Below are 57,671 nucleotides of genomic sequence, written 5' to 3'. Positions count from 1 at the left end.
CGTCCTGGCCCACTGACCGGATCGCACCACCACCATGGTTTTTGCCTCGCTCGAGTTTCTGACGTTGTTCCTGCCGCTGTTCCTGGCGGCCTATGCCGTGTGCCCAGCCGCCTGGCGCAACGTCACGTTACTGATCGGCAGCTGGCTGTTCTATGGCTGGTTGAGCCCACGGTTCCTCGCGGTGCATGTGGTGCTGACGATCACGGCGTGGATCGGCGGCTTGCTGATTGACGCCTTGCGGGAAGAAGGCAAGGGTCGCGTGCGGCTACTCGCGACGCTGATCGTGCTCAACACGGCGGTGCTGTGCTGGTACAAGTACGCCAACATTGTTGCCGGCACCTTGATCGATACCATCACCGGGTACGGCGCCATGCCCCCGGACTGGCAGCGGGTCATCATGCCGGCGGGGCTGTCGTTTATCGTCTTGCAGGCGATTTCCTATCTGGTGGATGTGCATCGCCGTACCGTGCCGGTCGAACGCAGCTTCATTAACTACGCCACCTATATTTCGATGTTCGGCCATTCGGTCGCCGGCCCCATCATTCGCTATGACTGGGTTCGGCGTGAGCTGAATCAACGTTACTTCAACCTGCAGAATTTCTCGCTGGGCACACGCAGGTTCATGGTCGGGATGTGCATGAAGGTCCTTGTGGCCGACACCCTGTCGCCGGTAGTCGATGTGGCGTTCAATGTGCCGAACCCCAGCTTCTCCGACGCCTGGGTTGGCTGCCTTGCCTATTCACTGCAACTGTTCTTCGACTTTGCCGGCTACAGTGCCATGGCCATCGGGTTGGGGCTGATGCTGGGTTTTCACTTTCCCGAGAACTTCGACCGTCCGTATCTGGCCAACAGCATCCAGGACTTTTGGCGTCGCTGGCACCTGTCGCTGTCCAGCTGGTTACGTGACTATCTGTATATTCCGCTGGGTGGCAATCGCAACGGCACCTGGAAAACCTACCGCAACCTGTTCCTGATCATGGCCATCGCCGGCCTCTGGCACGGTGGCGATAGCTGGAATTATCTGCTGTGGGGCAGCGCCCATGGCATTGCGTTGTGTGTGAATCGTGCCTGGAACAGCTCTTCCCTGCCCCCGGTGCCGCCGGTGCTTTCCCATGGCCTGACACTGCTGTTCGTGTGCCTGGCCTGGACACTGTTCCGCGCCCCCGACTTTCATAGCGCGCTGAGCCTGTATGCCGGACAGTTCGGCCTGCAGGGCATCGCCCTCGGTGACGAACTGTCCACGACCCTGCGCCCGGTGCACGGCCTTGCGGGTTTGCTGGGAGTGTTCGGTGCCGTCGCACCACTGCTGCGACCTTACTGTGAGAAACAACTGGGCGGCCTTTGGCTCTACACCGCCGCCCTTTGGCCCATCGCCGGTTTCATGCTGTCGTTCGCACTGATCGCCAGTCGCGAAACCGTACCCTTCCTGTACTTCCAATTCTGATGACGATCCCCAAGCACACCCCGCCCTCCACTCAGCCTGATCTGGCGACACGCAACAGTCGGTTGGCAGGCGTGGCGCTACTGATATTCCTGGTCGTCGGGCTGCTGTCCACTGGCCGTCTGATCGTTTCAGGGCAGATCTCGCTGCTACCCGATAAGGTACTGGCCCCGCAGATTTTTGACGGCGATATCACTCACCGGATTGCCAAGGAACTGTCGAACGCTTACCTCCCCACGACCTTCGCCGAGCTGGAGCGCGGTGCCAGTTGGCTGCTCCTCAATGACACCGGGCCGAGGGTTCGCTCGGGTTGTCCTGACTGGTTGTTTTTGGCCGATGAGCTCAAGGTCAATCATCAAGCACAGCGCAATGCCGATGCCAAAGTCCAGGCAGTGATTGATCTGAAGCAGCAGCTCTCCCAACGTGACATCAGCCTGCTGGTGGTCATCGTTCCAGACAAGAGCCGCATCGCTGCCGGGCAGCGTTGCGCACTGCACCGCCCGGCCGCTCTCGAAGGGCGCATCCAGGCCTGGACCTCGAAGCTGGATGTGGGTGGTGTGTCGAATCTGGACCTCACCGGTGCGCTGACGCCACTGGGGGCCAGTGCCTGGTTGCGCACCGATACGCACTGGAGCGAATCTGGCGCGAAGGCAGCGGCCGAGGCCATCGCGCAGCGCCTGAAGACCCTGGGCATCAGCGCAACGCCACGCAGGTCGTTCAACGAAAGTCATGCCTCGCTCGCGGTGCGGCCTGGCGACCTGGTCCATCTGGCGGGCATCGACTGGCTGCCGCTCAAATGGCAACCCGCACCCGAAATGGTCGCCCAGACCAGCACCCACGAACTTCCCGTTGCGTCAGCCGCCAGCCCTGACACCGAGGCAGACCTCTTTGGCGATGCCGACCTCCCCAATACCGTGCTCATCGGCACTTCATTCTCACGCAACTCCAACTTCGCAGGGTTTGTGCAGCAGGCACTGGGCGCCCCCGTAGGTAACTTCGCCAAAGACGGCGGAGCGTTCTCTGGTGCTGCCAACAGCTACCTCAACAACCCGGCCTCCAAAGAAACGCCGCCAAAGCACATCATCTGGGAGATCCCGGAGCGGGACCTGCAGTCGGCTTACATCGACCCCATTGCCTATCGCTCGCTGCGGTAAGCCTATTGCCGGCACGCCTTATCGCATTGACAGCCACAACCGCGATGAGCTCGCAGCCCCTACCAAAAGCGGTCGGTGAAACAGGGCCGCTACCATCGCCATAAATGGGGCATTACACCCACCCAACCGGGCGGTTACCACCTAATTTGAGGAATATTCCCCCCTCACCCTTTCTCTCGCTTGGAACACTCAAAAACAGCCCGTTAATTAATTTGAGCTTTTTCTTCGCCCTATTGAAATGGCTCATTAGTTGCAGCCCCCCCTGGTACCCGCAACAGCTGTCGTCCCGGACATCATGGAGACGGCGGGGCTAGCCAGATTCGGCATGAGGCGAGGGGTGAAAAATGAAACGCGCGACATCGCCATGCAGCTCCATCACCTTGCTGCTCAGGTCAAGCCCGCCCTGTGCGATGCTCCTTACCCTGACCACCGCCAACGCCGTGCCGCTGGATGATTTCGGCCCGCCACCACCGATAGCCCCCTCGGCGTTTACCAACCCGCTGGCCGCCCTCAAGGCCGCGCGGGCCGTTTATGCTCGCCCTGATCGGCGCGCTGTTCATCCTGCAGGTGATCCTGATGTACACCTTCTGGAGCTATTAATGTTCCGCGGAAAAGTGAGAACTGGTGATGGCATCCTCTAATAAATCAATTGCTCGTATCACGAAAAGGCCGATAACCCTTTATAAGCAGGTCGCTCAGTTGTGCCTAATGTTTATCGCGCTGCTGATTATGCTGGCGTTGTCCGCTGCAATGGCGATGGAGTTGACACTTGGAGCGCTCTGACGAGCCCGGTAAAAAAAGCGAATCATCCTCTTGGTATCGGCGAATGCTGTGGTTGATCGGTATTTGCATCAAAACTCTGGCGTTTGTATGAAGATCGCAACGCCTGTAGAAGAGCAGCTTTGGCGATTGGCTGTTGTTAATTTCATTGAGCATGCGCTGGATCAAGTCGGGCGCGTGTTCCGCCATGAACCACGCCGCGGTGCTGATCAGTGAATCCGAATCCTTCGAGGGCAAAGCAATGCCAACGACTGAAGAGGCTGTGTACGCAGCAGCCAGGCTTCGCGCCAGCTACCGGGGAGAAAACGAAGCCATGGCCGCAGTCAAGGCTCTCGAAGCCGTGGCGATATTGAAAGAAACACTATCCGGAGATAAGTACCAGGAAGCGCTTGAGAAACTCTATCTTGAGTACTCAAAACCTTGATTTATCTGTGCCGCATTCATGTTCGCCATGCTGACTCCAATGTCGCGACACAATTTGCTGATACGCGAAACGTGTCGCGACACTTGCCATTCGACGAAGAACACCAGGAGCGCGCCTACACTGAAATGCACAACGATTGAGCGGACATGGAGCTCCACGCATGCGCACTAGCGCCCTTGTGATTCTCCTTATCAGTTATGCGGTGCTGATGGTGCTTTTTTTCAAGCTTAATGCTCAAAACAATCGACGCCGCCGAGAAGGTCTTTACCAAGCCTTTGAAACCACAATGCGACAGCATGGGATCAAGTCTTTCGAGATCCTCAAGGAAAGTATTTTTATCGGCAACAACTTTCGGCCATCAGAACTGTACCGGATATTGTTAGACGATTCCGGGCACTACTTTCTTTACCAGCACGCCAGCAATACACAGCCGATTTTCATGCCGCTGACCGAGGAGCGAGCGTTACAAGCTGCACAGGGTGAGACAGGAATTCAGGCATAGATCCTTTTCGGAGAGTTGCCGGCTAACTTGCAAACGATGGCGCTGTTCAAGGTGAACACCGGCACGCGGGAGCAGGAAGTCTGCAAGCCGAGATGGGACTGGAAGATCTCGCTACCGGAGCTTGGGATCTCGCGTTTCTACGCAAACTTTCAATCGCTGATTAACCAAACACTGGCAGATTTTACGTAACAATGCAGACCTCAATACGGCGCATGCGTTTTCACACAGCCTGGACCAAAAGCGGCCGCCTGGATCGTTCGCTAATCACACAGCCCCCGCGGCTGGCATTGTCTATGTTCGCTAGCGAACAGACTTCGCCCCGATGAATAACCCACACTCATCGGCGGAATGCTGCGCCCGGCGGCGCAACGCCCGCACACCTAGCCTGGCGTAGAACCGCCTTCATTCCACATGCGACCTGCCCTGCGCGGGTCGTACGAAGGATTTCATGCAAAATATCCTGACTCGCACGCTGTCCAGCCTTTGGCGCTCACCGGCCATCTGGCTCAGGTGGAGTGCAGCGCGGCACAAGTTCGAGTACGAGCCCATCCTGCGTTCCGACCTGTTCAATGCGCAGCAGATGGCAGACCACGGTATCGTACTGGCACGCCAACATGTGCTCGGGCGTCTTTCAAGAAAGGACGCCTTGCTGGGCCGCCTGACTGACAACCAACTGCTTCTGGAGCGTAGTTGCGCAGCGCTCAAGACCGTACAACTGTCCAGCCGGCGCGCCACCCCAGCGGCGGAATGGCTGCTGGACAACTTCTACCTCATCGAAGAAAACATCCGTACCGCCAGGACCCACCTGCCCGACGGCTACAGTCGCGAGTTGCCACGCCTGGCCGAAGGTCCTTCGGCAGGCCTGCCGCGGGTCTACGACATCGCCCTGGAAACCATCGCTCATGGCGATGGCCGGGTCGACGCGCCAAGCCTGGATTGTTTCATCGCCTCTTATCAGACCATCACGCCGCTGGCCTTGGGCGAGCTATGGGCAATCCCGATCATGCTGCGCCTGGCGCTGATCGAGAACCTACGGCGCGTGGCGTCCCGGGTAATGGCCAACCGGGATGACCGTAACCTTGCCGATGACTGGGCCGATCGATTGATCGAAATGGCCGAGCGCGACGCCAAGAGCGTGGTATTGACCGTTGCCGACATGGCGCGGTCGGCACCGCCGATGACGCCTTCATTCGTTGCAGAGCTGGCGCGCCGCCTGCACGGGCAAAGCGCCGCGCTGATATTGCCCATGGCGTGGATAGAACAAACGCTCGGTGAGTCCGGCCTTACCGTCGAACGCCTGGTGCAGATGGATGCCCAGCAGCAATCCGGTGACCAGGTGTCCATCAGCAACAGCATCGCCAGCCTGCGGTTGCTGGCGGCGACCGACTGGCGCGAGTTCGTCGAGCTGCTCAGTCATGTCGAACAGGTATTGTGCACGGACCCGGCGGATGTCTACGCGAACATGGATTTTGCTACCCGCGATCGTTACCGCCATGTGGTCGAACGCCTCGCCCGGCATTGTGTGCAGTCTGAAACCAAGGTGGCACAAGCCGCCATCGAACTGGCCAGCACCACACAGCCCACGGCCCGTGTAACCTCGCACGTGGGCTATTACCTGGTGGCTGACGGGTTGCTCAGCCTGGAGCAGGCGCTGCACGCCAGCGTGCCGCTGCTCGAACGATGGAAGCGCCTGCTCCAGAGCGCCCCGTTGAAGTTCTACCTGTACCCTGCACTGCTGCTGACACTGCTGTTGGCCTGGCCATTTCTCAGCAGTGCTTATCGCAGCGGCACGCCAACCTGGTGCCTGGTCCTGCTCGCCGTGCCCGCGCTATTGATGACCAGCCGTCTGGCGATCGGGCTGGTCAACTGGCTGGTGACCCTCACGGTAGCCCCGTCGCTACTGCCCCGCCTGGACTACAGCAAGGGCATACCGGCCGAGGCGCGTACGCTGGTGGCGGTGCCTACGATGTTTGCCAACGCTGGCGACATCGAGGCCCTGGCGGAAGGCCTGGAAGTGCGATTCCTGGCCAATCGCGATGCCAACCTGCATTTTGCGCTGCTCAGTGACTTCATGGACGCCCCTGCCGAGGTGATGCCCGAGGATGCCGAATTGCTCGCACTGGCGCGCCAACTGATCGAGGCGCTCAACCACAAATATGCCGATGGCCAGGTCGACCGGTTCTTCCTGCTGCACAGGCCCAGGCACTGGAGCTCTACCGAGCGGGTATGGATGGGGCATGAGCGCAAGCGTGGCAAACTCGCCGAGCTCAACGCATTGCTGCGTGACAAAGGACTGCCTGGTAAAGGAAAACAGCGCTTTGCATTGATCGTCGGTGATGTCGCGCCACTGAGTGCCGTACGCTTCGTCATCACCCTGGACACCGATACCTTGCTGCCACGGGATGTCGCGCGTCAGTGCATCGGTACCATGATGCACCCGCTGAACCATCCGGTATTCGATGAACAGAGCGGCAAGATCGTCAGCGGTTACGCCATCCTCCAGCCACGCGTGGGGATCAGCCTGCCCAGCACGGCACGCTCGACCTACGCCCGCCTGTTTGGCAGCGATGCAGGTATCGACCCCTATACCCGCGCCGTCTCCGATGTTTATCAAGACCTGTTCTACAACGGTTCCTTCATCGGCAAGGGCATCTATGCCGTCGACGCCTTCGAACAGGCACTCGAAGGCTGCCTGCCCGACAACCGCATCCTCAGCCATGACTTGATCGAAGGGTGCTACGCCCGCTGCGGGCTGCTCAGCGATGTACAACTGTATGAGGAATACCCGTCTCGCTACAGCGCCGATGCCAAACGCCGACACCGCTGGATTCGCGGAGACTGGCAAGTGCTGTACTGGGCCTTGCCTTGGGCACCGAAACCCCAGGGAGGATTCGCGCCCAACCTTCTGAGCAACCTTGCCCGCTGGAAGATTTTTGACAATCTGCGCCGCAGCCTGGAGCCAGGCGCCTTCCTGGCCATGCTGGCATGGGGCTGGTTGGGTTCGAGCGAGGCCGTCTCCTGGACATTGGGAGTGCTCGGCCTGGTATTTCTCCAACCGGTACTGCAGTCGGTACTCGCGCTGGTACAGAAAGCTGCCGATATTCCATTGGGGCAACACCTGAGCGCGGCATTGCGGACCTCGGGCCAGCATTTCATGCGAGCGCTGTTGTCGATTGTCTGGTTGCCCTCCGATGCGTTGTTGAGCTTCGATGCGATTGGCCGCTCACTGTGGCGCATGCTGGTCAGCAAACGCCGCCTGCTGCAATGGCAACCTTCCCGTGAGGTGGAGCGCTCCAGTGGCAACGATCTGTCCGGCATGTATAAAAGCATGTGGATTGCCCCTGCGCTGGCGCTGCTGCTATTCGCGGCCCTGCTCCCCTCTCTCTATGTACTCGCACTGGCGGCGCCCTTGCTGCTGGTGTGGCTGGCGAGCCCGGCGATTGCCTGGTGGATCAGCCTGCCGACAACACCGACGGGGTTCAGTCCGTCAGCGCAAGACCTGCGATTCCTGCGCATGCTGTCACGCCAGACCTGGGCGTTCTTCGATCGCTATATGGGCCCTGAGGACAACTGGTTACCGCCGGACAACGTCCAGGAAATACCCAAGCCGACCATTGCCCATCGCACCTCACCGACCAACATGGGCATGGCCTTGCTCTCTCACCTGGCGGCCCACGATTTCGGTTATCTGAGTACCGGGCGCTTGCTTGAACGCATAACAGCAACCCTTGAGTGCATGGCCGGCCTTGAGCGACACCATGGGCACTTCTACAACTGGTACGACACCCAGACACTGCAGCCGCTGGCGCCTCGGTATGTGTCCACCGTGGACAGCGGCAACCTGGCGGGCCTGTTGCTCACCCTGCGGCCGGGGCTGCTGGGGTTGGTCGACACGCCCCTGTTCGACCGACGCAGCCTTGGCGGTTTGGGCGACACCCTCAATGTACTGCAGCAGGCGTTACAGGACGCGGACCTCGATGACGTTGCCGTGCTTGAACTGCGCGCGAAGGTGGAGTCGGCGATTGTCCACGACACCCCGGACAACCTCCTGCAATTACTCGATCTGGCGCAGACCTTGGCAATCGACAGTCCGACCAGCTCTGCTGAAGAAGCACACTACTGGTTGCAGGCATTGCAGGCGCAGTGTGCGGATCTGCGGGCAGAACGACTGCGCTTCGAGCTGCCGCAGGCACCCGCCCGGGCCAAGTCGCCAGCACTCACCCTGCGACACATGGCCGAGCTCGATTGCGCGCTGTGGCTGCCCACCGATCAGGCGCAAGTGCAGGCGGTACAACATCTGGCCCGCGCACGAATCAGCCAGCTGGAGCGCCTGGCCGAATTGTCCGCGTCACTGGCGAGCATGGACTTCACCTTCCTTTACGATGCCCAGCGTGACCTGTTCTCGATAGGCTACAACGCCGACGAACGCCGGCTGGACAACGGCTATTACGACCTGCTCGCTTCAGAGGTGCGCCTGACCAATTTCGTGGTCATCGCCCAGGGCCAGTTGCCGCAACAGGCCTGGTTCACCCTCGGACGCTTGCTCAGCAACAATCGCGGGGTGCCGGTACTGCTTTCCTGGTCCGGATCGATGTTCGAGTACCTGATGCCCAACCTGGTCATGCCCAGCTATGAAGGCACGCTGCTGGAGCAGACATGCCGCGCGGCCGTCGCCTTGCAGATCGAGCATGGCCACCAGTTGGGCATCCCCTGGGGCGTGTCCGAGTCGGGCTACAACACCCTGGATGCCCACTTCAATTATCAGTATCGGGCGTTCGGTGTGCCAGGCCTTGGCCTCAAGCGCGGGCTGGCCGAGGATACCGTGATTGCGCCGTACGCCAGCGCCCTGGCGCTGATGGTCGAACCGCAAGCAGCCTGTCGCAACCTGCAACGCCTGGCTGCCCAGGGGTCGGCCGGTCGCTATGGCCTGTACGAAGCGGTCGACTACACCGAGGCACGCCTGCCACGCGGCCAGCGCTATGCGGTCGTGCGCTCGTTCATGGCGCACCATCAGGGCATGAGCCTGCTGGCCTTGACCAGCCTGCTGCTGGACCGACCCATGCAGCGACGTTTCGAGTCGATCCCGGCCTTCCAGGCCACCCTCTTGTTGCTGCAGGAACGCGTACCGAAAACCGCCGCGCCCTACCTGCATGCGACCCAGGCGCCTGCCACGGGAGACAACGCAGGGATGCAGGAAACCAGGCTTCGCGTGTTCGCCGATCCCGGGCGCAAGCGCCCCGCCGTCCAGCTACTCTCCAACGGCCGTTATCACGTCATGCTCAGCAGTGCCGGCGGCGGTTACAGCCGTTGCAACGACATCGCCGTAACCCGCTGGCATGAAGACGCGACCCGCGACAACTGGGGCATGTTCTGCTACCTGCGCGATGTCAGCAGCGGCGTGTTCTGGTCCTCGGCGCACCAGCCGACCCTGCACCGGCCAGAAAGCCATGAAGCGATTTTCAGCGATGCCCGGGCCGAGTTTCGTGTTCGCGAGCTCGATTTCGATACGCACACCGAGATCGTCGTGTCTCCCGAAGACGATATCGAGTTGCGCAGGCTGCACATCACCAACCGCGGCCGCGTACGGCGTAGCGTGGAGATCACCACCTACGCCGAGGTGGTCCTGGCGCCGGCCATCAGTGATGCCATGCACCCGGCCTTCAGCAACCTGTTCGTGCAGACCGAACTGTTGCCGGCGCTGCAGGCCATCGTCTGCACCCGCAGGCGGCGCTCCAGTGAGGAAGCCGTGCCCTGGATGTGCCATCTGCTGGCTGCCCATGGCGTGGACATCGACGCCATTTCCTACGAGACCGATCGAGCGCGATTCATCGGCCGAGGGCGCGACGTTGCAGCACCGGCGGCGCTCGATGGCCATGTCCAGCAGCTTTCCGGCACCGCCGGCTCGGTGCTGGACCCGATCGTGGCGATCCGCTGCCGCATTGCCCTGGAACCCGGGCAAACGGCGACCATCGACCTGGTGACCGGCGTCGCGGACAGCCGTGAGGGTTGCCTGTACCTGATCAATAAATACCGCGACCGGCACCTCGCCGATCGCGTCTTCGACCTGGCCTGGACCCACAGCCAGGTGTTGCTGCGCCAACTCAATGTAGCGCCGGAAGATGCCCGCCTGTTTGAACAGATGGCCGCTTCGATCCTCTACGCCAATGCCTCGATGCGCGCGGAAAACAGCGTATTGATGGCCAATCGACGTAATCAATCGAGCCTCTGGGGCCAGGCGATCTCCGGCGACCTGCCCATCGTTCTGCTGCAGATCGCCACCGTCGAGAACATCGAGCTGGTGCAGCAGATGGTCAAGGCCCATGCCTACTGGCGGCAAAAGGGGCTGGTGGTGGACCTGGTCATCTGGAACGAAGACCAGGCCGGCTATCGCCAGCAACTCCAGGACCTGATCATGGGTGTGGTGACGTCCGGCAGCGAAGCCTCGTTGATCGACCATCCCGGGGGCATTTTCGTGCGTCCGGCACAGCAGTTGTCGAACGAGGACCGGACGCTGATCCTGTCGGTGGCGCGCCTGGTACTGAGCGAAGGCAACGGCGGCATTGCCGAGCAAGTTCATCGGCGTCACGCCAGCCCGGTGTACCCGGCGCTGGTCCCCACACTCAAGCGCCAGGCAAAAGCAACGGCGGCCGCTCCCCTGTCCGCTATCGAAGGTTTGCTCCTGGGCAACGCCTATGGCGGCTTCAGTGCCGATGGCAGCGAGTACGTCATGACCTTGCAGCCTGGCAGGCCGACGCCGGCGCCATGGGCCAACGTGTTGGCCAACCCGCATTTCGGCACGGTGATGTCCGAAAGTGGTGGCGCTTACACCTGGATGGAAAATGCTCACGAATTTCGCCTGAGCCCCTGGCATAACGACCCGATCACCGACGCCAGCGGCGAGGCGATCTATGTGCGCGATGAAGAAACCGGGCATTTCTGGTCGGTGACGCCACAGCCTTGTCCCGGTACCGGTGAGTACCGTACTCGGCACGGCTTCGGCTACAGCGTCTTCGAGCACGATGAAGACGGTATCCACACCGAGTTGTGGGTGTATGTGGCGCTGGATGCTTCGATCAAATTCTCGCATTTGCAGATTCGCAATCGCTCAGGCCGCGCCCGACGTCTGTCGACAACCTGCTATGTCGAGTGGGTGCTGGGCGACTTGCGCAGCAAATCAGCGATGCATGTGGTGACGGAAGCCGACCCCAGCAGCGGCGCATTTTTCGCCAGGAACGCCTATTCGATCGAGTTTTGCGAACGGGTGGCGTTCCTCGATACCGATTCGACCGACACCAGCATCAGCGGCGATCGCAGTGAATTCATCGGTCGCAACGGCAGCCTCAAGGCTCCTGCCGGATTACAGCAGGCACGGCTGTCGGGCCGTACCGGTGGTGGCTTGGATCCCTGTGCGGCGATACAGGTTGCCCTCGACCTCGACAACGGTGATGACCAGGACGTGGTTTTCCGGCTCGGTGCAGCCAGGGATACCGCGTCAGCCCTGCGCCTGGTTCAGCAGTACCGGGGCCTGGGGGCGGCAACCGCGCAACTCGAGGCGGTACGCGAGCATTGGCGTTCGCAGCTGGGCGTGATTCAGGTCCAGACCCCCGACCCGAGCATCGATGTCATGGTCAATGGCTGGCTGATGTACCAGGTGATCGCCTGTCGCTTCCAGGCCCGCAGTGGCTACTATCAGTCCGGCGGGGCCATCGGCTTTCGCGATCAACTGCAAGACAGCATGGCGATGATCCATGCCGATCCCGCCAGCGTGCGTAGCCATTTGTTGCTGTGTGCAGCCCATCAATATGCCGAAGGCGACGTTCAACACTGGTGGCACCCGCCGCTCGATCGGGGTGTGCGCAGTGGCTGTTCGGACGATTATCTGTGGCTGGCGCTGGCGACCAGCCACTATGTCAGCGTCACCGCAGACCTCAGCGTGCTGGCCGAACCCGTGGGTTACCTTGAAGGCCGCCCGCTCAATGCCGGGGAGGAGTCCTATTACGACCTGCCGGGCAAGTCGCACCTTGAAGAAAGCCTCTATCAGCATTGTGTACGCGCCATCGAACACGGCCTGCAGCGTGGCAGCCACGGCTTGCCCTTGATCGGCACGGGCGACTGGAACGACGGGATGAACCGGGTCGGCCATCTGGGCCAAGGGGAAAGCGTGTGGCTGGGCTTCTTCGGCTTTGATGTTCTCCAGCAGTTCACCATCACCGCCCAATTGCATGGCGACCCTGTTTTCGCACAGCGTTGTACCCAGCAGGCCGCCATGCTGCAGGCCAGTCTGGAGGAGCATGCCTGGGACGGTTCATGGTACCGGCGCGCCTGGTTTGACGACGGTCAGGTCCTGGGTTCGGCCAACAATGACGAGTGCCGCATCGACTCGATCTCGCAAAGCTGGTCGGTACTGTCGGGGGCCGCCTCGCAAACGCGGTGCCGCACTGCCATGGCTTCATTCGAGCAGCACTTGGTACGGCCCGACACAGGCGCGGTACTGCTGCTCGATCCGCCCTTCGACACAGGGTCGCTCGAGCCCGGCTATATCAAGGGCTATGTGCCGGGCGTACGGGAAAATGGCGGCCAGTACACCCATGCCGCAGTCTGGGCCGGCATGGCGTTCGCCGAGCTTGGCGACAACGTCAGGGCCTGGCGGTTGCTCAACATGATCAACCCCGCGGGCCATGAAATCGCCAGCCGGATCGAAACCTACAAGGTCGAGCCCTATGTCATGGCTGCCGACGTCTACGGCACGCCGCCCCATGCGGGCCGTGGGGGTTGGACCTGGTACACCGGGTCGGCCGGCTGGACGTACCGGTTCATCGTGGAGTCATTGCTCGGCGTGCAGCGAGTCGGGACTGCATTGCATATCGTACCGCTGCTTGCGCAGGGCTGGCCTGGCTACACGCTGCGCTACCGCTATGGAGCGACGCATTACCAAATCAATGTACGCCCCGGCACAAGCACTACAGCTTCGATCACGCTGGACGGCGAGCTGCTGGGCAATGACACGCTGGAATTGCTCGACGACGGCAGAGAACACCAGGTCCTGGTGACATGCCCGGTAAAAGCGCACCAACCCGAAACCCCAGGGTGGGATAGAACCGTCGAAGCCGATCTTGAGCGCTGAGATACAGCGCTCTTGGCAGGCCTGGATTCAGACAGGAAAACTCGGGCCCTGGTGGTGCGGCTGCACGGCCTCACCCAGCTTGGTGTGTACCGGCTGGTTGGCAGACTGGCCAGGCTTGTAATGAAGGGGGATCGGCATGTTCTGTGGCTGTTTCGCAGTGGGCTTGCCGGGACCCTGGCGAAGATTCGGGTCAATGTGCTTGCTCATGACAACCTCCAACGTTTGGCGCTGCAGATGCAGCGTCGTACCCTTGAGCATCGCAGATTGCCGGGCTTGCTTCGGTGCGTTGCCCCGCATAGTGCGCTTTGGAGTAACCTGTCCCGATCAGGGTATTCGCCCTTGAACGGTGGCTGATATGTTTGCTGTACCCAAGCCACAACAGAACTACCTGCTGGCGGCGCTTCCGGCGCATGCGCTGGATCGCCTGCTCCCCCACCTCGAACCGGTCGAGCTGCCACTGGGCAAAGTGCTCTATGAGTCCGGCGGCGCTCTGCGGCATGTCTACTTCCCCACCGACGCCATCGTGTCGCTGTTGTATGTGATGGAGAACGGCGCCTCGGCCGAAATTTCGGTTGTCGGCAATGAAGGCCTGATCGGTGTTGCAGTCTTCATGGGCGGCGAAAGCACGCCCAGCCGCGCCGTTGTGCAAAGTGCCGGGCATGCTTACCGGTTACCCGGCCAGCAGCTCAAGGACGAGTTCAACCGCCATGAAGAGATGCTGCTGCTGATGTTGCGCTACACCCAGGCACTGATCACGCAAATGGCCCAGACGGCGGTGTGCAACCGCCACCACTCCATCGACCAGCAGCTGTGCCGCTGGTTGCTGTTGTCCCTCGATCGCCTGCAAGGCAATGAACTGACCATGACCCAGGAGTTGATCGCCAACATGCTGGGTGTACGCCGCGAAGGCGTGACCGACGCCGCCGGCAAGCTACAGCGCCTGGGTGTTATCGAATACAGTCGGGGGCACATCAGGATCCTGGACAGGGCCAGGCTCGAGGAGCTGAGTTGCGAATGCTACGCCGTGGTTAGAAGAGAAACCGAACGATTGCTGCCCTACTTTCCATTGCGGCGTGACTAATGAATAAATCATGGCAAGGGCTTTCGACCCAGATAGATACTCAATCGCGGGATTGCTAAACCCTCTGGATGCCCACCATTCCCAATCCACCCACGGCCATGGGGATCAGGGCGCAGATGACGAACGAGGTCAAAAGCCTGATCGATAATCTGGACTGATTGAGAAGGTTCACGTGGCAAACTCGATGGATTAGACGTATTGCAATGACTACCCACCCACTACCGCGAAAGTATTCACGGCAGTGGGTGCTGATTAACAGACAGAACTGCTCACACCCCAGTTGGATAGTTGATTAACGATTAAAGGTGAATCTTCGGAAAGGCTCGCAAAAATGGACTCTATCAAGAATTGAGTCGCATCGATTAGTACCGATAGGTTGCCTGCACTGAAATCCCATTCGCACTATTTTCGTAGTCGGCACTGTATTCCGGTTGAAGACCGGAGTTGTTCGACTGTTTTACTGATACTTTGGAATCCCAGAGATAACCATAAGCAAAGTCTATCGTCAGATCGGCATTCGGCGAATAAGCACCGCCCAAGGTCACGGCCTGGCGATTCCCAACCGGAACGCGCACGCTGCGATCGGCATTTCCAATGGGCGACGGATCATAGGCGTAACCTGCGCGCAGCAGCCATTGTTGGTTCAATTGCCAGGAGGCGCCGACTGCGGTGGACCACGTGTCGTGCCAGTTCATTTCTTCGGTCACACTTCCCAGGCCAGCCGCCTGGCCCAGGGGGGAAAGACCGCTGTTGACTGCCTCGACCTTCTTGATCCGGCTCCAACGTTTCCAGGTGGTCCCCAGGTATCCCGTCCAGCGACTGTTGAAATGATGGGTGATGGACGTGTCCACGGATTCGGGCATAGTGATGTCTATCTTGTTGTCATAGTTTCCGTCCAGCGGGATAACGCTCGGGGAGCCGGAAACCTCAGTATGCCCTTTGAGTTCATAGCTCACCTTCGAGTGATAGTTAATCCCCCAACGGGTCGCATCACTCAAATCAAACAAGACGCCGATGTTGTATCCAAATGCCGTGTCATCGCCTTTGATGGTGACCCGTGTGTCCTCGCCGTTGTTCAGGGCGCCGGTGGCCAGGTCATTCTGAAGCTTGGCATTGAAATGGTTTATGGTCGGTCCGCCACCAATGGACACGTAATCATTGATCCGATAGGCAATGGTGGGCTGCAGGGTTATTTCCTTGGTCGTGCTATAGGAACCATGGTAGCGACCCTGAAAACTGCTCTCGTAGTCATTGATCAGGCCACTCGGAGCATAAAGACCCAGACCTATCGAAAAACGATCGTCAAGCGGCGTCGACATATAGGCGAAGGGCACGACCCCCAAAGGTACCGAGTCCCCTTTATTCGTTCCTGAGGCACTGCTCTGCGCATCACTGATGTCGTCGCTCACCGAGACGACCGCGGCTCCGCCGGAAATCTCACTACGCTTCAACTTGGTCAAGCCCGCAGGATTTCCAAAGATGGTACTGGCGTCCAGCGCCGAAGACGACCTTCCCGCATACGCCGTTCCCGCACTGCTTGCACTCTGTTCATTAAGGGCAATGCCATTGGCGCCCGCGGTTGTTGAGGCGGTGAGTATTGCGATGGCGCCGGTAAACTTAATCCAGGCAGCACTTGCTCGCGGAGCGGAGAAATAAGGAATCGCACGGCTATTCAGTTTCATTTTCCACCTCTTTATTATTTTTTTGATTGCACGCAGGCAAGGCTTCGCCTTCCTGTGCACTTGTCAGTGCCAGTTGAAGTTGACCGAAGTTGTGTAAAGGCCCTGGCGGAACAGCACCAAGGCATGTTTGCCGGGCTTACGGTGGCAAATTCGCGCTCATTCAAGCCACTCCACTTGAAAGCTGTAGCGACCCAGAAGGCGGGCCAGGTTCTCCTCATCGGCCCCGGCCCGTATGCATGCGACTAGCCCGCGACGACCGTCCTGTACCACGTCCACCGCAATCTCCCGCAGACACAGGTGCTCCACTTCCAGCTGGACTACCCTGGCAATCTCGCGCTGCTGCAAGGCGGGCTTGAATATCTTGCCCACGGCAGTCAGTGGCAGCGTTTCGAGGATTTCAATGCGCTTGGGAACTGCAGCCCGCTCGCTGATGTTGAGTTGAGCGAACGACTCAAGTTCTTCAGCGTTGCAGGTGTACCCGGGGCGCAGTTGAACGTAGGCGACCGGCACCTCGCCCGAATAGGCGTCGGGGCTGCCGATCGCAGCGGCCAGGGCGACGGCGGGATGCGCCTGCAGCGCCTCCTCGATTTGCTTGGGATCGATATTGTGACCGCCGCGGATGATCAACTCCTTCTTGCGTCCGGTCAGCCAGAAGTAACCCTGCGCATCCTGACGCCCCAGATCGCCCGTATTCAGCCAGCGCTGACCGTCGATATCGATCCAAAGGCCCTGGTTATGACGCTCCTCCAGATAGCCATCGAAGAGGTTCGGACCACTGATCGTGATGAGGCCGATCTCATCCACGTTGGCGTCGCGCAGGTACTCTCCAGACTCATTGAGCACGACCGCGCGCATATTCTGGTAGGCGATCCGTATCCCGATGGAGCCGATACGGCGCTCGCCATGAGGCGGATTGACTGAGGAAACGCAGGCGCCCTCGGTAAGACCGTAACCCTCAAGGATCTTTAGCCCGGTCCGGCGCTCGAACTCCCGGAAAAGCTCAGCCGGCATGGGTGCGGCGCCACACATCGCATAGCGAAGACTGGACAGGTCACGGCCCTCGCATTCATTTTGCAGAAGTGCGGCATAGACCGTTGGCACGCCGGAAAAGAAGTTGATACCGAAGTGCTCGACCATCTCCCAGAATCGCGGGATCACCCCCTCGCCACGATACCCATGAGGCGTCCCGAGGATCACATGGTCGCCTTGAGTCCAAGGCATCAGTCCCGTCACCAGTTGTCCATTGACATGAAACAGCGGCAGACCACAAAAGATAACCTGGCCAACGCTGCGTGGCTGCATATGAGCAGCCATGGCCCATGCATTGAATACTTCCGAGCCATGGGTACGCGCGGCGATCTTGGGGAGCCCGGTGGTGCCGCCCGTACAGATATAGGAGGAACACTCATCCTGGCGGATTTGCCGACCACTCTTCAGGTGTGTGTGCGGCTGAGTACTCATCAGCGATTGCCAATCGTGGATCGCGATATCCCGGTGTACGTCTCGCTCCTTCAGTGCCGCTGCTTTCAAGGCCCCACGCACGGGTTCGGCGACATAGGGCTCCATGCTGACCCAAACGACAGACTTGACCGTGGTTAACTGATCCAGCTGCGAAGCCAGTTTGGGCCACAGATCGCTGCCCGCCGTCGGCGCGAGCGTCACCACCACGGATGCCTTCGCGGCATTCAGCAAGCCAGCCATCTGCCTGGCCTCGAGCAGAGGATTGATCGCCATGACGATGCCTGCTGCCTCCCCGCCCCATATCGTGAAATGGGTTTCCGGCAGGTTGGGCAGGATGAAGGCAAGCACCTCACCCGGTTTTATGCCCAGGTCATGGAAGGCATTTGCCGCGCGGGTGATATCCGCGAAGAGCTGGGAGTAGTTCCACTCGCAGGTGCGCTTGAAATCGGCGGCATCGGCGAAGAAACTTAGCGCCGGTGCCTGAGGGAAGTACTCGGCCGCCTGTCGCAGCGCTTCATAAGTGCTGCAAGCCAGGCCACGCTCCGACAAGGGGACTCGTTCGAGACTTTCGATGTCGTTCAGGGTCTGCACAACCATCAGGCTTCCCCCACGACTCGGTTGCGTTGCACGCCGAGGTCGACCACGCCATCGGCGCTGCGAATACGCGCCTCGACCACGTCACCTACCTTGAGATACTGCGTCCGGCCTTCCTGCGCCTTGAGGAAAAGCTTCCACTTGGTGGCTTCGGGCAGCAGGGCTGCAATGCGCATTTTGGCAGGCGAAGGGATCGTCAGGGCACAGCCGGCAGGCGTACCGGTGGCGATCAGGTCGCCAACGGCGAGATCTTGTAAGCCGGAAAGTTCGGTAAGGGTTTCAGCCGGACCGTAAACCAGGTTGGCCGTGCTGTCGCTCTGTCGCACCTGGTCGTTGACTGTCAGGCGCAGTTGCAGTGCTTTGAGGTAATGCATGTCCTTGGCACCCAGAAGACAGAGGTAGGGACCGACCGGGCCAAAAGTGCGGAAGCTCTTGCCCTTGTAGAACTGCATTTGGGGAATCTGAATGTCACGAGCCGAGTAGTCATTGACGATGACGACGCCTGCAATGAACTCATGCAGATTGGCGTCGGTGACAGCAATAGCGCCGGTGATCGCGCGTTTCATCACCAGTCCCAGTTCAATCTCGTAGTCGAGGAAGCGCACGCTGCGCGGCTTGATCAGGTCACTGTCAGCCGCTACCAGGCAACTCGTCGCCTTGGTGAAGATCATGTTGAATTTCTTCGCATCCGGGTCCATGCCCGACTCGATCATGTGCTGCCGATAGTTGGCGCCCTGGCAGACGAACTGCTGGTTACGGGTCACCGGCGACAGCAGTTTTACTTCGCCCTCCGCAAGCTCCGTACCTTTGAGTTGAGCGAGGTCGTCGATACTGTTCTGGCGAATGAATTCACCGGTGGTTTCAAAAGCACCGGGGACCAGCGTGATACGGCCTTGGCGCAGCACGCCCCAGTGGATACCGTTCTCAAATTCAAAGCGGACTACGTGTACAGCAGACATTGAAGGTACTCCTGGAGCAGTGTTTGTCCCGTGCTCGGTGGCGCGAGAACTGTGGTGTTGTTCTGAGGGGGGCTGACGGATCTACCCGAACATCCGCATAAGCGTTATCAGCTTGCGAATTGTCAGGTCCGGGCTGCGTCGCAGGTTGCGGATCAGCGCACGCAGACTGCTTGAACTCATCTTGGGCTTTGTAAAACTCTTGGGCATGCGCTGACCCCACTGCGCCATTGCCTCTGGGCTAACCGGATGAATGCCCGTAGGCCGACTGGCCGTGAAAATATCCCCGTCGCAGTAATGCTCGTGCTTATCGCCCCATGGGTCTTGCCAGTAATCGAAGATCTGACTGCCCAGGATGTGCCGACCGATTCCCCATGAGTGCTCCCAACCCCGCTCTCGCAGGACCCGCTGCCCCATGCCCACCGCGTCGGCATCGACGACCTCATAGGCGCTATGGCTATAGGTCGCCATGAACCCTTGGGCAATGGCGAGCGTATGGTGAGCCGCGGGAATGTCACCGAGGTCAAGGCGCATGAAGGCGACTATGGGAGTGCCATCGGGGAGTACCTGCACATCGCTGGGAATAAACCCGAAATGCTGCGTATACCAGGCACAGGTCGCCTGGTAGTCGGCCACCTCGATCACGATGTGGCCAAGCCTGAGTACTTCAGGGGGAGCAATCGGCGGGCGCTGCGTGGCGTTGATTCGCGGTTGCTCGTGCGCCAGATTCCAGGCAAGCGGAGCCCGGTGTGCCAGCGTTTCACCTGGAGTCTGGTCGCAGACAGCTTCCACCGTGAAGCCGGAAGGATCGGTCAGTCTGACGTAGTACCCGCCGCCCGGATGGTCCGATTTCGCGACCGGTGACGCACCCGGGATTCGGGTGAGTTTTTCCAGATCCTCACGAGACTGCACTGCCAGCCCGAATCCGATAAAACGCGCCTGTTCTGCAAGATGGATACGGTAACAGTATGAAGTGGGCTCGGTGGCGCGCAGGTAGAGCGTATCGGCGTCCTGACGACTTACCGTCAGGCCGAAGTCGGTCAGGAAACGCGCCGCCTCCTTCAAGTCCGGCCGTTGGAAAATCAGGTGAGTCAGATCCTGGGCCTTTACCGTCGGCTGCGGATGCCGCGCGGGGTGTGGTGTCGCCAACCGGTGCAATTCGTTTTTGTTGTTCATTGTTGTTTTCCGGGTTTTTAGGGCAAAGCTGTCCCGCACCCCTGAAAAGCCAGGGGTGTTGTCTGGTTGAGTCAGTTAGGAGCTCAGTCGAGAGACGGAAGTGCCGGCAACTCTTTGGTCGCCAGCGCACGAGCCTCCTCTGGTGGCACACCCAATGCTCGCAGTACCAGTTCGGCGGTGTCAGAGCCCGATTCTCGCCACGTTCTGTGACCTTCCAGTACCAGGAAAATCGAGCCCAGGACGCTGCTCGATATCAACGTCAGTACTGAGAGCAATTGCTCCTGCGCAAACGTGTAGCGCCCAGTGGAAAGCCCGCTCAGAAGATCCGTAGTCGCTTGGCTGCTGAACATTTCGCGCAACGAAGAATTGCTCATGGCGAATTTATGGATGAATGCGCCCCACTGGGAGTCCTCATGCGCTCTACGAATGAAGAATCGAATGCCATTGGCAAGGCGATTTGCCGGATCCGAGAGGGAATTGAAGCTCTTGTTGACGCGCTCGTGCATCTCCCTCGCAAGATGACTGGCGACCGCCTCGAACAGGCTTTCCATGCTGTCGATGTTGCTATAGACCGTTCCGCGCGCCACGCCTGCCTCTTGTGCGAGGTCGAGAATGTTCACTTGTGAGGTGCCTCTTTCAGCGAACAGGCGAAAGGCGGCTTGATGAATGCGGCGCTGTGTTGGATTCAGGGATTCCACGGTTCTCTCTCCAGGATTACCTCATGGACCGATTGAACACTCGTGTTCATTTTCCGTCAACCATATTTTTCAAGATGTAGGCTTCCTGTCTGAAAATCGACCTGAAGCCGGGTCAATTAAAGTCCTGAGTCATTGACACAATTGAACACGCATGTTCAATTGTGTTGTATTTCAGGCTTGCCTTTCCGGCACATCAAGCCCTGCGCGGGCTGGTCGACTTTTTATCAGCTGAAGGACAGAACATGACCGACTCAAAGCTCTTCAAACCGCTTCGTTTGCCTAACGGCACGGTGATTCCAAACCGGATCGCCAAGGCTGCCATGGAGGAGAATCTTGCCAACGAGGATCACGCTCCAGGGGAGGCGCTGGTCAAGCTTTATCGGCGTTGGGCGGACGGTGGAGCAGGCCTGATCATCACTGGCAACGTCATGGTTGACCGCCACGCCTTGACCGGCCCCGCTGGCGTGGTGCTTGAGGACGATCGAAACCTGGGCCAATTCAGGCTATGGGCCGATGCTTGCCGCAGTCGTGGAGCCCAGGCCTGGATGCAAATCAATCATCCCGGACGGCAGCTATTGGCTTCCATGGGGCAATCGGCACGGGGTCCCTCCGCGGTTGCTGTCGACATTCCCGGACTTTCAAAAGCTTTTGTGCCGCCCAGGGCTTTGAATGAGCAGGAGATCGAAGAACTGATTGAGCGCTATACCCAGGCTGCAGTGCTGGCTGAGCGTGCCGGATTCACCGGCGTGGAGATTCATGCAGCGCATGGCTACCTGTTCAGCCAATTCCTTTCGCCCTTGACCAACCAGCGTAGCGACTGTTGGGGTGGCAGCCTGGAAAATCGTGCGCAAATTCTCCTGCGAACCATCGACGCAATACGTCAGCGAGTGGCACCGATCTTTTGCGTCGCTGTGAAGCTCAATTCCGCGGACTTTCAGCGCGGTGGCTTCGATGCCGAGGATGCGGCCCGGGTGGTGGAAATGCTCAACGCCAAGGCGGTCGACCTGGTCGAGTTGTCCGGCGGCAGCTACGAAAGCCCGGCGATGCAGGGGCAAACACGCGATGGCAGCCGCTTGGCTCGAGAAGCCTATTTCCTCGAGTGCGCGGAGAAAATAGGAGAAATAGCGCGCATGCCGCTGATGGTTACCGGCGGCGTGCGTAGAAAGGAGGTGGCGGAGCGAGTGGTGAGCGGCTCGGTGTCGATGGTGGGGCTTGCCACCGCGTTGGCAATCGAGCCGACCCTGCCAAGTCAGTGGATGGCAGGTCAGGACACCGAAGTGGAGCCCATCGTCGTCCGCTGGAAGAACAAGGCGCTGGCATCGCTTGCAGTGGCGTCGGTGATCAAGAAGCAGCTCGGTTTGCTGAGCCAAGGAAAACGGACAAAACCCAGGACGTCGCCACTCATGGCATTGATCGGCAATCAGCTGAAGTCTCGTCGCCAGGCGAAGACCTATCGGCAATGGATTGGCCGGGGCCTGGCGGGTCGAGGATGACATCAGGGTAGCGGCTTACCGGCGATTCTCTTGGCTCTGGCAGGTGTTACGCCCAGAGCCTTGAGAATCATCTCGGCGACCCGCTGGTCGTGTTCCGCCACCACACGCCCTTCGACAACCGAGCGCATGGCGCCGGTTGTGCACGATACGACCATGTCCAGGGCGATCCCTTCGTCCTCGTAAGCGAAAATGCCCGCGCTCAAACCTTCACGCAGGTCGCCCAACACATGGGCAGCCAGGCGCGAGCGCATGGTCTGATCGGAATGGATGATGCGCAGCAGTGCATTGGCCCATTGATGGTCGTACGCGGCCCGGCATACGAACATGCGCACACCAATCGAAAGCCGCTGTGCACCGCAGTGCACATCCGAACTCAGGGCGGAAATGGCATCGGAGAACTCGCTCGCCATGGCGATGCCAACCGCCTCGAGTACTTCGTCGCGCGTTCGAAAATAGTTGTAGATGGTGCCGTTGGATACCGCGGCCTCCGAGGCGACATCGAGCAGTGCGATCTCCCCCACCTCCTTACGTGCGACAAGACGCAATGCCGCGTCCACCAGGCCGCGACGGGTGCGTTCACGCTTCTTGTGCCCCCGAGTGAGAGGCTCTTGCTCAGTTGCTTCTGAAGGAAAAGTGGGGGAAGGCATCTTCAGGCTCTTAATCGAGGGGGCTCGTTAATGGTAATGGAAACGCTATCGGCTGTGGCGTCGGCGCTAGCCAACAGGCCCATGCAGTCTCGAATGAGACTGCATGCATCTGCGCCTGGGGCGTGGTGCATGATGATACGGTCGGGGCGAACCGCAACCAGCGTGCCTTTGGCAGCCAGCGGCAGGATGCCATGGTTCAGGTCTTCGATGAAGTCGCAACCGCCGCCAGAGCGCTGGCCGCAGGGTCCGATCTGCAAGAAGTGGCCTCCCATTTTGTCCCAGGAAACGACCTGAGCAGCGGTCAGCAGTGACAACGGATCAACACCGAATCCAACCAGGGTCAGGTTGGCTCCAAGAGCATCGTCGCTCAGTTGGACCTGCTGTTGCATGTTGCGAACCCAGGCTTGGGGAAACAGACTGCCACGAACCAGCTTGTCGCCACGACGATGCTGCACGAACAGCCCCTGTTTGAAGATGTTCTTTGGCTTGATGTCCAGCTGCTCGAAGTACTTTCTGGTAGCGGGAGTCAACGCCAGCGTGCGCATCAGGCCGTGGATGAAGAAAGCTGCGACCTTGTTTCTCGGCATCACCAGGCGGCCCATGAGTTTCGCCAGATTGATCATCGCCTGGGCATGGGGGCGACGCTCTACGTCATAGGTTTCAAGTACTGAAGGCGCGGCTTGGCCGCGAAGGACCCAGGCCAGTTTCCAGGCAAGATTGGCTGCATCGCGCAGTCCCGCTACGAGACCTTGCCCGACAAAAGGGGGGGTGATGTGGGCTGCATCTCCCGCGAGAAAAATGCGCCCCTTGCTGAATCTGTTGCAGCAGCGCGCGTGGAACCGATACACCGCCTTGCGCTCGATTTCCAGCTCCTGCGGATTGATCCATGGCGCGATTAACCGGGCTATGCTTTCCGGGCTTTCCAGCTCTTCCCGGGATTCACCTGGTTGCAGCATGAACTCCCAACGCTCCCTTCCGCCGGGTGCGGGCATGTGCGGCGTTGGGCGTCGTGGATCACAGATAAACTCGATGTGATCAATGGCTGACTTATGCCGGTTCCTGGCATCGACTATCAGCCAATCCTCACCATAGGTCTGTCCTTCGAATTCCTGGCCAATCAGTGCCCTGACCCTGGAGCTTGCGCCATCCGCACCTACCAGGTATTGGGCGCGAACGGGATACGTCTGGCCATCATCGCCCCGTACTGTGGCGACGACACAATCTGATTCCTCGACCAGGTTCTCGAGCTCGAATCCTCCCAGGCTGGTCACTGTCTTCAGCCGGGAAACCTGGCTGCGCATCGCGTGTTCGAGGTCGGGTTGATAGAAAGTCACCAGTTTGGGATGGCCGTCGATGCATCCTGCGGTATTGGCCCGACCGAATTGCCCGAGGACCGGGGAGTGCATCCTCACCTCAGGGATAGCGATCTTCTCGAAAGCGTCTTCAGACAATCCGGCGAGTTGCAGGATGCGAAGCGCCTCGTTATCCAGAGCAATGGCGCGGGGCATGAGCAGGACCTCATGGGTCTTGTCCAGTACCAGTGTCTTTACCCCGTAGCGGCCGAGCAGCGCCGCGATTGTCGCCCCTACCGGACCGTTACCGACGACCAGCACATCGACAGCGGTGGGAGGCAGTTCGGTAGCTTTCTTGTTGTTGTTCATCTCGAGCCCTTGTTGTGATTGAAGTCGTGAGACGTAGAGATCTCATCGTCAGGCAAGGTGAAGGTAAGTAATATTGAGGAATATTTCAATATTGATATTTTTGTCATTAATATTCCGGGATCATTAGCGCACCGTGATGAGGCCATGTGAGCTATGCCGAGGGCCAGTTTCCGACCGGTGAGGCTTGGCTTCTGAGTCGATCAGCGTTGTTATTGGAGTGACCACGTGCCATGCCTCACGAGGGCACACCCATGTTTTAGTCTTCAGGAATCCAACGTGGCGCGTCCGCAGCCCCAACCGAACCCAGTCCAGCTCCGCTTCGTCGAGTTCGAACTCGACGAAGCCAACGCCTGCTTGTCACGCAACGGAGAAGCCGTGGCGTTGGCGCCAACTCCCTTCACACTGCTGTGCGTCCTTGCACGCCAGCCGGGATCGCTGGTGACCAAGGATGCCTTGCTTGATGCCGTGTGGGGGCATCGGTTCGTCAGCGATTCGGTGCTGAAGACGGCCATCAGCGATCTGCGCAAGGTGCTGGGCGACGACCCCAGGCAGCCCCGCTATATCGAGACTGTGTCGAGGCGCGGCTATCGCTTCATCGCCGCGCCCTCCCCTGCACCTTCGATACCGCCTGCATCCGCAACGGTGCCGGCGGCCGGCGCGCATCCGTCACCGCCATTCATCGGTCGCACCGACGAGATCTCAAGACTGCAACGGGCGTGGGAACGGGCGGATGGCGGCCAGCGGGCCGTGGTCTGGCTCGCTGGAGAACCGGGGATTGGCAAGACCACGCTGATCGAAAATTTCCTCGCCAGCCTTGGCGGCATCACCTGCGCACGCGGCCATTGCGTGGAGCACTACGGCACCGGCGAACCGTACCTGCCGGTGCTGGAGGCGTTGGCCGATCTGTGCCGCAGTGACCCGACTCTGCCGGCGTTGTTGCGCGACGTGGCGCCGACCTGGCTGCTGCAACTGCCGTGGCTGAGTACCGCACAAGAGCGAGACGCGTTGCGCCGCGAGCTTGCCGGCATCGGGCCGGACCGCATGCTCCGGGAAATGGGCGAACTGCTGGACCGATACACGGAGCAGCGGCCGCTGTTGCTGATAACCGAAGACCTGCATTGGAGCGATCGGGCGACGGTCCAGCTCATCAATTATGTGGCGCGGCGACGTGGCCACACGCGGCTGATGTGGCTGTCGAGCTTCCGCCTCGCCGAGGTGGTTGCGCTCGATCATCCACTCAGCTCGTTGCGCCACGAACTGCGCCTGCAACGTCTGTGCGAGGAATTGGTGCTCGATCCGTTCTCGGAAACCGAGGTCGCTGACTATGTTGCGCTGAGTTCGGCCTCGCTGGCGCGCGATGAAGCCTTCGTGCGTGCCCTGCACGAGCGCACTGACGGTGTGCCGTTGTTCGTATCGTCAGTCATCAGTGAAGTGATGGACCCAACGGACGACGATGCCACCATCGAGGCCCGGCTGACGGGGATGGCGGTTCCCGAGAACCTCGCGGCCATCATTGATCACTACATCACCAGGCTCGGGCCGGAGCAGCTTGCGCTGCTCTCGGCGGCAGCGGTATGCGGAGTCGAATTCCGGGTTGAAACGGTTTCGCTGGCCCTCGAACGCGACCTCGCTACTGTGGCCCACACCTGCGAGGAACTGGTGCGCGAGCAGGTGTGGCTCACGCGGTCGCGGGCCGCCGAACCCGAGGAGACGGTGGAGCAACCCTACTCGTTTCGGCATGCCCTCTTCCGCCAGGTACTGTACGACCGCACGCCGCGCTCATTGCGCACCCACCTCCATCGCCAGGTTGGCAATGCCCTCGAACGCGAGCGCATGGCCGGAGTGCCGGTTGCTGCCTCGGAGCTGGCAACGCACTTCGACCGGGCCCGGCAGCCGATGACCGCGCTGAGCTATTACGCCGAGGCCGCAGAAGCCGCGCTGCTGCACTTCAGCCCGGCCTTGTGCATCGGTCTCACTGAGCGCGCATTGGTCCTGCTGCGGCAGGCACCAGAAGGGATAGAGCGCGATGCACTCGAAATTACCTTGGCCACACTGCAGGGGGTGTCGGCTTTCCACACGTTCGGTGTCGGCAGCGAAGCCAGGAACGCGTTCGAACGCGCGTACACGCTGCTAACGAATGTACCCGAGCATCCAATGCGCGGTCGCCTGCTGCACGGATTCGGCTATCTGCTCGGTCTGCGCGGCGACTATGCGCTGGCGCTGGAGGTGGCAGAACGCGCCGAAGCCCTCTCGTGCGAGGCGAACGATCCAGTGCTCATGCTGGTGGCGTGCATCGTGCAGGGCGAGGTGCACCATCTCCAGGGTCGCACACAGACAACCCGCAGTTGGCTAGAGCGCGCCCTCGCGATCGCCGAGCCGCTGGACATCGGGACGAACGAGATCTTTGCGGTCGATCCTCAAGTCATGCTGCACGGTATGCTGGCCATAGAACTCGTGCGCTCTGGCCTGGTTGAGCAAGGCCGGGCCCACATGCAGCGGGCGCGGACCCGCGCGCAAGCGCTTCGCCAGCCTATGACGTGGCTGGTCGCTGCCTGGCAGGAGGTGCTGATCGAGGTGCGGCTGGGGAACCATCTGCGGGTAGCCGCGCTGGCTGACGACATGCAGAAGTTGGTCGATGAGTATTCGCTCGCACTGGGGCGAACGGCTTGTCGCTGGTGGCGCGGCTGGGCCGACGCGCGCAACGGTGCACCGCGCGACGGCTACCGTCGCATCCGTGAGGCCTATGAAGAACACACCGGGCTTGGAATGCGCTCCGGTGCCAGTGAGGTGCTCGGCTACGCCACCGAGGCGCTGCTGCTCGCAGGTGATTGCACCGCAGCGCAAGTCGAGCTGCTGGAAGCATTTCGGGTGGGCGAGGAACTGGGCGAGCGCGTATACCTGCCACAGCTATTGCTGCTGGAGGCAGCGATCTCGCGAGCACAGGGTCGGCCCGACGCCGGCAGCGTTGCGGTGCGGCGCGCGGTTGAGGAGGCTCGCGCCCAGGAAGCGCCATGGCTGGAGCTGCAAGCGCTGGTCGAACTGTGCGAGCACCACGACGCCGTGGCCGAGGACCACCAGGCATTGGCGACGCTGGTTGACCAGTTGCCCGAAGCGGATGGAACCGAGCTGGTGAAACGTGCGCGCTCGCTGATTCACGCTGCCAAGTCGGCTTGAAGCGACACGATTTCTGTGCGGTGCGGGTGCTGTCCCGACCGAAGTCTGACCTTTCGCTTACGACTCGACCCAGGGGGCAGCTTACGCTGTCGTCGAACTTTCTTGCCCCCCTGGTCCGCGATGATCCTGAACCCTGAATCCAAATACCCGAGCCGCCGCTCGTACGTAGTGAAGCTGCGTAGCGATGCCATGCCGGGGGCCCTGGTGGGCCGCCTCGAAAACCTGGTCACCGGACGACAGCGCGAGTTTTCGTCAGCCGAAGAGCTGCTGGAGTCGATTGCCTCGGACCTCGCGTTGGCAGCCCGCGAGCACGCGGCAGATGCCGACGGCGAGTGACGTCTCCCACATGAATGTGCGCTCGATATGGCGACCGAACGGCGACGCTTTGCTGACGACTTCGTGCACACCGGGCCTTACGCTGATGCCATCTCGAATCCACACGAGTCCAATGCGATGCCGCGACTACCAGTTTCCTTTCCACTGCCCCTTCACACCGCTCGGACAACCTTGAAACGGGCCGAGCGCCCGGCCGGGCTCGTCGTTGCGGCCGCCCTTGCCACTTCGATCGCCCTCGCCCTGGCCGGTTGCTCCACGCCGGTCGTCAAGCCGTCGGTCGACCTGCCGAGCAACTTCGCCGCGAGCACGGCCTCCGAAATGGAGCCCGAGGCGGCGTGGTGGGAGGTCTACCACGACCCGGTGCTGACGGATTTGGTGCGCCGAGCCGCGCGTGAGAACCGCGACGTCAAGATTGCCGCCGAGCGCCTGCGTGCCGCGCGTGCCGGAGAAACGGTCAGCCAGTCCTGGCTGCTTCCTGGCGTCGGAGCATCCGTCTCCGGCAGCGACCGCAGTAGCGGCTTCAACTCAGCCGTAAAACAGGGCTATCCGGATACCAAGACCGCCAGTGTGGGTCTGGACGTGTCGTGGGAACTCGACCTGAGCGGCCGCCTGCGCGCCGGCGCGGCAGCGGCAGACGCCGATGCGCTGGCCGCGGAGCACAGCATGCGCGGCGTACGCCTGCTGGTGATGAGCGACGTCGTCAGCAACTACTTCACACTGGTCGGCGCGCAGCGTCAGGTCGCGACGCTTCGCGCAATCTCGGCGATGCAGGACGAGACGCTGCGTCTGGTCACCGCGCGTCAACAGGTCGGGCTGGCATCCGCCTTCGACGTCGAACGCGCGCAGACCGACGCCTTGTCGGCGCGGGCGCAGATTCCGCCTCTGGAAACCCAAGTGGCGGTGGCACGTCACCGTATCGCAGTGCTGATCGCAGACCAGTCTTTCAACACCATAAACATCCAGCCTTCAAGCGGTGATTTGATCGACGTGCCCGAGGCCAAGCCCGGCCAGCCCGCCGAGTTGCTGCAACGCCGACCTGACGTACTGGCGCTGATGGCACAGCTCGATGCCGCCAATGCTCGTCGCCAGCAAGCGAAAGCTGAGTGGTTCCCACAACTCTTCCTCGGCGCGTCCTTCGGCCGCCAGGGTCTGAACCTGAACGGTGCCGATCTCGGCGTTGCGCGCTTCACCAACGTGGCGGGCCTGCTGGCTATGCCGCTCTTCAACGCCGGGCGCACGCAAGCGATCAACGAGGCTGCCGAAAGTGCTCAACAAGAGGCGCTGCTGCGCGCCGAAGACGGCATCGTACGGGCGCTCGAGGATGTGGAAAACGCCCTCGTCACGCTTGCGCAGGAACGCCGCCGCTCCGGGTCGCTGCAATTGGCCGCCGCGTCCTCCGAGGCTGCGCAGAACCGTGCCCAGTCACTCTATAACCGCGGGCAGATCGACCTGTTGCCACTGCTGGATTCGCAGCGAGCGCGCCTGGCGGCACGCTTGAACTCCAACGAAAGCAACACCCGACTGCTGCTCGACAGCGTGCAGCTCTACAAGGCACTGGGCGGGGGCTGGCAGGTGTTCGAACAACCCTCCAACCCAACTGCATCCGCCGAAGCCGACCGGCCACCACTTTCCTGAGAATCTGTCGTTTTCCAAAGAGGAACCGTCTTGAAGAATCCCCTTACTACGGCCGGCGTTTTGGCCGTCGCTGCCATGCTTTGCGCGTGCAGCCCGGATCAGCCGTCCGTGCAGGCCCCACGACCGGTACGCACCGTTGAAATCAGCTACGACAATGCCCGCGAAAGCAATCGCTACGTGGGCACCGTGCAGTCACGGCATGAAGTCGATCAAGCCTTCCGCGTGGGCGGCAAGGTAGCCCAGCGCAAGGTCGATGCAGGTCAGATTGTGCGCGAAGGCGACGTACTGGCTGTGCTGGACGACAGCGACTACCGCCTCGCTGAGCAAGCGTCGCGACAGCAGTGGGCAGTTGCCGTCGAGCAGACTCGTCAGGCCGATTCGGACCACCAACGCCTTACCGCGCTAAAGGCTGACGGCTCGGTCAGTGCGGCCGACGACGAGCGCGCACATACAAATGCCCAGACTGCTCATGCGACTGCCGAGGCCGAGGCGCGAAAGCTCGAACTCGCGCGCAACCGGCTCAAGTACACCGTGCTGCGCGCCTCCCGTAGCGGTGTTGTCACGGCTGTGCGCTTCGAGGCAGGCCAGGTCGTGGCGGAGGGTCAACCGGTCGTCTCGGTTGCGAATCCGGATGAATCCGAGATCGTCATCGACGTGCCCGAGGATCAGTTGTCCGTCTTCAAGGACGCGCAGTTCAAGGCCTCGCTGGCCAGTGCGCCGAACGAGACCTTCGATGTCACGCTGCGCGAGCTGTCGCCGCAGGCTGCGGCGCAGACGCGCACCTATCGCGCGCGGCTTAAGCCAATGCAGGCGCTGCCGCTGGGCGCCACCGCCACTGTAATGGCCAAGCGCATGATGGCAAGTGTCTCGGTGGCGGCGGTGCCGGCGACGGCACTGACCCAAAGCGACGGCCAGCCGGCGCTTTGGGTAGTCACGCCCGCGGGCAAGGATCCGGTAGGCATCGTCGAACTGGAGCGTGTGGCGGTGTGGGGCTACCGCAATGACGAAGTGCTCGTCTCCGGGCCGCAGGCCGGCGCATTGGTCGTTACCGCCGGGATCCAGAAGATGACGTCCGGATTGAAGGTCGCGCTTCCCGGCGCGGCGATTGTTGACGCGAACACCACGCAGCAGGCCACCCGATGAACAACTTCAACCTCACCGACTGGGCGCTGCGCCATCGCGCCATTGTCCTGTTCATGCTCCTCATTGTCGCGGCGGCCGGCGCCTTCAGCTTTACCCGGCTCGGTCAGCTCGAAGATCCGAACTTTTCCGTGCCCTCCATGACCGCCATGGTCATTTGGCCGGGCGCCACCGCCCAGCAATTGCAGGACCAGGTCCTCAATCGTATGGAGAAGAAATTCGAGCAGATCGACAACTTCGAAAAGGTGGTCACCTACGCGCGGCAGGGCTACGCGGGCATGACGCTTACCGTGCGTGGCGGCACCTCCAAGGCTGACCAGCGTGAGGCCTGGTACCAGGCGCGCAAGAAACTCAACGACCTGAGCCTGGAGATGCCTGACGGCGTGATCGGCCCGATCCTGAACGACGAGTACGGCGACGTGTATGGCCTGATGTACGCGGTCAAGGGCGACGGCGTTGGCCACGCCGACCTGTCGGACGCGGCCGAGGACATCAAGCGCCAGATGCTGAAGGTGCCGATGGTCAAGAAGATCGATGTCATCGGCAAGCAGGCCAAGCGTGTCTACGTCGAGTTCTCGCACGAGCGCCTGGCAGCGCTGGGCATTACACCGCTGGCCATCGCCGAAAGCCTCAAGAGCCAGAACGCCCTGTTGCCCGCCGGCCAGATCGACACCCGCGGCGACCGCGTCATGGTGCGTGTGAGTGGCCAATTCGCCAGCGAAGAGGCTATCCGCAACGTACCCATCGCCGCGGGCGGCCGGCAGATCAAACTCGGCGACATTGCGACCGTCACGCGCGGTTTCGAGGATCCGCCCACCTACACGGTTCGTCACAACGGCCAGCCAGTGCTGATGCTCGGCATCACAATGACCAGCGACGGCAACATCGTGGACCTTGGCAAGGCGATGGACACGGCAGTCGCCAAGATCCAGTCGGAACTTGCTCACGGCGTGGAGCTGGAGCTCGTGGCCGACCAACCCACTACGGTGAAGGATGCTATCCATGACTTCGCACACGCGCTGGTCGAGGCGCTGATCATCGTGATCGTGGTGAGCCTGGCCAGCCTGGGCTGGCGCGCCGGCCTCGTGGTCGCGACCACGGTGCCGCTGGTGCTGGGCGGCGTGGCGCTGGTGATGCTGGCGATGGGCTGGAACCTTGAGCGTATCTCGCTCGGCTCGCTGATTATCGCGTTGGGACTGCTGGTGGATGACGCCATCATCGCCATCGAGATGATGGTGGCGAAGATGGAAACCGGCATGGACCGCGTGAAGGCGGCCGCCTTCTCCTATCAGTCCACCGCCATGCCGCGCCTGACCGGCGCGCTGATCACCGTCGTGGGCTTCCTGCCGATCGGCCTCTCGAAGTCCACCACCGGCGAGTACGCGGGTGGCATTTTCTGGATCGTCGGCGCCGCGGTGCTGTTCTCGTGGATCTGCTCCGGCATCTTCACGCCGTACCTGGCGGTCAAGATGCTGCCTGACGACTTGGGCAAGCACCAGCATGGTGATCTGTACGACACGAAGTTCTACCGCAGCCTGCGCCGCCTGATCGACGCCGCCATCGAGCGCCGCTGGGTGGTCATCGGTGCGACGGTTGGCGCTTTGGCGCTTGCCCTGGCCTGTATCAAGCTAGTGCCGCAGCAATTCTTCCCCAACAGTTCGCGTCCTGAACTGGTCATTGATCTGCGCGTCAAGGAAGGCTCCTCGTTCGCCGCGACGACCGAGCAGGTCAAGCACATGGAGGAGATCCTGGCGAAGGACGAAGACGTGCGTTTCTATACCGCCTACACCGGCGCCGGCGCCCCGCGCTTCTATCTCTCGCTCAACCCCGAGCTGCCGAATCCGGGCTTTGCCCAGTTCGTTGTGATGACCAAGGATCTGGATGCACGCGAGCGAGTACGTGCGCGGCTGGTGGCCTCGGCTGACCAACAATTCCCACAGGCGTGGGTGCGCGTGACACGGCTCGAGTTGGGACCACCTGTCGGCTACCCGGTGCAGTTCCGCGTCGTAGGCCCCGATACCCAAGTGGTGCGCAAGATCGCCCGCGACGTGGAGAAGGTGGTTGCGTCCAACCAAAAGGTGCGTGACCTGCAGCTCGACTGGAACGACCCGGTGCGTACGCTGAAAGTGGAGCTTGATCAGGACAAGGCGAGCGCGCTTGGCCTTACACCGGCCGACGTATCGTTGGCGACCCAGACCGTGATGAACGGCGCGACCCTGTCGCAGCTGCGTGAGCGCGAGGACCTGATCGACATCGTGGCCCGTGCCGTACCAGAGGAACGCTTGAACCTCGACACACTGAAAGACATCAACCTCTACACGCGCCAGGGCACGGTGGTGCCACTGTCGCAGGTCGCACAGGTGCGCTCTGAACTGGAAGAGCCAGTGCTGTGGCGCCGTAACCGCGACATGGCGATCACGGTGCGTGCCGACGTGAAGGATGGAGAGCAGGGTGTATCGGTGACGCAGGAAATCCAGCCGTTGCTCAAGGATATCGAAGCGAAGTTGCCGTCGGGCTACCGCATCGACGTGGGCGGCGCGGTGGAGGAAAGTGACAAGGCGAACAAGGCGCTACTCGCGGTGGCCCCGCTGATGCTGATCACCATCCTGCTGTTACTCATGCTGCAACTGCAGAACTTCTCCCGCATGTGGATGGTGATGCTGACAGCACCGCTGGGCCTGATCGGTGTGGTGCCGGCGCTATTGGTGTTCCAGTCGCCACTGGGCTTCGTCGCGATCCTGGGCATCATCGCACTGGGCGGCATGATCATGCGCAACGCGGTGATCCTGATCGATCAGGTTCAGATCGAGATCGCCGAAGGGCGCGACCCGTGGAATGCCGTGCTGGATGCCGCCATTCACCGGGCCCGTCCGGTGATGCTGACGGCGCTGGCCACTGTGCTCGCAATGATCCCGCTAACGCGCAGTGTGTTCTGGGGGCCGATGGCAATTGCGATCATGGGCGGCCTTACCGTGGCGACGCTGCTGACGATTTTCTTCGTCCCGGCGTTGTACGCTGCATGGTTCAAGGTCGGTCGCCAGACGGCCGCTGGCACCCTGCCGGTGAGCTCGCCATCGCCACCGCGCAATACCGGTTGTCCAGCGTGAACCGGACCATGGCCGCGCGCGGCGGCCATCGCTCGGTTGGCGCGAGCCACCGACATCAAGTGCTGCGACCGCTGTATGACGTTTTGTCAGTCAATCTGTATCTAACGTTCTCCCTTTGGTCGCCCTACTATCGTCCGCGCCATCCAGGTGCATACCTCAGCGATCGCGAAAACCGTTTTATACAGATTTAGCGGAGCTTCAATTCGTTATCTCTTCCTTCAGGAGTTACGCCATGCCCGAACTGTCCAACCTGCTTGCCTACGGCCTGATTTCACTCGGCATGGTGCTGACTCCCGGCCCGAACATGATCTATCTCATCTCGCGATCGATCTGCCAGGGACGAATGGCCGGACTGATTTCCCTGGGTGGCGTGGCGTTGGGTTTCGTCGTTTATATGTTTTGCGCCGCACTGGGCATCACAGCCCTGGTCCTGGCGGTTCCCTATGCGTATGACGCCCTGCGACTCGGCGGCGCGCTCTATCTGCTCTACCTGGCCTGGCAAGCGGTCAAGCCCGGCGGCCGTTCTCCGTTCCAGGTGCGCGAGCTGCCCAAGGACAACCCGCGCAAGCTGTTTATGATGGGGTTTGTCACCAACCTGCTGAATCCCAAAGTCGCGGTCATGTATTTGTCGCTGCTGCCCCAGTTCATCGACCCCGCCGGCCACGGCAGCGTGCTGGCGCAATCCATCGTGCTTGGCTTTACGCAGATCGTCATTAGCGTGAGCGTCAACGCCCTGATTGCCATCATGGCTGGCTCCATTGCGACATTCCTCGCCAGCAGGCCCGTGTGGCAGACCGTGCAACGCTGGCTGATGGGGACGGTCCTCGCGGGCTTGGCCATGCGCATGACCGTCGAAGGGTGACGCTAAACCGGACTGTTTGCGGTTGGCACATCGGGCGCGCTGGAGGATCGTCGCAAGGTATCCGTCCGGCCAAGCCATCTACCCAGCCCCGCAAGGCCAGGACATGGTGTGCACTTAAATTCAAGTGGGCACCAGTTATAGCCTTTTAAGCGGGTATTTTCATGCAGCCACAACGCCGTTCCTACTCCAAGTCCTTCAAGGCCCAGGTCATTCAAGCGTGTGCCCGCCCCGGCGCTTCGATTGCCAGCATCGCACTCAGCCATAGCCTCAACGCGAACCTCGTACACAAATGGATTCGGGTGCAAGCGCAGAAAAGCACAGCGCTGCAACCTGCATTCATTCCGTTACCCATGCAGCTGGCCGTAGCAAATTCGCACGCAGCATCATCGAATATCTGCGTTGAAATCAAGCACCCGCGCGGCACCGTCAAAGTTAGGTAGTTTCACAGACTTGCCCCCCCCCATTTGCATTCGACTTGACCAGTCATTTGCATCGGATTTGACCAGCATGCTTCGTGGCCATGACCGGCAGAGAACGACCCTTTGCTGTCGGTCAGCAAAGCAGAAACCAGCAAAAACTGTCACTGGAGATAGTGCGCAAATAGGGCCAAAACTTGACGGCCAGAAACGCCTACGAAATCAGGGACGGTTCATAGCGTTGACGCTATTCACCATCTATATCTATTGCGTCAACCGATTTTCAGTCACGGCTAGGAAACTATCTAAAGAGATCTGCTATGTCCAGACTCGCAGAGATCCGTCAGCTTGAAAAGAACCTCGCCGAGCAGCTACAAGCACTCGAGGCGCTGAAAGGAGATGCTGGTCTAGAGAAAGAAATTGAGTTCGAAGCGAAGCTCCGCTCTCTGCTAGCTGAGTACGGCTACAGCTTGCCAAACGTGATCAAACTTCTTGATCCACAGGCTGGTCGACGTGAACGTGCTCCCGAGCACAAAGCCGGTACTCGTAAACCTCACCAAATGAAGGTCTACAAAAATCCGCACACTGGCATTTTCGTACATACCAAAAGTGGTAATCACAAAACGCTTAAAAACTGGAAGGCTGAGTACGGCTCCACGACTGTCGAGTCTTGGTTGACCAAATGATTTTGTTTTGAATACAAAAACGGCCCAAGCAGGGCCTTTTTTGTTGCTGTGGTTGACGGCGGTTCTGTAAACAGGGGTGGACGTCCTTTTTGGCCGATTTCTGCCTTCCACAACCGGCTGAAACCAACCCACAGCGGCCAGTCACGCCAGGTTATCGTCGGCTAGTAACGGAGGGGGATTGAGTGAGTCAGGGGCAATCCAAGCTAATTTAAGATGCGAGGAAAGGTGGCAGTGAATGTCGTTCCGCTCATTAGAGAAGACGTTACCGCCACTTCGCCATAGTGCGCCCTTGCGATCTCACGAACAATGAACAGGCCTAGCCCGACACTTCTAAGTTCAGCATTGTCATGACTGCCACGGATCATCGGTTCGAACAAGTCCTTGAGCAATTCCAGTGGTATGGGAGTACCGAAGTTGTGCACTGTAATAATGACCGCGTGATCTTCGAAGCACGAAGAAACGGTGACGTCGCTATCGGCAGCACCGTAGGCTACTGCATTGGCGACCAGGTTGCCGATGAGCTGATACAACCGATCACTGTCGGCAGTAAAGTCACCTTGCCCATAACGCAAGTGGATCAACTCATGTCCGGGGAAAGCCAAGCCTAGCTCATCCAGGCAATCGGCGACCAGTTCGTGTAGATCGACTGGTTTGGGCAGGACTGCGATACCTCGCCCAACTTGCGTCAAGGTGAAATCCAACAGATCGGCCACCAGACGCTGTGCGCGCTCTACCGAGTGGGTGATGTGGCCAAGTATTTGTGCTTGTTTAGCATCCATCGCCCTACGGCCCAGCAGTTCTGCCGCCATTTTTATCGCCGACAATGGGTTGCGCAGGTCATGACTGACAATCCCGATAAGCTGCTCGGCGAACAGAGCCCTGTCCTCAGCTGCAGCGTACGTGATGCGCAACTTGTCCTGGGTCATATCCAGTGCGCGTTGGTCCTTGAGGTGCTTCGCCAAATGCCTTTCGGCAAGCATTCGGGCATTGAGCAGTTCGCGCTCGTACCTTTGGCTATCCGCGGCTTTGAACAGGGTCATTTCATGAAATACGCCAGCAGAATGCTCACAGCTGATGGCGCTAAGCATCAATGGAATGGAATGTCCGTTGTAGTGAACCAGATCGAACTTCACGTCAGCCACGACGCCCTGTATCTGCATTAGGGGCGCCCAGTACATCTTGTGGAACGTCCTTCCCTCGAGGCTCATCAAGTCCTGGATGTGACGACCGAGCAGCTCTTCTCGCCGGTAGCCTAACCAACGGCAGAATGTGAGGTTGACCTGTGCGATCTCGCCATTTTCTGCGGTAAGCAGTAAACCACAGTCAGCCTCGTCGAAGAGAACGTCAGAACCGGGTAGCGAATCGTTATCTGCGGGCATTTGTATTCACTGACCAATGGGGCCGATATCTGGAAAATTATAGACATGATTCGCGCAAGGACTCTCAGAATTTACCCCTTTCGCAGTGATTGGCCTCGACATTTTTTGAGGGGGGGGGACACAAGCTGTGAATGACCGTTTATGGCCGATTTCTGCCGGTCATGGCCACGAAGCAAGCTGGTCAAATCCGATGCAATTGGTGGTCAGAACGAATGCAACCGGGTGGTCAAGTGGAGTGCAATTTCGCAAAAGTGAACTGGCCAACCGAAAGTGCTGCTGCCTGCGCGACTTTTCTGCGAGATCTGCTGCGATGATCCGCATCGATTCCATCTGGCTCGCCACCGAGCCGATGGACATGCGTGCAGGCACCGAGACTGCGTTGGCCAGGGTGATCGCGGTATTCGGCGCGGCTAAGCCGCACTGTGCTTATCTGTTCGCCAACCGGCGCGCTACTCGTATGAAAGTTCTGGTGCATGACGGTTTCGGCTATCAGCAGAGTACTGGATTACAGCCTGAAACGCTGGGCAGCGCTATCGCGCTACCTTGATGACGGGGCCGTTCCCATTGGCAACAATTGGGCCGAGAATCAGATCCGACCATGGGCTCCTGGACGCAAGAACTGGCTCTTTGCAGGATCTCTACGCAGCGGAAAACGGGCGGCGGCGATCATGAGTTTGATCCAGTCTGCAAGGCTCAATGGCCATGATCCGTACGTGTATCAGCCCGCTTTTTTTCCATCGATTTGCTGCTTGAATGCTTCAAGTGCCGAAACGATCAGTGGGCGGATCGTTGGATCATTTGCGATAGTCTCTGCACTCAATTGCGTGGAAAGCAAATTTACGGATATTGATGCTTGCTCCACGATACAAGCCGACATTGTTTCCAGAACCAGCCGCAGTGCCGCCTGCGCGTGCGAAGCCCGAGGTGAAGCGTTGAAAAGAGCAACGGGTTTACCTGGGAACTCCTCAGAGCTAACGAGCCAGTCCAGCATATTCTTGAATGAGCCGGGAATTCCGCGAGCGTACTCAGGGCAAGAGATCAGAACGCCGTCCGCGTGGGCGATACTCAAGCGTAAGCCCATGATGGATTCAGGAGGATTTTCCGTGAAATCCGGGTTGAAATGAGGTAACTGGCCAACCTCGTGATAATGCGCTATCGACAGCCCTTTGGGACAGAGAACCTCAGCTGCACGCAACAGCACTGAGTTGGAGGAGGCCTCACGAAGACTCCCTGAAACCGCAAGCAAACGCACCATGTCAACACGCTCCCTGATTTGTAGGGCGGGGAGTGTCGCATGAGGGCCACTTACTGCACCATCATCGGCCCAGCCACCGGAGTCAATCCCGTGCCTTGGTTTCTGGGCGATGACCAGATGGCTTTGCCAGACGCTTGTGTCGCAAGGTCACCCTACCCCCGGGATTAGCTATCAGGTAGGCAACGATGCGGTGGGACACCGCACGTTCACCACCAGCGGTGCGAGGTGTTCGTCATGGATCAAGCCAGGGCGACAGCTATGCAATCAGTGCGATCCGAATCGAATTACCCCTTTTGGCGGTGAATTCTCAATACCGGTATCCCGCTTTTCTTCATACGCCGGATCGGGATGGGATGAGGACGACTAAATCTGTATCGCCTATGTCGACATCAGCCTGTGAAAGCAGCGTAGTAACCTGGCCACGGTGATGGGTCTGATGGTTGAAGAAATGCATCACCAGACCGTAAAAGTCCTTGTCGGACACGACACCCTTCAAGCTGGCGTAATGGAGGGTGTGGTCCAGATCGGACTCTGTAATAGAGCTGGCCCATTCGACGATTATCTGATCAAGCCTCTCTCGATACACTGAGAGTTCTCGAATAGTAGAGAACAACGCCTGGTCAAGGTTTTTCGGATCAGGAAGTCGCCTCACCGGCTCCAATGCCGAGTGGTTCGCTGGATGTTTGGCGAATCGCTTTAGCCACACGGTGTCTCCGGCTGCCACGTGGTTTAGCGTCCCGAGAATCGACCTGAAGAACGCTTTTCTATCAGCTGAGAGCTCATCATCGGACAAGCACCTGGCCGCTCCATGGATCTTTTCGTTCATCCATTTGTTATAGGTCGCCATCAGGCAGATATGGCCGGTACGGCTCATGTGCTCATCCTTTGAGTGGGTATTTGACAAGCGCTCCACGCTCATCGCAAAACCCAGTCTATTGCACGGTGACCCGTACGCGGTAGAGATCGTTATTGCTCCGATACTCACCGGTCGCCCCCCAAGAGGTAACCTTCGACATTTTCCATGGATAGGGCTTCGAGCAACACCTGCTCCAGGATGGCAAAAAAACATTTGATGTGGGCCTGCTTTAATGCCTGAGGCCGGGTCACCAGATAGACTTCCATATCTGGAAGGTGGAGATCCGGGAACAACCCGATCAGATCCTTCGCCAGTATACGGGGCAGTACGGCCACCCCCATACCTCGCCTCACCGATTCGAGCTGCACGGCGAACGAATTCACGCTGATCTGCGCGCGGTCCAGACCACCGGCCTTTGCCGCACGCATTTGCGGCAACATGTCCAGCGGGGGAAGCAAGGCAATATTGACCGCAGTGGCCGGGGTCACCCCTGGAAACCGCTTCAGATAACCTGCATCAGCGAAGACACCGTAGGCGAGCCGGCCTATTGGTCGATAAATCAGCGACGGCTCACCCAGATGAGCTGTACGTACCGCAATGTCTGCCACGCCGCGGACGATCTTGTGAAAGTCGGCTGTGACCATCAGCTCCACCGAGCAACGCGGGTGCAGAGAAGTGAAGCGACTCGCGGCCTCCAGCACGCAAGACGAGAACCCCTCGCCCGCACTGACCAGGACACTGCCAGATAGCTCTGTGTGCAGCTCGGATATGCCAGCAGCGGTTTGACGCCTCAAGCCCGCTTCCGCAGCCAGGGCAACTTCCACGAGGGATTGGCCCCGCGAGGTCAACCAGCATCCTTCAACGCCCCGCTCGACGAGTGGCTCGCCCAGTGCGACCTCAAGCTGGGTCAGGCGGCGGGACACGGTAGACGCCGCGATACCCAGCAACTGGCCAGCTTGAAGGAAGCTGCCACGCCGCGAGACTGCCAACAGCAGACGAAGATCGTCCCAATTTGCTTGCAACGCCATGCGTCCTGTCCTCCCTGGTCTGCATATGTGCAAATCCATTATGCAGTAGTCGCTGTTTTTCGGGAGAGGCCACAACGGTATATCTACAGACCCTCGACACGAATGGAATGGACTGTAATGACTACTGGCCCCAACGACTATGCGGAACGCGCCTCAAGAGCCTTCAATCGCCGTGATGTGGAGGCGATGCTTGCATTGGTTTGCGAAGACTTCATCTACCTCGATGGTATGGGGATTCAAACCGGTCGCGACGCCATGCGCAAACGAGAGACTGCGCTGTTCGAAGCGTTCCCCGATGCCCAAGTGACCTTCACCCCATTCATGGTCGCTGACGATCGTTTGGCGCTGACTGCCTTACTGACCGGCACCTTCGCCGCACCCTTGGTGCTGCCAGACCGGGTGATTGCACCCCATGGACGCCATATTACCGTGCGCTACGCCGCACACTTCACCTTCAGAAACGGGCTGGCCATCCGTGAAGAGGTCTTCTTCGACAGTGCGGTGTTGATGCCGTCAGCCGAACAGGGTGAGGGTTGAGCCATGCGCAGCGCATTTGTTACTGGAGCAACCGGCTTGCTGGGCAACAACCTGGTGCGTGAATTGGTCGCTCGTGGCTATACGGTCAAAGGCCTGGTCCGCTCAAGAGCCAAAGGTGAACAGCAGTTCAACAATCTGCCGGGTGTGGAGCTGGTCGTGGGTGACATGGCCGATGTCGACGCATTCGCAGCATCGCTGCAAGGCTGCGATACGGTGTTTCACACCGCGGCGTTCTTTCGCGACAACTACAAGGGCGGCAGCCACTGGAAAGAACTCGAAAAGATCAATGTGTCTGGTACGCGGCGCCTGCTTAACCAGGCCTACCGCGCCGGTATACGACGGTTCGTCCATACGTCTTCCATTGCCGTGCTCGACGGCGCACCTGGCTCGTCCATCGATGAGACATGTCTGCGGGCCGATGCCGACGCGGATGACTACTACCGCAGCAAGATCCTCGCCGACCGTGTCGTCTTGTCGTTCCTGGAAGCACATCCCGAGATGCATGCCTGCATGGTCCTGCCCGGCTGGATGTGGGGTCCTGCCGACATTGGCCCGACCTCCTCGGGACAATTGGTCAACGATGTCGTGAACGGCAAGTTGCCCGGGCTGATCCCTGGCAGCTTCTCCGTTGTCGATGCCCGTGATGTGGCATGGGCGCTGATTGCTGCCGCCAAACAGGGCCGACGAGGTGAGCGCTATCTCGCGGCGGGCCGGCATATGACGATGCGTCAGCTGGTCCCTGTTCTAGGACGTATAGCGGGCGTAAAGACACCCGTTCGACAACTACCGCTCCCCTTTCTATACACCTTGGCGGCTGTGCAGGAGATCTATGCGCGCCTTACCGGCAAGCCCATTCTGCTGAGCATGGCCACGTTGCGCCTTTTGGTACGAGAGAAGGACCGCACCTGTTTCAACCACCGCAAGAGTGAACAGGAGCTTGGCCTGAGTTTCCGGGCGCTAGAGCTGACAATCACTGATACCGTGGCTTGGTACCGCGATCACGGCTGGTTTGAAAAGCACAGTGCGCGTGCCTCGAAGAAAAAAAGCTCATCCGTCATGGTCGACAACTGACTTTCGGAAACGGGTTTACCGTCTAGCCCCAAAGCCGATAGTCTCGAGCCTCATTGTGCGGTTTGATGCTGGCACGCGAGGCGTACCTGGAGTTCCCGAAACCGCACTTCCTGGTCATTTACCACACGCAAGAACAAGGACGTAAATTTGTGAACAGGGAAATAATCCTGATGCGTCACGGCCAGCCAAAACTGGCCGCAACCGACAAAATCTCAGCGCTCGAGATGAAAGACTGGATCGAGCAATACGACCGATCCGAAATTACCCACCACCCGGTCCCGCATGCCAGCATGCAACTTGCCGCAACCGCCACGGTGATTGTTTCAAGCAGCGCGCCTCGTGCGCTGACCTCCCTCCAGGCGCTCGGCCTGAAGCCTGCACTGGTTGACGCACTTTTCTGCGAAGCACAACTACCTTGTGGTCATTGGAAACTGCCACGGCTATCGCCGTTTACCTGGGCATTTATCCTTCGAGTCTTATGGCTGTGCGGTTACTCACGCAACGTCGAATCCGCCGGCACTGCGAGGATCCGCGCCAGCACGGCAGCCAAACGATTGCAGTCCCTTGCCAGCGATGGACCGGTTCTGCTGCTCGGCCATGGCTTTATGAATCGAATGATCGCCAATCAACTGGTGGCCGACGGATGGGCTCGCCAAAAACGTAACGGCAGTCAGTACTGGAGTGCGACCGTGTATCAGTACGATGGTGTGTAAGAGGCGCCAACTGGTCGGCAGAGATGCCTGCCAAATGCAGCACCGCTTTCATCGTCATCCGAGTAAACCGTCTTGGCGATACAGCGGCAGATGGTCGGCGAACCTGGCCATCATGACGTGGGCTAGCAGACCCGCTGTCGGGAGGCCCTTGTCGATGACCTGCGCGGTACCGGCGCCTGGATATCGAAAGGAGCAGCGCGGCCATTAGTTTTCATTGATAATCGGCACGCTGCAGCTGCATTAAGGGACGATTCATTCAAGGGAGAGAAGTCGTGTCAGCCACATCTGGAAACAGCAACATTTTTCGCCTGGCAACCGCCCAGGCATTGGCGGGTGGTAACTCAGTCATCGTCTACGCAACCGGCGCTATCGTGGGAGACATGCTTGCACCGGATAAAGCATTGGCGACGCTGCCTATCTCCATTTTTGTCGTGGGCATGGCGAGCTGCACGCTACCTGCCGGTGCCATTGCGCAGCGCTATGGGCGCAGTCCCGTGTTTATGCTGGGAGCGTTGTGCGGCATCCTGATGGGAGTGCTGGCTGCGATTGGCATTTATTGGTCCTCCTTTTTCATCTTCTGTGCTGCGATGCTGTTTGGTGGCGCTTATGCCGCTGTGGTGCTGACGTTTCGTTTCGCCACCGCAGAATGCGTTCCAGAAAACAGGCAGCCCTGGGCGCTTTCAATCGTCATGGCTGCCGGGCTAGTGGCGGGTGTACTAGGTCCACAGACGGTCACCTATACGATGGACCTATGGGAGTCACACCTGTTTATCGCTACTTACGTTGCAGCCGCATTAATGGCAGTGGTTTCGGCGGCGGTGCTGCTAGGTGTCGATTTGCCACGCCATGAGGCGGCTGTTCGTACTCCAGGTCGCCCGCTTGCGGTGATTGTTCGGCAGCCTCGACTCATCAACGCCATGCTCTGTGGTGTCATTATTTACACCTTGATGAATTTCCTGATGACTTCGGCCCCACTAGCAATGAAGCATGAGGATCTTTCACTGGAATCATCGAATCTGGCATTGCAGTGGCACGTAATTGCAATGTACGCACCCAGTTTTTTCACTGGAAAGCTGATCCACCGTTTTGGGGCAAACCGCGTTGTGTTGATGGGGTTGATGTTAACCGGCGCGTCTGTTGCTGTCGGGCTTGCCGGCGTGCAGTCCTACCACTTTTATCTATGTTTGGTGCTTCTAGGGATTGGCTGGAATTTCGGTTTTGTCGGCGCCTCTGCGCTCGTCCTTCAGTGCCATAAAACAAGCGAAAGAAACAGTGTCCAGGCGCTCAATGATTTCATTGTCTTTGGCGCCATGGTACTCGGCTCGTTTGCATCGGGAGGTATATTGAATCGATACGGTTGGACCGTTATCTGTGCGCTTGCCTTTGTACCTGTGCTGGTTGCCATAGCGACGTTGATGTTGAGCGAGCGTCGCGTCAGGTATTCAACTCAGGAACGCACAAGCTAGTTCCGCGGGACTGGCTTAGCCTCCAGACCATGATTCGATTCACGCGGGATAACCGGTTTTGCGCAGTGGCAATGGCGAGCGCACCTTGTTCAACTTGCTGACGCCTCCTTTGTGTGACGAAAAGCGTAGCAGGCAGCAAAAAGCCCGCTCAGTGGCGGGCTTTCTGTACGGGGTCAAATCCTTTTGTTCGTTCAATCTGCACTCCATTCCGTGAGCGTTTCGTGAAAAGCATGTCGCAGATACGAAAAAGCCCGGCGTCGGCCGGGCTCTCTGTAGATGGGCCAAATCCCTTTGGCTGACCGCACTATGCTGGGTGGATGTGACAAGGGTGTGACAGGGCATATATGAACAGCCCGGCGAGGGTATGATCAGGCGCATATTGCACCCCCTGATGATTCTGTCTAGCCGATTGCAGGCTGCTGCCAAACGATCTAACGGTCGGTGCCGGATAAAGCATAGACTGAAAAGTAACCTTCTTCGCCAAGGTCAAGGGTAAGGTGATCTAGCGTGTAATCGTTACACGCTCCTGATTTTACGCGCTATAGCATGAGTCTCTTGGTTGGCTCCTGTTGAGGGTAGCCACCATGCTTTCCAGTCTAGAGCTTCGATACCTGGTCGAGAGAAGCTTTCTCCCGATGTATTGCGCATGCTCAGTTTCATCTGACAACTGTCTTACTGTTCGTATCTACAGTCCAGAGACAGGCCGGATAGATCTTTTCTCTACCGGCATCTCCTGTTCCGAGCTCAACAGCAATCGTGCAATAGAGAGTATGCTCGCCAACCTGCGCAATGATCTCAACGCACATACCGAGCAACTTTCGCTCGTGCGTAATCATTGAGCCCCAGAACCCCGAGCCAGCAACGCTTATGGTCAGGGGCGGTGCCGCGTCTTTTTACTTAGACAACTCCTCGGCGCCGGCAACCATGGTCAAGTATGTTTCAGCAGCTGCAGCAAACCTTCCACATCAGCTAGCGCTGGAGCATGGGCTCCGGCATGGCGGCAAGATATGGATGCGCAAGCCGCTGAAAATTGCAGGCGTTCTCTCAAGTCCGCGATCCCCAACAACTGCGCAGCCAGCCAACCAGCCATACAAGCGTCTCCTGCTCCAACCGTGTCTTCCACCTTCACGGCAATCGCCGGCTGATCGAGTTGGCTGTCCGGGGTGTGGAGAATCATCCCGTGTTCTCCTCGGGTAAAAAGGATCTGCGCCTGAGGATTAAGAGCGCGAAGCTCATCCATTGCCTGGTGTTCTGTCAGCCCTGGATAAATTTGCCGAAGGTCTTCATCGGAAAGCTTGATCATGTCAGCAAGGGTGGTCATCGTAGGGAAGGTCTGCTCCCGATAATGGCTATCCATTAAATTGCGCCAGTTCGGATCATAGCTAATCCGTTTACCGGCTTTTTTGGCCTGCTGAGCAATTTTAACCAGCTTGTCTGCGAGTGGCTGTCGGGCCAAACTGATGCAGCTGAAATGACACAGCTCTGCTTGGTTGATCCATCCTTCGGGCATCAGATCCGGATCAAAAAACAGATCGGCATCTCCAGCAAAAAAGTATCTTGGAGGACGGCTCGATGGAACGATGGCGACCAAAGGATCTCGGTCTACCCGTTGGATAAACCTCATATCCAATGCTGCCGCTTCCGACTGCGAAACTATCTCGTCACCCAGAGAATCCATGCTCACCGACCCAGCAAAAGCGCTGCTGACACCCAAGCGACTTAGCGCTCGTGCAACGTTCCAGGGAGCACCACCCGGGTAACCCTTCCACTGTCCAGGAGTGCCTTGGACAAGATCGGTCAGGGCTTCGCCAAACACTACTGCGCGAGGCAATACCATCGTCATTTCCTCAATATTTTGTCGTAGGGAACTGCCGACAGGTGCGCTGAAGGCGTGTTGGCCGGACCCGTTCAAATATTAAAACCAGGTTTCCATCTGTATACCGTATTGCCATACACCTCCGGCTTTGAAGTCCGTCATGCCAAAGGAGTCTGTGGTACTGAATTTGTCCAGATCCGAAGACCAGTTCATGAAGCTTGCGAACACTCGCAATTCGGGACGTGTGAGAAGATCTCCAACCTCAGGTTTGAATGTCGGGGCGACAGTGAACTTCCAAAAGTTACCGTCGACCGCATTACGTTGTAGATAGTCCTTCGGGTCGAGGTTCATGGTTTGCCAGCTTATTTCGTAGGCCATCTCGAAATTGCTGTTGATTTTATTGGCCAAACGCACGTTCAGGGTCAGCCAGCGGTAGTCGTCACCCTTGACGTATCTATCCTTGCTCTGTTCTGCCAGCAAGCTGGGGCCGATACGCCAGTCAGGCGCAAGGGGTGTCTCACCGTAAAGTGCCAGACGCAGAGCGCGGGCATCATCAATCAGTTCACCATCCGAGCCGACGTTCTTGACCTCAGCTCCCAGACCTTGCCCATAGAGCAGCGCCGTTTTGAAGAAGCCTTCTCTGCCGAAAAAGTTTTTCTGGTGATTGGCCAGCATGCTGTGCAAGCCGGAATCCGCAGGCGTCAAACCCGCTGCATTGGTTCGGGTAGCGAAATCGTTTTTCTTTGCGCCGATGGCATTGAACATCCACTGCCACTGACCATCCTCGAAGAACTGGTTGGAGGTCAGGATGTAGCTTTCCACATCGGCACTAAGATCGCCTTGACTGAAATCCCCGTAGTTACGCCCGATCAAAGAGTAGTTCGAACGCCAATTCTTGTTCATCTGCATATCGTAGATTCCACCCCCGGTGCCGGCCAGATAGACAACGTCCGAGTCCAGCCAGTGGATATCGAAATTATCTCTATCGAATCGCTTGCCTGCCCACAGGGTGGCGTTCTCGAACACTGAATTGCCCTTGAACGCAGCGACATGGTCAAGCGCTGTGAATACCTGGCGCACGTTCAGTTTGCTTTCGTCGGCCGTCCAGTCATTGGAACTTTCCACACCATCGGCGATGGAGACCGTGAATTTGGAACGGGTGCCGTTTTGCGCATAGATTTCTTTCGACAGGTCTATACGCATGTAGGTGTCGTCCTCGTTACCGAGTCGCCCGACTGCACCACCGACTGAACCGGCAGGAGTTTCATAAGGGCCACCACGACCACCACCCAGCCGATCGTTGATCAGCAATCCGGAGCGGGCGTAGCCGTTGAAGCTGAACCCATCAGTGAGGTGTCCGGTACTGCCCTCTTTCTCCAGGCTTTGCTGACGGGCCTCGAGTTTTGCCACTCGGGTATCCAAAGCGGGCGCCGAAATTACTGCCGCAGTAGACGCGGCGGGCGGCAAGGGAGCAGTGGCGAGTTTGATCTGCTGCAATTCCCTGGCAAGTGCCTGGGTTTGCTGTTCGGCTGCGGCCGCACGCTTCTCCGCTGCGCTGGTACGGGCTTCAAACGCGGCCATGCGTTCTTCCAGAGTCGCGGCCTGAGAGGTTACCGCCGAGGTGCCGAGCACGCCTGCGAGTAGCCAGCTTGATGCTTTCTGCATGTGGATTTCCTGTTTTGTTTTTATTGTCTAGTTTCCGCGACCGGCCATTTTTCGTGAGTTGCGAATTGTCGCAATCGACGAAAAAAAGGATGCCTCATCGCTAATACGCTGCTACATTTGGCGATGTTAACGTTAACTTTTCTAAAAACAAAAATAAAGAGGGCTTTATGAAACAGCTTAAATCTCTTCTTCCAGCAGCACTGCTCACCCTTTGTGCCGGGCTTCCATCCCTCTCGAACGCAGCTGATTTGACGATCTCCTGCGGCGCGGTGGGTGCGGAGTTACAACTCTGCAAGGAGGCTGTCGAGGCGTGGTCGAAACAGACCGGCAACCACGTCGAGGTGGTCTCAACACCTAACTCGGCAACCGAGAGGTTGTCGTTCTACCAACAGATCCTCAGTGCGCAGTCCAGCGACATCGACATCATTCAAATCGACATGGTGTGGCCGGGGATGCTGGCCAAACATCTGATGGATCTGCGCGAGGTGCTTCCTGCCAATGCGACCCAGGGCTACTTCCAGGCACAGGTGGATAACGCCACGGTGAACGGACGGCTGGTGACGATGCCGTGGTTCACCGACTCGGGCCTGCTGTATTACCGCAAGGACTTGCTCGAGAAATACAACCAGCAGGTTCCCCAGACGTGGGAGGAAATGACCGCTACCGCCAGGAATATTCAACAGGCCGAGCGCACTGCCGGGAACCCCAATGCATGGGGTTACATCTTTCAAGGGCGCGCTTACGAAGGCCTGACGTGTAATGCGCTGGAGTGGATCAGCAGCCAACCGGAAGGTGGACTGGTCAATCCACGAGGCGACATCGTGGTCAACAGTCAGGCCTCAAGAACGGCTTTGACCCTGGCGAAAAGCTGGGTGGGAGACATCTCCCCGCGTGGGGTACTCAATTACACCGAGGAAGAAGGCCGTGGCGTGTTCCAGTCGGGAAATGCGCTGTTCATGCGTAACTGGCCTTATGTCTGGGCCCTGGTGCAAAGCCAGGACAGTGCAGTAAAGGATAAGGTTGGGGTCGCCCCCCTGCCCCGCGGCGGCGAGACCGGCAGCCATGCATCCACCCTCGGTGGCTGGGGTCTGGCGGTATCGCGTTACAGCGCCCATCCAAAACTTGCCGCCGAGCTGGTGAGCTACCTGACCCGTGCCCAAGAGCAGAAACGTCGTGCCCTGATAGGCGCCTATAACCCGGTTATCGAGTCGCTGTATCAAGATCCCGAATTGCTCGCGGCAATGCCTTATTACGCTCAGCTGCACAGTATTCTCAACGATGGGGTCATGCGCCCCGCCTCAATCACTGCCGATCGCTATCCAAGGGTCTCCAATGCGTTCTTCGATCGAGTGCATGGCGTGCTGGCGGGCGAGTTGCCTGTCGATCAGGCGCTGGCCGAACTGGAAAGCGAACTCACGCGCATCAAACGCCGGAACTGGTAAGCCACAAGGAAGGAAATCACCATGTCTGTCTCTTCTACCCATGTCCCCTGTGAGGAGCTTCTGCTCACCAGGGAAACGCCCGTACAACGTCGCCGAGTACGCGCTGCCTGGCTGTTTTTGACACCGATGCTGTTGTGTCTGGCCCTGGTGGCAGCCTGGCCGCTGCTGCGCACATTCTGGTTCAGTCTGACCGACGCCAGCCTGTCGGATACGAGTGGCGGAGCCTTCGTCGGCTTGAGCAATTATCTGTTCCACAACGGTTCCAGCTGGTCGGGCATCCTGGTCGATCCTCAATGGTGGAACGCTGTGCGCAACACCTTGCATTTCACCGTGGTGTCGGTAGGACTGGAAGTCGTACTGGGACTGCTGGTGGCGTTGCTGCTGAACATCAAGTTCACCGGACGCTCTTTGGTGCGTGCGTTGATTCTGATTCCCTGGGCGATTCCGACGATTGTCTCGGCGAAGATCTGGTCATGGATGCTTAACGACCAGTTCGGCATCATCAATCACATGATGCTGAGCGTCGGCCTGATTGACGCGCCCCTGGCCTGGACGGCCGATGCGGATCTGTCGATGTGGGCGGTGATCATCGTCGATGTCTGGAAGACCGTCCCTTTTGTCACGCTACTGATGCTGGCGGCCTTGCAGATGTTGCCGAGCGATTGCTACGAAGCCGCGAGGGTCGATGGCATTCATCCGCTGAAAGTGTTCTGGCGTGTCACCCTTCCCCTATTGATGCCTGCACTGTTGGTGGCGGCGATCTTCCGCATCCTCGACTCGCTGCGGGTGTTCGACGTGATCTATGTGCTGACTTCTAACTCGTCGAGCACCATGAGCATGTCGGTGTATGCCCGCCAGCACCTGGTTGAGTTCCAGGACGTCGGTTACGGCAGCGCGGCCTCGACGCTGCTGTTTCTGGTGGTTGCGGTCATCGCCATGCTTTATCTCTACCTCGGACGCCGTCAACTGGAGGTCCGGTCATGAGCCCGCGTCTACTGAAAAAAGCGCTGTTGCGCCTCGGGTTCTGGTGTCTGATCGGGGTATTGCTGCTGTATGCGGTCTTCCCTTTCTACTACGCCATCGTGACTTCGCTGAAGCCGTCCAGCGCCTTGTTCGAGGTGAGCTACTGGATCGATAACCCCGACTTCTCCAATTACGCAGCGGTACTCCATCAAGCCTCATTCCTGCGGGCTATCGGTAACTCGCTGGTGGTTGCGCTGTGCGTGGTAACGCTGGCGCTGTTCCTCAGTGTGACCGCCGCCTATGCCTTGGGCCGGGTGAAATTCCGTGGGCGTGGCACGGTCTTGATGATGGTCCTTGGCGTGTCGATGTTTCCCCAGGTTGCCGTGCTGTCGGGGCTGTTCGAAGTGATCCGCGCCCTGGGCCTGTACAACACGTCCTGGGCGTTGATTCTGAGCTACACGATTTTCACCCTGCCCTTCACCGTCTGGGTGCTGACCACGTTCATGGGGCAATTGCCTCATGAACTGGAAGAAGCGGCAATCATGGATGGCGCCTCGCCCTGGGTCACGCTGACCCGGGTGCTGTTGCCCCTGCTCTGGCCCGCACTGGTCACCACTGGCTTGTTGGCCTTCATCGCAGCCTGGAACGAGTTCCTGTTTGCCCTGACCTTCACCCTCACCGACACGCAACGCACGGTGCCGGTCGCCATCGCCTTGATTTCCGGCGGCAGCCCCCATGAGTTGCCTTGGGGATTGTTGATGGCCGCCTCGGTGCTGGTCACCGTCCCACTGGTGATTCTGGTGCTGATCTTCCAGCGCCGAATCGTTTCCGGCCTCACTGCCGGCGCGTTAAAGGGTTGATGCCCAACAAAGACAAGGAACAGCATCGTGATCAAATTGAAACTGGACAACGTGAACAAACAATTGGGCGGCGCACGGATTCTTCGCGACGTCAGCCTGGAAATCGCGGCGGGTGAATTCGTGGTGTTCGTTGGCCCTTCGGGCTGCGGAAAATCGACCCTGCTACGACTGATCGCCGGACTGGATTCGATCTGCGGCGGCGACCTGCTGATCGACGGGCGTCGGGTCAACGACCTGGAACCGCGCGAGCGTGGCGTCGGCATGGTGTTTCAGTCTTATGCGCTGTACCCGCACATGAGTGTCTACGACAACATCAGTTTTGGTCTCAAACTGGCCAAGACTGAAAAGACCAGCCTGCGCGAGCGCGTGCTGAAAACGGCGCAAATCCTGCAATTGGACAAACTGCTGCAACGCAAGCCAAAGGAACTGTCTGGAGGGCAGCGTCAGCGTGTGGCCATGGGCAGGGCCATGGCGCGGGAACCGGACATTTTGCTGTTCGATGAGCCGCTCTCCAATCTGGATGCATCCTTGCGGGTGCAGATGCGCAACGAAATCGCCCGGCTGCATGATCGACTGGGCTCGACCATGATCTACGTCACTCACGATCAAGTGGAAGCGATGACCCTGGCCGACAAAATTGTCGTGCTCAATGGCGGTCGCGTAGAGCAGGTCGGCTCACCGCGCGAACTCTATGAGCGCCCGGCGAGCCGCTTTGTCGCCGGTTTTCTCGGTTCGCCCAGAATGAACTTTCTGGCGGCACGCCTGCATGTACCGGGTGAAACCAGCCTGGTCGATACTCCCGTCCTGGGTATGACCGCCCTGCCCTTCGACAGCTCGAACCTGGCGGTGGACGCCCCACTGAGCCTGGGGATTCGCCCGGAACACGTGTCGCTCAAGGCGGCGCAGGGAACTGCCGGCGTCGTCGTGACCGGGGTCGAATACCTGGGCAGTGAAACCTATGTGCACCTCGATACAGGTCAGGACGAGCCACTGATCTGTCGTTGTGAGGTCAACGCCGGATGGCAAGTGGGCGATCAGGTCGAGCTGCAGCTGGAGTTCGGCAATCTGCACCTGTTCGACGCCGACGGCACGGCCTTGAAGCGCCACCCACACGCCATTGAAACCCTGCCGGATGGTGTCTCTCTAAGCCCGGCACGAGCACGCGCCCTATGACCTTGTCTTTGAATACCCTGAGCGATCCAATGCCTTCTTCCCTTGACCTTGCGCAGCGTGCGCTAAGTGACGGCCTGTCTCGCGTCATCCAGGATTATCGACCCGGCTATCATATTGCCCCCCAAGTGGGCTGGATGAACGACCCTAACGGGGTCGTGTACTTTCGTGGCGAGTATCACGTGTTCTATCAGCATTACCCCTTCGACGCGAAATGGGGCCCGATGTATTGGGGCCACGCCAAGAGTGCCGATCTGGTTCATTGGCAGCACCTGCCCATTGCGCTGGCACCCGGCGATGACTTCGACCGTGACGGATGTTTTTCCGGTAGCGCAGTGGTGTGTGGAGATACCTTGGCACTGATCTACACCGGACACACCTGGCTGGGGGAAGTGGGTGACGAACGCTCGATCCGTCAAGTCCAGTGCCTGGCCACCAGCAGCGACGGCATCCGGTTCGTCAAACACGGCGCAGTCATCGAGACCGCGCCGCAAGACACTATCATGCACTTTCGTGACCCCAAGGTATGGAAGGAGGATGACTATTGGTACCTCATTGCCGGCGCACGTCTGGGCGATATGCCGCTGCTCCCGCTGTACCGTTCCACGGATCTGCACGTCTGGGAGTTCCTTAACTATGTGTCCGGCGGCAGGGAGGGTGATGGCTATATGTGGGAGTGCCCGGATCTGTTTCGACTGAACGGACGCGATGTGCTGCTGTACTCCCCCCAAGGCATGCCACCCAAAGGTTACGAACGACTTAACAAGTACCAGACTGGTTACCGAGTGGGCCGACTCGACAACGAGTGGAACTTCACTGGCGGGCCTTTCATCGAGTTGGATAACGGCCACGATTTCTATGCAGCGCAGACGCTATTGGCCGCCGATGGTCGGCGCCTTGTGTGGGCGTGGCTCGACATGTGGGAAAGCCCGATGCCGAGCCAGGCCCATCACTGGTGCGGCATGCTCGGATTGCCACGCGAACTTGAACTGTGCGCCGATCGCCTTTGCGTGTATCCGGCACGGGAGCTCACCGCTCTGCGCAAAGCGCCATTGCCAGGCACGTCCTGGTGGGATGAATCGGGAACCCGGTGGGTGCCGGAAGTGAATGGCGATATGCTCGAAATCCATGTGCACCTGGATTTACTCGGCTGCACCGATGGCCACCTGGGAATCGCGTTGCGCTGCAGCGACGATGGCCATGAACAAACCCTGCTCTACTACGATGCGGCGTTGCAGCGTCTGGTGCTTGACCGCAGCCACTCTGGTGCGCAAGTCACAGGCCAGCGCAGCGTGTCGATAGACCCGACACAAGAGCGACTGGAACTGCGTGTGTTCCTCGATCGCTCGTCCATCGAGGTGTTCGACGAAAACGGGCGCTTCAGCCTCAGCAGTCGCCTCTATCCGCGGCCCGACAGTCTGGGCGTGAAGCTGTTTGCCAGCGGGAGTGGCGGGTGTGTCTCGATTCCCAAGGCATGGCCTCTCGATTCTGGATGGTTATGAGCAACGTCATTCGAGTCGCGAGAAGCCCGGGCCCTGTGTCATGATTCTGCGTCAACCTGACCGGGCTCGCCTCGCATGACTTCAGTGAAAGACGTTGCACAGCTGGCCGGCGTGTCCCTGATGACGGTTTCTCGAGCGCTCAATAATCCGGAAAAACTGAGCCCCGAAACCCTTCTACGGGTGCGTCGCGCCATTGATGAACTGCAATTCGTACCGAGCCTGTCGGCGCGCAAGATGCGCGGCGACAACCTCCAGTCGCGAACCATCGGTGTGTTCGCGCTGGACACCGCGACCACACCGTTCGCCGTCGAGTTGCTGCTGTCCATCGAACAGACCGCGCAGCAAGCCGGCTGGAATGTGTTCATCCTTAACCTGTTGAGCAACCCGCCCACCGACCAGAACATCGACCTGATGTTGTCGCACCGCCCCGACGGGTTGATCTTCAGCGCCATGGGTTTTCGCCAGGTGAGCATTCCCGAGCGATTGAAGAGCAAACCCCTGGTACTCGCCAATTGCCTGGCCGATGACAGTCGCCTGGTGAGTTATGTGCCAGACGACGAAGCGGGGCAGTATCGAGCCGTACATCACGCGTTGAGCCAGGGCTATCGGCGCCCTCTGTGCATCAATCTGCCAAAACAGAGTCTGGCCTGGAACCTGCGACAAAAAGGTCTGCAACGTGCCTGTCAGGCATTCGGGCTGTTGCCTGACGCACTCCTGCAATACGACCTTTCCGATCATGACGCCTATGGTGAAACCGCAGCCATCCTCGACCGGCACATCATTGAGGGTCGTCCCCAATTCGACATTCTGATCTGTGGCAACGACCGCATCGCGTTTTGTGCCTATCAGCTGTTGTTGGGCCGTGACCTGAAAATTCCCGACGATGTCGCCGTGCTCGGCTACGACAACATGATCGGTATTGCCGAGCTGTTCATCCCGCCGCTGACCACGGTGCAACTGCCGTACTACGAGATCGGTCGCAAGGCTGCCCGGCACCTGATCGAGACCCTCGACGTCTCGGGAGCCCAGCCAGTTGATTGTCCATTGGTGGTTAGGGCATCGCTATAAGATTCAGTTAATTTGGTTGAAAGGTTTTTTTCCAGCACAAAAACAAACGCCCCGAACATGTCGGGGCGTTTGTTGGTGCCTTCGCCAGAGTGTTTTCACACAGCCTGTGAAGGGCCCTTTTGTACTCCAGCCGAAATCACTTGGTCAGCCAAGACTCGAGCGTTGCTGAGCCACGCGTGAAGCCGTGCCGGATTTAAATGCGGCATATCTCTCTGAGCGAAATACTCGATCAAGCATGGTGTTAATTTCAACGCCACATACTTACGCCCGAGAGGCCTTTTTGAGGCTGGACGGCAAGGGACTGCCCGTCACCGGTGAAGGGACATAGATAGTCTCCGCCTGCACAATTTCAGGCTTTTGTTCTTCGATCTCACCATTGAGCGCCTTGTGCATTTTCACCGTATCCAGCGCCCCTACCCATTTGGCGATGGCCATGGTGCCGACACCATTACCGATGGTGTTGGTAATGGCCCGCGCTTCCGACATGAACCGGTCGACACCCAGCAGCAACACCATGCCGGCCACCGGGATGGTGCCCAGGGAAGATAAGGTGGCGGCCAAAATGATGAACCCCGAACCGGTGACACCTGCCGAACCTTTGGAGGTGAACATCAACACCGCCAGTACGATCAACTGATCGGTCAGGGTCAGCGGCGTGTTGGTCGCTTGGGCGATGAAAATCGCGGCGATGGTGTAGTAGATCGCCTGCCCGTCGGGGTTGAAGGTCAATCCGGACGGAATGATCATCCCGGCGACGGGCTTGGACACCCCGGCCTTTTCCATCTTCGAGATCATCTGCGGCAGTACTGACTCCGAAGAGCTGGTGCCCAGTACGGTGAACAGCTCTTCCTTGATGAATTTCAAAAACTTCCAAAGGCTGAAACCGCTGTAGCGGCAGATCGGCCCTAGCACAAAGATCACGAACACGGCGCAGGTCAGGTAAACGCAGGCCATCAGCTTGCCCAGAGAGAACAGCGAGCCGAAGCCATACTTGCCGATGGTGAAGGCGATGGCACCGAATGCACCGATCGGCGCCAGGCGCATGACCATGTTGACGATACGAAACATGCCTTGCATCAGGCTATCCAGCGTATCGACGAACGCTTTGCCGCGTGGCCCCACATGAGCCAAGGCGATTCCCAACAGGATGGAAAACAGCAGGATTTGCAGCACATTGCCCTTGGCGAAGGCATCCACGATGGTGTCGGGAATGATGTTCATGACGAAGTCCATGAACGATGCATGTTTCACGGCCGAGGTGTAGGTGGCCAGGCTGGAAGTGTCGAGGGTAGCAACATCGATGTTCATGCCGGCGCCGGGTTTGAACACATCGACCACCACCAGGCCGACCACCAGCGCCAGCGTCGACACGACTTCGAAATAGAGCAAGGCGCGAAAACCGACTCGACCTAGTTCCTTCATGTTTTCCATGCGGGCGATCCCCGTGACTACGGTCAGGAAGATCACCGGAGCGAGGAGCATCTTGATCAATTTGATGAAGGCATCGCCCAAGGGTTTGAGCGCAGCGCCGGTTTCGGGAACGAACACGCCGACGATGGCGCCGATGATCACGGCGATCAGCACTTGCACATAGAGTTTGCCGAATATTCTTTTCATGACAGGGCCCTGATTTTTTATTGTTGTCAGGAAATGCCAAGGAGTCAGATCCAGCGATCTGCCCCTTGGAGTTGTGCCGCAGTACTACTTTGAATCGCTGGAAAATATCAGCGGTTGATCAATGCGATGACCGCATCCGTGATCTGGCGGGTGGTGGCTGTACCACCCAAATCAGGGGTATGCACACCGCTTTCGGTCACCGCTTCGATGGCTGACATCAGCTGTTTCGCCGCAGCGGCTTCGCCCAGGTGTTCGAGCATCATCGCCGCCGTCCAGAACGTAGCAATCGGGTTGGCCACACCTTTGCCGGTGATGTCGAAAGCCGAGCCGTGGATCGGTTCGAACATCGAGGGGAATTTGCGCGACGGGTTCAGGTTGGCGGTCGGTGCGATGCCCAGGCTGCCGGATAACGCGGCTGCCAGATCGGACAGAATGTCAGCGTGCAGGTTGGTGGCGACGATCACATCCAGCGTGGAGGGTTTGAGCACCATGCGCGTAGTCACCGCGTCGACCAGTTCCTTGTCAATTTTGACGTCCGGGAAATCCTTGGCCACTTCGTAGAAAATTTCGTCCCACAACACCATGCCATGACGTTGGGCGTTGGACTTGGTGACCATGGTCAGGTGTTTGCGTGGGCGGCTTTGCGCCAGTTCGAAGGCAAAGCGGTGAATACGTTCCACCCCGGCACGGGTGAATACCGACACTTCAGTGGCAACCTCTTCCGGCAGTCCCCGGTGCACACGACCGCCGTTGCCGGAGTACTCACCTTCGGAGTTTTCCCGCACCACCACCCAGTCGATCTGGTCACCATTGAGCAGCGGGCTTTTCACCCCAGGCAGCACGCGAGCCGGACGCACGTTGGCATACTGATCGAAGCCCTGGCAGATCGGCAGGCGCAAGCCCCACAGGGAAATGTGATCCGGTACGTTGAGTGCTCCCACGGCACCAAAAAAAATCGCGTCGAAGGTTTTCAGTTCTTCCAGACCCCCTTCAGGAATGTAGTAACCGTTTTTCAGGTAGTTATCCGAGTTCC

The 57,671-nt window shown here is 59.2% G+C and carries 46 protein-coding genes and 3 pseudogenes (2 of these 49 only partly in view); 32 read left to right on the top strand and 17 right to left on the bottom strand.

The annotated features are described in order from the left end of the window. The 9 genes and pseudogenes from AC1DWG_RS06730 to AC1DWG_RS06690 all read left to right on the top strand — a co-directional run. Positions 1-16 carry the 3' portion of an alginate O-acetyltransferase AlgF gene (locus AC1DWG_RS06730; RefSeq protein ID WP_477787526.1) on the top strand. Its footprint begins 659 nt before the window's first position, so the window shows 16 of its 675 coding nt (coding positions 660-675); its start codon lies off the left edge, out of view; it ends in the stop codon at positions 14-16. 18 nt (positions 17-34) lie between these two features. Continuing rightward, positions 35-1,444, top strand: a complete 1,410-nt coding sequence (locus tag AC1DWG_RS06725; protein WP_477764956.1) for an MBOAT family O-acyltransferase — start codon at positions 35-37, stop codon at positions 1,442-1,444. Further along, a complete protein-coding gene (locus AC1DWG_RS06720; RefSeq protein WP_477787525.1) occupies positions 1,444-2,595 on the top strand; it encodes an alginate O-acetyltransferase AlgX-related protein in 1,152 nt (383 codons plus the stop codon). The genes AC1DWG_RS06725 and AC1DWG_RS06720 overlap by 1 nt, the downstream gene beginning before the upstream one ends. A gap of 344 nt (positions 2,596-2,939) precedes the next feature. Next, positions 2,940-3,236: a hypothetical protein gene (locus AC1DWG_RS06715; protein ID WP_477787540.1), complete on the top strand. Its 297-nt coding sequence runs from the start codon at positions 2,940-2,942 to the stop codon at positions 3,234-3,236. Positions 3,237-3,465: 229 nt separating this feature from the next. Continuing rightward, entirely contained in the window at positions 3,466-3,591 is a 126-nt protein-coding gene (locus AC1DWG_RS06710; RefSeq protein ID WP_477787524.1) for a hypothetical protein, read from the top strand. Next, positions 3,563-3,799, top strand: coding sequence for a hypothetical protein (locus AC1DWG_RS06705; RefSeq protein ID WP_477754310.1), 237 nt, complete (start codon positions 3,563-3,565; stop codon positions 3,797-3,799). Before AC1DWG_RS06710 ends, AC1DWG_RS06705 begins: the two co-directional genes overlap by 29 nt. A 160-nt stretch (positions 3,800-3,959) precedes the next feature. Continuing rightward, positions 3,960-4,301, top strand: coding sequence for a hypothetical protein (locus AC1DWG_RS06700; RefSeq protein ID WP_477787523.1), 342 nt, complete (start codon positions 3,960-3,962; stop codon positions 4,299-4,301). After that, a pseudogene (locus AC1DWG_RS06695) lies at positions 4,302-4,439 on the top strand (tyrosine-type recombinase/integrase); the annotation flags it as partial. Between the two features lie 310 nt (positions 4,440-4,749). Then, positions 4,750-13,425 carry a glycoside hydrolase family 94 protein gene (locus AC1DWG_RS06690; protein WP_477787522.1) on the top strand — a complete coding sequence of 2,892 codons (8,676 nt, stop codon included), beginning with the start codon at positions 4,750-4,752 and terminating at the stop codon, positions 13,423-13,425. Positions 13,426-13,452: 27 nt separating this feature from the next. Here the strand turns inward: AC1DWG_RS06690 and AC1DWG_RS06685 are convergent, their stop codons facing one another. Then, entirely contained in the window at positions 13,453-13,632 is a 180-nt protein-coding gene (locus AC1DWG_RS06685) for a hypothetical protein (protein ID WP_477756428.1), read from the bottom strand. A gap of 148 nt (positions 13,633-13,780) precedes the next feature. Between AC1DWG_RS06685 and AC1DWG_RS06680 the strand changes: the two genes are divergently transcribed. Beyond that, positions 13,781-14,506: a Crp/Fnr family transcriptional regulator gene (locus AC1DWG_RS06680; protein ID WP_477756429.1), complete on the top strand. Its 726-nt coding sequence runs from the start codon at positions 13,781-13,783 to the stop codon at positions 14,504-14,506. A gap of 362 nt (positions 14,507-14,868) precedes the next feature. Here AC1DWG_RS06680 and AC1DWG_RS06675 read toward each other — a convergent pair whose 3' ends face one another. The 5 genes from AC1DWG_RS06675 to AC1DWG_RS06655 form a co-directional block, all read right to left on the bottom strand. Next, positions 14,869-16,188, bottom strand: coding sequence for an outer membrane protein transport protein (locus AC1DWG_RS06675; RefSeq protein WP_477787521.1), 1,320 nt, complete (start codon positions 16,186-16,188; stop codon positions 14,869-14,871). Positions 16,189-16,344: 156 nt separating this feature from the next. Next, positions 16,345-18,246 carry an acyl-CoA synthetase gene (locus tag AC1DWG_RS06670; protein WP_477787520.1) on the bottom strand — a complete coding sequence of 634 codons (1,902 nt, stop codon included), beginning with the start codon at positions 18,244-18,246 and terminating at the stop codon, positions 16,345-16,347. Further along, on the bottom strand, positions 18,246-19,202 hold the full coding sequence (locus tag AC1DWG_RS06665) for a fumarylacetoacetate hydrolase family protein (protein ID WP_477787519.1): 957 nt from the start codon (positions 19,200-19,202) through the stop codon (positions 18,246-18,248). Before AC1DWG_RS06665 ends, AC1DWG_RS06670 begins: the two co-directional genes overlap by 1 nt. 81 nt (positions 19,203-19,283) lie before the next feature. Then, entirely contained in the window at positions 19,284-20,375 is a 1,092-nt protein-coding gene (locus AC1DWG_RS06660; protein ID WP_477764964.1) for a VOC family protein, read from the bottom strand. An 83-nt stretch (positions 20,376-20,458) separates the two neighbouring features. Continuing rightward, on the bottom strand, positions 20,459-21,073 hold the full coding sequence (locus tag AC1DWG_RS06655) for a TetR/AcrR family transcriptional regulator (protein WP_477764965.1): 615 nt from the start codon (positions 21,071-21,073) through the stop codon (positions 20,459-20,461). Positions 21,074-21,315: 242 nt separating this feature from the next. Here AC1DWG_RS06655 and AC1DWG_RS06650 point away from each other — a divergent pair, with 242 nt between their 5' ends. After that, positions 21,316-22,566, top strand: a complete 1,251-nt coding sequence (locus tag AC1DWG_RS06650) for an NADH:flavin oxidoreductase/NADH oxidase family protein (protein WP_477764966.1) — start codon at positions 21,316-21,318, stop codon at positions 22,564-22,566. Positions 22,567-22,568: 2 nt separating this feature from the next. On the opposite strand, the gene AC1DWG_RS06645 is transcribed toward AC1DWG_RS06650, so the two are convergent. After that, the gene (locus AC1DWG_RS06645; protein WP_477764967.1) at positions 22,569-23,213 is read right to left on the bottom strand and encodes a TetR/AcrR family transcriptional regulator; all 645 of its coding nucleotides are present in this window, start codon (positions 23,211-23,213) and stop codon (positions 22,569-22,571) included. A 2-nt stretch (positions 23,214-23,215) separates the two neighbouring features. Beyond that, the gene (mhpA, locus tag AC1DWG_RS06640) at positions 23,216-24,874 is read right to left on the bottom strand and encodes a bifunctional 3-(3-hydroxy-phenyl)propionate/3-hydroxycinnamic acid hydroxylase MhpA (RefSeq protein WP_477764968.1); all 1,659 of its coding nucleotides are present in this window, start codon (positions 24,872-24,874) and stop codon (positions 23,216-23,218) included. A gap of 276 nt (positions 24,875-25,150) precedes the next feature. On the opposite strand from mhpA, the gene AC1DWG_RS06635 reads away from it, so the two are divergent. The 8 genes from AC1DWG_RS06635 to AC1DWG_RS06600 all read left to right on the top strand — a co-directional run bounded on the left by AC1DWG_RS06635 (position 25,151) and on the right by AC1DWG_RS06600 (position 36,230). Further along, positions 25,151-28,048, top strand: a complete 2,898-nt coding sequence (locus AC1DWG_RS06635; RefSeq protein ID WP_477787518.1) for an ATP-binding protein — start codon at positions 25,151-25,153, stop codon at positions 28,046-28,048. 120 nt (positions 28,049-28,168) lie between these two features. Continuing rightward, complete coding sequence (locus tag AC1DWG_RS06630; RefSeq protein WP_477787539.1) at positions 28,169-28,384, top strand: hypothetical protein; 216 nt, start codon at positions 28,169-28,171, stop codon at positions 28,382-28,384. 117 nt (positions 28,385-28,501) lie between these two features. After that, positions 28,502-30,019 (top strand): TolC family protein, encoded by a 1,518-nt coding sequence (locus AC1DWG_RS06625; RefSeq protein ID WP_477765002.1) that lies wholly within the window; start codon positions 28,502-28,504, stop codon positions 30,017-30,019. A gap of 30 nt (positions 30,020-30,049) precedes the next feature. Then, positions 30,050-31,162 (top strand): efflux RND transporter periplasmic adaptor subunit, encoded by a 1,113-nt coding sequence (locus tag AC1DWG_RS06620; RefSeq protein WP_477787517.1) that lies wholly within the window; start codon positions 30,050-30,052, stop codon positions 31,160-31,162. Beyond that, the gene (locus AC1DWG_RS06615; protein WP_477764971.1) at positions 31,159-34,266 is read left to right on the top strand and encodes an efflux RND transporter permease subunit; all 3,108 of its coding nucleotides are present in this window, start codon (positions 31,159-31,161) and stop codon (positions 34,264-34,266) included. The genes AC1DWG_RS06620 and AC1DWG_RS06615 overlap by 4 nt, the downstream gene beginning before the upstream one ends. Positions 34,267-34,498: 232 nt before the next feature. Beyond that, complete coding sequence (locus AC1DWG_RS06610; RefSeq protein ID WP_457266161.1) at positions 34,499-35,128, top strand: LysE family translocator; 630 nt, start codon at positions 34,499-34,501, stop codon at positions 35,126-35,128. Between the two features lie 161 nt (positions 35,129-35,289). Then, on the top strand, positions 35,290-35,568 hold the full coding sequence (tnpA, locus tag AC1DWG_RS06605; protein ID WP_477764972.1) for an IS66-like element accessory protein TnpA: 279 nt from the start codon (positions 35,290-35,292) through the stop codon (positions 35,566-35,568). A 296-nt stretch (positions 35,569-35,864) separates the two neighbouring features. Further along, positions 35,865-36,230, top strand: coding sequence for a histone-like nucleoid-structuring protein, MvaT/MvaU family (locus tag AC1DWG_RS06600; protein ID WP_477764973.1), 366 nt, complete (start codon positions 35,865-35,867; stop codon positions 36,228-36,230). A 203-nt stretch (positions 36,231-36,433) separates the two neighbouring features. Here the strand turns inward: AC1DWG_RS06600 and AC1DWG_RS06595 are convergent, their stop codons facing one another. Then, positions 36,434-37,609: a PAS domain-containing sensor histidine kinase gene (locus AC1DWG_RS06595; protein ID WP_477764974.1), complete on the bottom strand. Its 1,176-nt coding sequence runs from the start codon at positions 37,607-37,609 to the stop codon at positions 36,434-36,436. Between the two features lie 190 nt (positions 37,610-37,799). On the opposite strand from AC1DWG_RS06595, the gene tnpB reads away from it, so the two are divergent. Further along, on the top strand, positions 37,800-38,156 hold the full coding sequence (gene tnpB / locus AC1DWG_RS06590; RefSeq protein WP_477787538.1) for an IS66 family insertion sequence element accessory protein TnpB: 357 nt from the start codon (positions 37,800-37,802) through the stop codon (positions 38,154-38,156). Next, positions 38,110-38,328: pseudogene (locus AC1DWG_RS06585) on the top strand (IS66 family transposase); the annotation flags it as partial. The gene tnpB and the pseudogene AC1DWG_RS06585, both read left to right, overlap by 47 nt. Here AC1DWG_RS06585 and AC1DWG_RS06580 read toward each other — a convergent pair. From AC1DWG_RS06580 to AC1DWG_RS06570, 3 genes are all read right to left on the bottom strand, one after another. Continuing rightward, complete coding sequence (locus AC1DWG_RS06580; protein ID WP_477760673.1) at positions 38,328-38,864, bottom strand: NADPH-dependent FMN reductase; 537 nt, start codon at positions 38,862-38,864, stop codon at positions 38,328-38,330. The pseudogene AC1DWG_RS06585 and the gene AC1DWG_RS06580 sit on opposite strands and share 1 nt — an antisense overlap. 331 nt (positions 38,865-39,195) lie before the next feature. Continuing rightward, entirely contained in the window at positions 39,196-39,738 is a 543-nt protein-coding gene (locus AC1DWG_RS06575) for a DinB family protein (RefSeq protein WP_477755613.1), read from the bottom strand. A gap of 107 nt (positions 39,739-39,845) precedes the next feature. Then, complete coding sequence (locus tag AC1DWG_RS06570; RefSeq protein ID WP_477764975.1) at positions 39,846-40,748, bottom strand: LysR family transcriptional regulator; 903 nt, start codon at positions 40,746-40,748, stop codon at positions 39,846-39,848. A gap of 117 nt (positions 40,749-40,865) precedes the next feature. Here AC1DWG_RS06570 and AC1DWG_RS06565 point away from each other — a divergent pair, with 117 nt between their 5' ends. The 3 genes from AC1DWG_RS06565 to AC1DWG_RS06555 all read left to right on the top strand — a co-directional run bounded on the left by AC1DWG_RS06565 (position 40,866) and on the right by AC1DWG_RS06555 (position 43,069). After that, positions 40,866-41,285 carry an ester cyclase gene (locus AC1DWG_RS06565; RefSeq protein ID WP_477787516.1) on the top strand — a complete coding sequence of 140 codons (420 nt, stop codon included), beginning with the start codon at positions 40,866-40,868 and terminating at the stop codon, positions 41,283-41,285. 3 nt (positions 41,286-41,288) lie between these two features. Next, positions 41,289-42,356 (top strand): SDR family oxidoreductase, encoded by a 1,068-nt coding sequence (locus AC1DWG_RS06560; protein ID WP_477764977.1) that lies wholly within the window; start codon positions 41,289-41,291, stop codon positions 42,354-42,356. Positions 42,357-42,526: 170 nt separating this feature from the next. Further along, positions 42,527-43,069: a histidine phosphatase family protein gene (locus AC1DWG_RS06555; RefSeq protein ID WP_477765003.1), complete on the top strand. Its 543-nt coding sequence runs from the start codon at positions 42,527-42,529 to the stop codon at positions 43,067-43,069. A 57-nt stretch (positions 43,070-43,126) separates the two neighbouring features. Here the strand turns inward: AC1DWG_RS06555 and AC1DWG_RS06550 are convergent. Beyond that, positions 43,127-43,251, bottom strand: a pseudogene (locus AC1DWG_RS06550) (IS66 family transposase); the annotation flags it as partial. Positions 43,252-43,341: 90 nt separating this feature from the next. On the opposite strand from AC1DWG_RS06550, the gene AC1DWG_RS06545 reads away from it, so the two are divergent. Together AC1DWG_RS06545 and AC1DWG_RS06540 are read left to right on the top strand one after the other, a co-directional pair. Further along, on the top strand, positions 43,342-44,535 hold the full coding sequence (locus tag AC1DWG_RS06545; protein WP_477787515.1) for an MFS transporter: 1,194 nt from the start codon (positions 43,342-43,344) through the stop codon (positions 44,533-44,535). 584 nt (positions 44,536-45,119) lie between these two features. Next, a complete protein-coding gene (locus AC1DWG_RS06540) occupies positions 45,120-45,374 on the top strand; it encodes a DUF1652 domain-containing protein (protein ID WP_477755228.1) in 255 nt (84 codons plus the stop codon). Positions 45,375-45,463: 89 nt separating this feature from the next. On the opposite strand, the gene AC1DWG_RS06535 is transcribed toward AC1DWG_RS06540, so the two are convergent. Both AC1DWG_RS06535 and AC1DWG_RS06530 read right to left on the bottom strand, forming a co-directional pair. Then, positions 45,464-46,372, bottom strand: a complete 909-nt coding sequence (locus tag AC1DWG_RS06535) for a carbohydrate kinase family protein (protein WP_477764979.1) — start codon at positions 46,370-46,372, stop codon at positions 45,464-45,466. Between the two features lie 78 nt (positions 46,373-46,450). Next, entirely contained in the window at positions 46,451-48,016 is a 1,566-nt protein-coding gene (locus tag AC1DWG_RS06530) for a carbohydrate porin (RefSeq protein WP_477764980.1), read from the bottom strand. Between the two features lie 167 nt (positions 48,017-48,183). On the opposite strand from AC1DWG_RS06530, the gene AC1DWG_RS06525 reads away from it, so the two are divergent. The 6 genes from AC1DWG_RS06525 to AC1DWG_RS06500 all read left to right on the top strand — a co-directional run bounded on the left by AC1DWG_RS06525 (position 48,184) and on the right by AC1DWG_RS06500 (position 55,021). Further along, entirely contained in the window at positions 48,184-49,458 is a 1,275-nt protein-coding gene (locus AC1DWG_RS06525; protein WP_477755236.1) for an ABC transporter substrate-binding protein, read from the top strand. A gap of 21 nt (positions 49,459-49,479) precedes the next feature. Further along, positions 49,480-50,442: a carbohydrate ABC transporter permease gene (locus AC1DWG_RS06520; protein WP_477755231.1), complete on the top strand. Its 963-nt coding sequence runs from the start codon at positions 49,480-49,482 to the stop codon at positions 50,440-50,442. Continuing rightward, positions 50,439-51,281 carry a carbohydrate ABC transporter permease gene (locus tag AC1DWG_RS06515; protein WP_108228924.1) on the top strand — a complete coding sequence of 281 codons (843 nt, stop codon included), beginning with the start codon at positions 50,439-50,441 and terminating at the stop codon, positions 51,279-51,281. Before AC1DWG_RS06520 ends, AC1DWG_RS06515 begins: the two co-directional genes overlap by 4 nt. A 27-nt stretch (positions 51,282-51,308) precedes the next feature. After that, on the top strand, positions 51,309-52,454 hold the full coding sequence (locus AC1DWG_RS06510) for an ABC transporter ATP-binding protein (protein ID WP_477787514.1): 1,146 nt from the start codon (positions 51,309-51,311) through the stop codon (positions 52,452-52,454). Continuing rightward, the gene (locus AC1DWG_RS06505; protein ID WP_477787513.1) at positions 52,451-53,953 is read left to right on the top strand and encodes a glycoside hydrolase family 32 protein; all 1,503 of its coding nucleotides are present in this window, start codon (positions 52,451-52,453) and stop codon (positions 53,951-53,953) included. The genes AC1DWG_RS06510 and AC1DWG_RS06505 overlap by 4 nt, the downstream gene beginning before the upstream one ends. A gap of 75 nt (positions 53,954-54,028) precedes the next feature. After that, positions 54,029-55,021 carry a LacI family DNA-binding transcriptional regulator gene (locus AC1DWG_RS06500; protein WP_477787512.1) on the top strand — a complete coding sequence of 331 codons (993 nt, stop codon included), beginning with the start codon at positions 54,029-54,031 and terminating at the stop codon, positions 55,019-55,021. 261 nt (positions 55,022-55,282) lie between these two features. Here AC1DWG_RS06500 and AC1DWG_RS06495 read toward each other — a convergent pair whose 3' ends face one another. Together AC1DWG_RS06495 and AC1DWG_RS06490 are read right to left on the bottom strand one after the other, a co-directional pair. Next, positions 55,283-56,638, bottom strand: a complete 1,356-nt coding sequence (locus AC1DWG_RS06495; protein ID WP_477764985.1) for a dicarboxylate/amino acid:cation symporter — start codon at positions 56,636-56,638, stop codon at positions 55,283-55,285. A 107-nt stretch (positions 56,639-56,745) separates the two neighbouring features. Continuing rightward, a protein-coding gene (locus tag AC1DWG_RS06490) for a tartrate dehydrogenase (RefSeq protein ID WP_223616315.1) crosses the window boundary here: on the bottom strand, positions 56,746-57,671 show its 3' portion. It continues 130 nt past the right edge of the window; 926 of the gene's 1,056 nt are visible here — the last part of the coding sequence; its start codon lies beyond the right edge, outside the window; the stop codon is at positions 56,746-56,748.

The organism is Pseudomonas sp. P4_B3, from assembly GCF_056402295.1.
The sequence above is the reverse complement of the archived record's forward strand: the minus strand, read 5'-3'. Positions and strand labels throughout refer to the sequence as shown.

What these genes read in the sequence shown, in the direction of transcription:
- AC1DWG_RS06725 (WP_477764956.1), top strand. Translation starts at nt 35, where the DNA reads ATGGTTTTTGCCTCGCTCGAGTTTCTGACGTTGTTCCTGCCGCTGTTC.
- AC1DWG_RS06720 (WP_477787525.1), top strand. Translation starts at nt 1,444, where the DNA reads ATGACGATCCCCAAGCACACCCCGCCCTCCACTCAGCCTGATCTGGCG.
- AC1DWG_RS06715 (WP_477787540.1), top strand. Translation starts at nt 2,940, where the DNA reads ATGAAACGCGCGACATCGCCATGCAGCTCCATCACCTTGCTGCTCAGG.
- AC1DWG_RS06710 (WP_477787524.1), top strand. Translation starts at nt 3,466, where the DNA reads ATGAAGATCGCAACGCCTGTAGAAGAGCAGCTTTGGCGATTGGCTGTT.
- AC1DWG_RS06705 (WP_477754310.1), top strand. Translation starts at nt 3,563, where the DNA reads ATGAACCACGCCGCGGTGCTGATCAGTGAATCCGAATCCTTCGAGGGC.
- AC1DWG_RS06700 (WP_477787523.1), top strand. Translation starts at nt 3,960, where the DNA reads ATGCGCACTAGCGCCCTTGTGATTCTCCTTATCAGTTATGCGGTGCTG.
- AC1DWG_RS06690 (WP_477787522.1), top strand. Translation starts at nt 4,750, where the DNA reads ATGCAAAATATCCTGACTCGCACGCTGTCCAGCCTTTGGCGCTCACCG.
- AC1DWG_RS06685 (WP_477756428.1), bottom strand. Translation starts at nt 13,632, where the DNA reads ATGAGCAAGCACATTGACCCGAATCTTCGCCAGGGTCCCGGCAAGCCC.
- AC1DWG_RS06680 (WP_477756429.1), top strand. Translation starts at nt 13,781, where the DNA reads ATGTTTGCTGTACCCAAGCCACAACAGAACTACCTGCTGGCGGCGCTT.
- AC1DWG_RS06675 (WP_477787521.1), bottom strand. Translation starts at nt 16,188, where the DNA reads ATGAAACTGAATAGCCGTGCGATTCCTTATTTCTCCGCTCCGCGAGCA.
- AC1DWG_RS06670 (WP_477787520.1), bottom strand. Translation starts at nt 18,246, where the DNA reads ATGGTTGTGCAGACCCTGAACGACATCGAAAGTCTCGAACGAGTCCCC.
- AC1DWG_RS06665 (WP_477787519.1), bottom strand. Translation starts at nt 19,202, where the DNA reads ATGTCTGCTGTACACGTAGTCCGCTTTGAATTTGAGAACGGTATCCAC.
- AC1DWG_RS06660 (WP_477764964.1), bottom strand. Translation starts at nt 20,375, where the DNA reads ATGAACAACAAAAACGAATTGCACCGGTTGGCGACACCACACCCCGCG.
- AC1DWG_RS06650 (WP_477764966.1), top strand. Translation starts at nt 21,316, where the DNA reads ATGACCGACTCAAAGCTCTTCAAACCGCTTCGTTTGCCTAACGGCACG.
- AC1DWG_RS06645 (WP_477764967.1), bottom strand. Translation starts at nt 23,213, where the DNA reads ATGCCTTCCCCCACTTTTCCTTCAGAAGCAACTGAGCAAGAGCCTCTC.
- mhpA (WP_477764968.1), bottom strand. Translation starts at nt 24,874, where the DNA reads ATGAACAACAACAAGAAAGCTACCGAACTGCCTCCCACCGCTGTCGAT.
- AC1DWG_RS06630 (WP_477787539.1), top strand. Translation starts at nt 28,169, where the DNA reads ATGATCCTGAACCCTGAATCCAAATACCCGAGCCGCCGCTCGTACGTA.
- AC1DWG_RS06625 (WP_477765002.1), top strand. Translation starts at nt 28,502, where the DNA reads ATGCCGCGACTACCAGTTTCCTTTCCACTGCCCCTTCACACCGCTCGG.
- AC1DWG_RS06615 (WP_477764971.1), top strand. Translation starts at nt 31,159, where the DNA reads ATGAACAACTTCAACCTCACCGACTGGGCGCTGCGCCATCGCGCCATT.
- AC1DWG_RS06610 (WP_457266161.1), top strand. Translation starts at nt 34,499, where the DNA reads ATGCCCGAACTGTCCAACCTGCTTGCCTACGGCCTGATTTCACTCGGC.
- tnpA (WP_477764972.1), top strand. Translation starts at nt 35,290, where the DNA reads ATGCAGCCACAACGCCGTTCCTACTCCAAGTCCTTCAAGGCCCAGGTC.
- AC1DWG_RS06600 (WP_477764973.1), top strand. Translation starts at nt 35,865, where the DNA reads ATGTCCAGACTCGCAGAGATCCGTCAGCTTGAAAAGAACCTCGCCGAG.
- AC1DWG_RS06595 (WP_477764974.1), bottom strand. Translation starts at nt 37,609, where the DNA reads ATGCCCGCAGATAACGATTCGCTACCCGGTTCTGACGTTCTCTTCGAC.
- tnpB (WP_477787538.1), top strand. Translation starts at nt 37,800, where the DNA reads ATGCAATTGGTGGTCAGAACGAATGCAACCGGGTGGTCAAGTGGAGTG.
- AC1DWG_RS06580 (WP_477760673.1), bottom strand. Translation starts at nt 38,864, where the DNA reads ATGGTGCGTTTGCTTGCGGTTTCAGGGAGTCTTCGTGAGGCCTCCTCC.
- AC1DWG_RS06575 (WP_477755613.1), bottom strand. Translation starts at nt 39,738, where the DNA reads ATGAGCCGTACCGGCCATATCTGCCTGATGGCGACCTATAACAAATGG.
- AC1DWG_RS06570 (WP_477764975.1), bottom strand. Translation starts at nt 40,748, where the DNA reads ATGGCGTTGCAAGCAAATTGGGACGATCTTCGTCTGCTGTTGGCAGTC.
- AC1DWG_RS06565 (WP_477787516.1), top strand. Translation starts at nt 40,866, where the DNA reads ATGACTACTGGCCCCAACGACTATGCGGAACGCGCCTCAAGAGCCTTC.
- AC1DWG_RS06560 (WP_477764977.1), top strand. Translation starts at nt 41,289, where the DNA reads ATGCGCAGCGCATTTGTTACTGGAGCAACCGGCTTGCTGGGCAACAAC.
- AC1DWG_RS06555 (WP_477765003.1), top strand. Translation starts at nt 42,527, where the DNA reads ATGCGTCACGGCCAGCCAAAACTGGCCGCAACCGACAAAATCTCAGCG.
- AC1DWG_RS06540 (WP_477755228.1), top strand. Translation starts at nt 45,120, where the DNA reads ATGCTTTCCAGTCTAGAGCTTCGATACCTGGTCGAGAGAAGCTTTCTC.
- AC1DWG_RS06535 (WP_477764979.1), bottom strand. Translation starts at nt 46,372, where the DNA reads ATGGTATTGCCTCGCGCAGTAGTGTTTGGCGAAGCCCTGACCGATCTT.
- AC1DWG_RS06530 (WP_477764980.1), bottom strand. Translation starts at nt 48,016, where the DNA reads ATGCAGAAAGCATCAAGCTGGCTACTCGCAGGCGTGCTCGGCACCTCG.
- AC1DWG_RS06525 (WP_477755236.1), top strand. Translation starts at nt 48,184, where the DNA reads ATGAAACAGCTTAAATCTCTTCTTCCAGCAGCACTGCTCACCCTTTGT.
- AC1DWG_RS06520 (WP_477755231.1), top strand. Translation starts at nt 49,480, where the DNA reads ATGTCTGTCTCTTCTACCCATGTCCCCTGTGAGGAGCTTCTGCTCACC.
- AC1DWG_RS06515 (WP_108228924.1), top strand. Translation starts at nt 50,439, where the DNA reads ATGAGCCCGCGTCTACTGAAAAAAGCGCTGTTGCGCCTCGGGTTCTGG.
- AC1DWG_RS06505 (WP_477787513.1), top strand. Translation starts at nt 52,451, where the DNA reads ATGACCTTGTCTTTGAATACCCTGAGCGATCCAATGCCTTCTTCCCTT.
- AC1DWG_RS06500 (WP_477787512.1), top strand. Translation starts at nt 54,029, where the DNA reads ATGACTTCAGTGAAAGACGTTGCACAGCTGGCCGGCGTGTCCCTGATG.
- AC1DWG_RS06495 (WP_477764985.1), bottom strand. Translation starts at nt 56,638, where the DNA reads ATGAAAAGAATATTCGGCAAACTCTATGTGCAAGTGCTGATCGCCGTG.